This is a genomic window from Nitrosopumilus sp. (genome assembly GCF_025699255.1).
In the GTDB taxonomy this organism is placed as follows: Archaea; Thermoproteota; Nitrososphaeria; order Nitrososphaerales; family Nitrosopumilaceae; genus Nitrosopumilus.
In genome coordinates, this window is the sequence record NZ_JAILWA010000013.1 from 1 (window position 1) to 43,292 (window position 43,292).

Consider the following 43,292-nt stretch of genomic DNA (forward strand, 5'->3'; position numbering starts at 1 on the left):
ACAACAGATGACACAACAGATGACACAACAGATGACACAACAGATGACACAACAGATGACACAACAGGTAATGAAATCACTGTTGAATTATCTGAAGAAATTGGTCTAACAGGGAATTAAGATTGATTCTAAAGAACTCTTTTTTTCTTTTAGCTTTGTTTTCCATAGTTTTCTCTTTCTCTCAATTTTCTTATGGTGATGTGGGAACTATCACTGTTGACTCATTTGATGTAGATTATAAAATTGAAAATGGGTTACTTGACACAATTTTCTTAGATCCTGATTTTATTGAATTAATTATTACGATGGACACAACATCGGATGGTTCTGTTGAAATAACTATTCCTCGTTCATTACTAGACTCAAAATTTGATACTTTAGATGATGTTTTTTTTGTTTTAGTAGATGGATTTGAAACAGATTATGCAGAAATCAAATCAACATCTGATTCTAGAACACTTGTAATTCCATTCTTTTCAGGTGACTCTGTGATTGATATTATTGGAACTGACGCCCTGAATCCATTTTATACCGAACCTGAAATTCCTTCTTGGATTAAAAATAATGCAGGTTGGTGGGCTGATGGACAAATTGATGATGATGCTTTCATTCAAGGAATTCAATATATGATTTCTGAAGAAATAATGAATATTCCCCAAACAGAATCTGGTGAATCAATTGGAAATGAAATTCCTTCTTGGATTAAAAATAATGCAGGTTGGTGGGCTGATGGACAAATTGATGATGATGCTTTCATTCAAGGAATTCAATATATGATAACAAATGGTATTTTACAGGTATAATTAGACTCAATCCAACAAATTATGCATAGACTTCAAATCTTTTTTGAATGGTTCTAGTGATGCAGGAATTTCAATCTTGATTGAATCTTTTAATGAGAGATTTTGAGCTTTTTTCTCATTCCATACTTTTGAGTTGAATTCAGAAATTTCTTTTGTCACATTACTTTTCTCTTCAATATTTTCAGGTTCTACTTGTTTTTCTCTATGAATACTATCTTTTGAATACAATTCTTTCCAAAGATGTTCTGTAATAAATGGCGTAATAGGAGCTAATAATTTTAAAATTGTTGATAGAGTTTTGTGTAGTGTAAAAATTGCACCGTCTCTTTCTTCATCTGAAAAATCAATTCCATATGCTCTTGCCTTTACCATTTCAATATAATGTGCAGCAAAAATATTCCATGTAAATTCTCTAATGGCAATTGCTGGAATAAAGAAATTATAATCTTCATATCCTCTCCTACATTCTTTTACTAGTTGATCCAATTCTGCTAAAATCCATTCATCTGATGCAGAAAGTTTTCCTGATTTGATTACTGGAAAACTAGACAAAAATCTTGACACATTCCATAATTTACTAAGGAATTTTTTTGTTGATTCAATTTTTTGTTCATTACATCTAAAATCATATCCATGATTTATTTCACTTGCACTCCAAAACCTAAAAGTATCTGCCCCTAATTTTTCAATGACTGGTAAAGGATCTATTGCATTACCTTTACTTTTACTCATCTTCATCCCTTTTTCATCCAAACCGTATCCCATCACCCAAGCTTCAGACCATGGCTTTTCTCCTGTTAATTGTTCACATCTTAGAAGTGTATAGTATAACCAAGTTCTTACAATATCTTTTGCTTGAGGTCTGATTGATGCTGGATAAACTTTTTTGAAAAATTCTTCATCTCTGTTAAATTTACTTATGAAGAGAGGTGATACACTAGAATCCATCCATGTATCAAATGTTCGTTCTTCACCTACAAATTCAGCAGAATCACACTTGATGCAATTGCTGATTGGACAATCTTCTTCCCAAGGTCTGTAATACTTACCCGGCTCAGGCACATGTGGTTCTGAACATTTTTTACAATACCAAATTGGGATTTCTGTTCCATAATATCTTCTTCTAGATATTGGCCAATCAATATTGATAGATTCTAACCAATTCATCAGAATTTGTTTATGCATTGAAGGATGAAATGTTATTTCTTGACCTAATTTTTTGATCTTTTCAACTGATTCTTTTTGTTTTAGGTAATATTCTTCCATAGGAATTATTTCGATTGGAGTCTTGCTTCTTTCTGATACTGGTGTTCTGTGAACAATATCTTCAACTTTTTCTAAAAATCCTTTAGTCTCTAAATCCTCTATGATTTTTGTTCGTGCTTGCTTTGGTTTTAATCCTGCATATTCTCCTGCTACTTCTGTCATTCTACCATCTAATCCAATTGCAACAATTTCTTCTAATTCTAATTCTCTAAATAATGCCACATCATTTTGATCACCGTAACTACATACCATCACAGCACCAGAACCAAATTCCTGTTGAGCTGAATGATGAGTTCTTAGTTCCACTTCTACATTTGTAATTGGAACAATTATTTTTCTCCCAATATATTGATTATATCTTTCATCTTCTGGATTTACAATGATTGTTCTACATGCACAAAGTAATTCAGGTCTAGTACTTGCAATAATTATTTCCTTATCTGTATCCTTGATTTTAAATTTCATATAAACTAATTTTGTAGATAGATCTTCATACAGTATTTCTGCATCAGCAATAGTTGTACCTGATACCCAATCATAATTGTTAGGTCTGTTTGCTAAGTATACTTGTCCTTTTTTCCATAATTCAATAAACGTTGATTGTGTTAGTGCTCTGTATTCTTGCGAATCTGTTCTATAGTAATTTGAAAAATCTCCGCTGATTCCTAAACTTTTCATTATTAAGATCATTTCTGCCTCTAAATCATCTAGTGCTTCTCTACAAAGATTCAGAAACTCCCCTCGTTCTGTTTCTCTCATTCTAATTTTGTGTTTTTTCTCTGTATACAATTCAACAGGAAGACCATTCCTGTCAATTCCTATTGGAAAATAGACATTTTTTCCAGCCATTCGTGCAGTACGTGCAATCATATCAATTTGTGAATAGTGAGCTGCTGCTCCAATGTGCCAAGGTCTGCCTGATGGATATGGGGGAGGTGTATCTATCGTGTAATTATCTTCTTGAGGCACAAAATCATAAATTTTATCTTCTTCCCATTGTTGTAGAATTTTCTTTTCTAATTCTGGATTCCATGCTTTTTCTGATATTTTTGGTTCCATCTTCCTAACTATCTTTCTATGTTTGAAATAATGTGAGATCCTTTATTGTAACCTTCATAGATGTAAACACCTACTGCTTCTACATTTGATGGCATTTTTGGTACTAACAGTTTAATTATTTCGCTTGAAAGATTTTCAACTGTAGCTTCTCCTTCTAAAAGATACGTGGTGTTTTTAGGAACTTGTAATTCAAACATTCCTTTGGGGCCTTCAAATTGAATATGATAATGTGAATCATCTTCTTTTTGTAAATATTTTCTATTAATGAAAAATTTATGATCAAATACATTAACAACTTCTTTGATGATTTTTTTAGCTTCTCCAAAATCTAAAAGAAGATTATCTTTCATTTGTCCTACCAATTCTACCATTACTGATGAAGTATGTCCATGTAATATGGAACATTTTTCAACTAATGGTAAAATATGTGCATAATCAAATGAGAATGATGCATCTTCTAAAAATATTGAACCTGTTTGTGGAGTTTTATCATAAAATACAATATCTTGTAATTCTTTTATTTGTGCAACATATTTTGCATGTCCTATTGCCATGATTTTATTTTGAGGAAAATCTTCTTTGATTTGCTTGTATTTTTCAATATCTTCATCAGTATCAATTACTTCAATCAATCCTTTTTCTGTTTTGAAATCTACTGTAACCTCAATTCCATTCTTTAAAGTAACTTTGTGATTGTACTCATAATCTTGTTCAAGAAATGTGAGCATTTGAGCCACTGTTAATTCTGTTCTTGTTTTAAGTAAATTTCCATTCTTATCGATATATCTAAAATCAGAATCCAGAATTGTAGGACTTGAAGCCATGTGAAGTCAACTGACTATGGATATAATATAAATTCTGTAATGGATGTGACTATATTTCTCCAAAAATCTTATGCCAAAGAATTTAAAATTCTAGCCAGATTTACATCATTTTTTGTAATGCCTCCAGCATCATGAGTTGTTAGGTCAATGATTATTCTATTGTATACATTAAACCATTCTGGATGATGATTCATTTTTTCAATTTCCATGGCAGATCTGGTCATAAAACCAAAGGCCTGATTAAATGATTCAAATTCAAATTCTTTATGTAGTTTTTCATTAACAACACTCCAACCAGGTAATTTTTGTAATTCTGCTTCAATATCTGCTTGAGACAATCGTATCATACTGTTCGGAATATAATGTTAAATTAAAAGATTCATTCATTACCCTACAACAGAATATGTATAATAGATAATGGATGAAATAAACCAAAAATTACTTGAAAAAATAAAACAATCTATTTCTGAAACTGTCAAAAAAAAGAAAATAGGAATTGCATTTTCTGGTGGTGTTGACAGCACATTAATTTCAAAAATTTGTTCAGATATGGAGTATGATATTACATTACTAACCATTGGATTTTCTGAATCACACGATATATTATTTGCAAAAGAAGTTAATGAATATCTTAATTATACTCATCATATTTATGAAATTGATTCAGAAACATTTCCAGACATCTCTTCAAAAATTAATCAAACAATAAAGACTGATAATTTATCATGGAATGAAAATTGTATTGCATTTTATTATGTTTCAAAGTTGGCACACGAATTAGATCTTGATACCGTGATTACTGCAAATGGAATAGATGAATTGTTTTGTGGCTATAATGCATATAGGGAAGCATTTTCTGGAGGTGAATCTAAAATTAATGAAGTTATGATTACAAAATTAGAAAATGAATTAAAAATGATGAAAGCTGTAAATCTTATTGCATCTGAATTCGGAGTACAAATACTACAACCATTACTTTCGTCAAAATTTATTGAATATGCAAAATCTATTCCCATCTCTGAAAAAATTCATGATTCTGAAGATCTATACAGAAAGCACATTATTAGAAAATTAGCCAAACAAGTTAATGTACCCGACCTTTCTTGTACAAAACGAAAAAAAGCGTTACAATACGGTTCTAAAATTCACAAAGCCTTACTGAAAACTAGATAAATTTCTTAACTGTCTTCTGAACTGATTTTTGTACATTGTTTATGATTGTAGGAGATGCACCCAAATGTTTTTCTGGTGAAAATATTGCATCAATTTCTTTATCAGACAAATTCGAAGAAAATGCTTTATCTTTTTTTATCGCATCTTTGTAGAACATTCCTTTATCGTTTGCCTCAAATGCAACTCTTTGAACATCTCTATATGCTACAAATCTTGGAATGCCTTTTTTGATTAATGCCTCTAATACAAATTCTGCAAATATTTGACCTTTTGTAATGTATAGATTATCTACAATTCTTTTTTCATTTACCATCAAATTTGAAACAATCCTCGTCATGGTTTCTAGCATTTCGTCAACTAGAATGGATACTGTTGGGATTACAAATCTTTCATTAGCTGAATTTGAAAGATCTCTTTCATGCCATAATGGAATATTTTCAAAAGATATTGCAACTTGACTCCTAACTAATTTTGATAACGATGATACTCTTTCACTCTTTATTGGATTTCTTTTTACGGGAACTGCACTACTACCCATTTGTCCTTTCTTGAATTGCTCAGCAACCTCTCCTATCTCAGTTCTTTGTAAATTTCTAATTTCTATTGCAATTTTTTCTAATGTGGTTCCAATTAATGCTAATTCAAACACATATTCTGCATATCTTTCTCTAGGAACAACTTGGGTTGTTACTTCTGCTGGAAATAATTTTAATCTCTTGGCTGCTCTTTTTTGAACTTCTAATGATTTTGCACCCATTAAAGAACCTGTACCTACAACTCCTAGAGTTTTACAAATCAAAATTCTTTTCTTAATCTCTTCGATTCTTTCTACATGTTTTGCCATTTCTGCAGCCCAGTTTGCAAATTTTAATCCAAATGAAATAATGCTTGCATGTTGTCCATGGGTTCTACCTACTGCTGGAATTTTTGAATAAGAAACAGCTTTTTTTGCTAGAATTGATGCCATCTCTGCAACTTTGGGTTCAATAATTTGTAATGCGTCTCTCATCTGCATTGAATTACTTGTATCAACTAAATCATTACTTGTAAGACCATAATGAATCCAGGGTCTTGCATTTTTAGAACATTTTTCACTTAATGATTCCACTAAGGCAGCTGTATCATGATCACTTTTTGCTTCTAACTGTTTGATTCTTTTTGCAGTAATTTTTCCAGATGTTGCAACCTTGTGTATCTCTTTACCTACACTTTTTGAGATCATACCAATTTCACTTTGAGAAATGGCTGCAGCACCTTCGATCTCTAATTGATAATCTACTTTCTTTTGTTCACTGAAAATCTCCATCATTTCTTTGGTACCATAACGACCATTATCAATAGGTAAAATTGCCAATGTTTCTATTTTTTAGACATGGAAAATAAATCTACTCATGATGTCTGAATCTAATTAACTCTGTCTCTTAGTTGATGACAATCGCACAAACAACCTTTTTGACATTTCATTCTCTTACAGTCTGAGCATACATTTTTTCTCCAATAAGGGGCAGTATTCATCTAATACCTCTGTGTAACTTTGAAAGTTCTTCTTTTTACTTGAAGAAGAATCTTGATCAAATACAACGTCCAAATTCCCATTAAGATATAGTATAATATACTCAGATCAGGTTCATCCTTGATTTCTCTTGGCTCTTCTTCTGCAGGTAGATCAAAAGGAGGCATGTAAACAATACCTAACAAAATAGGTATAGTAACTAATACAATAATCGGTAATGGCATAATTTCTTCTAATTATATGGACTATAATTGGTAAAAATCTTTGCAACTGAATGAAAATACATGTCTCTTACATCATCTTCAACACATACGGCTAACAAATTTACAATATCTGTTGCAGTAATTATCCCTACAATTTCATCATCATCTACAACTGGTAACTTCCTAATTCCTCTTTCATGCATTAGATCTGCTGCCATTCTAACTGATTCATCTGAATTAATTGAGAACAATGGTGTTGACATGATTTGTTTAACAGGGTCTGTGATTTGATATGCATGAGCTGCTACTTTTACTGAAAAGTCTCTATCTGTAATTATCCCTACAGGTAAATTATCTTCTGTCACAATAACTGCCCCTACTTTTGCATCCTCCATCATTTTAGCTGCTTCATTAATTGTCATTGTAGAATCTACAGAGATAACTGATTTAGTCATAACATCTGCAATTGTCATTGTTTTCCCATTTGTCATTTTCACTTTAACATTGGAGAATTGATTATTTTATTATCTTCTAGAATCTCAAAGCTGAAAATCATACTAGATAATCTAAATCCACTTTAAATTAAAAAAAATCAGTTGATTACTTGGTGGCAATTCAGATAAAGAAGATTCTAGTACCTTTGGATGGTTCTTCAAACTCATTTCGAGGTCTTGATATTGCAATTCATATGGCAAGAGAGTCACACGCAACTATTACTGGCCTTTACGTGGCAGGAATTGTAAAACCTAGAACTAATGATCCTATCACTCCTTTAGAGAAAATTTTACTTGGAAATGCACAAAAAATTATGAAAAAAGCCAAGTTAAAGGCTGCAAAACAAGGAATATTATTTTTTGATAGGGTGTCATATGGTGATGAAGGAAAAAGAATTGTTGAGGTTGCAGATAAACAAAATTTTGATCTGATCGTGATTGGATCTAGAGGAATGAGTGCAACAAAAGAAATTTTCTTAGGTAGTACATCTAACTATGTGCTTCACAAATCAAAGAAACCTGTTCTTATAGTGAAATAATATTAAAAAATAATTACACTTTACTAGGAAATCTAACTTCTTGTTCTCTTTTTTACTGCTGCAACTTTCTTTGATGATCTGACTTCTTTTGCTTTAGCACTAGCTTTGCTGACTTTTCCTTCTTTTTTCATAGGTTTTCCACTTCTTCTAGCAGCTCTTGAAGCAGTTGCTCTGATTTTTTGCTCTTCTTTTTGTTTTTCTTTCTCTTCTTCTGAAATTACTCTTCTAACCATACTTGATAAAATAATTTTATCATAGATAAGTTAGCTCATTAATCCTTTGATTGATTTTTTTTAAAACTATCTTTCTATTATTCCAGTGTCTTGTAAAACCCATTCTAAAGCTTTGAAATACCCTTGTTTGAAATTCTTTTCATCAATTGCCCAATCAGGATTCGATCTTAGTTCTGCAAGTAATTGATTTGCTTTTTGTGTGATTACATCTTCATCTAACATACTTTAGAATTAACATTGATTAATTTAAAATTATTTTACAAATCTTCTGATGATTTAAATTGGATTGAAAGGAATTTTTACCCATACTCATGTCTTCTACTAATCCCAGAAAAATTGGTGAAAATCAATACCAAATTGATGCTGATACAAATCTTGGAATGAAGGTTCCAGTTAGGATTTATGCTGATGAACCTTTAATGCAAAAAATGCTTTCTGATAGAACAATCATGCAGGCACGAAATGTAGCCTCAATTCCTGGAATTGTAGGACATAGTGTTGTATTGCCTGATGGTCATGAAGGATATGGTTTTCCTGTTGGCGGAGTTGCTGCAATGGATGCTGAAGAAGGAATGATCAGCCCTGGTGGTGTTGGATATGATATCAACTGTGGTGTTAGATTGCTTCGTTCAAATTTATCAGAACAAACAGTTCGTTCAAAACTTAAAGAACTTGTAACAGACCTTTTCAGCTCAATTCCATCTGGTGTTGGTTCTAAGGGTGCAGTTAAACTTACACATTCAGAACTTGATGAAGTTTTAGTCAATGGAGTAAATTGGGCAATTGATCATGGTTATGGTTCATCAGATGACGCTGATGTCTGTGAAGAAAATGGTCAAATTCCAAATGCTGATCCAAACAAGGTCTCTGAAAAAGCAAGAAAACGTGGGGCTCCACAGTTGGGAAGTTTAGGTTCTGGAAATCATTTTCTTGAAGTTCAAAAGGTTGCAGAAGTTCATGATCAAGAAGCAGCAAAGAGAATGGGAATTGAAGAAGGAACTATCACAATTTTAATTCACTGTGGTTCTAGAGGCTTTGGTCACCAAGTATGTAGTGATTATCTTAGAGTTTCAGAACAAGCTATGCAAAAATATGATATCAATTTACCAGACAGAGAACTTGCATGCGTTCCAAATAATTCTGAAGAAGGAGAATCGTATAGAAAAGCAATGTTTTCAGCATTAAATTTTGCATGGAGTAATAGGCAAATGTTAACTCATTGGACAAGAAATTCTTTTCAACGCATATTCAATCAATCAGAATCAGATCTAGATATGAAATTAGTTTATGATGTTGCTCACAATATTGCTAAAGTAGAAAAACACAAAGTTGATGGCTATGACAGAAATTTGGTTGTTCATAGAAAAGGTGCTACCAGAGCATTTCCTGCAAATCGTGATGAAATACCATCAAAATATAGGGATTTAGGACAACCTGTTTTAGTTCCTGGTTCCATGGGAACTGCAAGCTGGATTTTACTTGGTCAACCTAATTCTATGAATTTGAGTTTTGGTTCTACTGCACATGGTGCTGGAAGAACAATGTCAAGATCAAAGGCTAGGCGAAATTATACTGAAAATGATGTCAAAAAATCTCTCAATGACAAGGGCATATTTATCAAAGCATTAACCAGAGATGGGGTGGTGGAAGAAACCCCTCAAGCATACAAAGATGTTGATTCTGTAGTAAATGTCTCCCATAATCTGGGAATTGCCACAAAAGTTGCCAAATTAGTGCCTATTGGTGTGATTAAGGGTTGAGCGAAGATTCTGAACTAGAAAGACTAAAGGCAAAAAGACTTGCAGAAATGCAAAAAAATATTTCTACAAAAAAAGAACCTGAGCCAACTACAGACAACACAAAAGACACACTTTCTGAAAATCCTAGAGATTCTCTGATCAAAGTTCTTGGGTTTAGAGGATCAGAGGTTTTAGAAAATGCAGAAATTCAATTTCCTAATGAAACTAAAATGATTATTCAAAAATTATCTGAATTAATAAAATCTGGTGAAATCAATGAAACTATTGATGGTGGTAAATTACTCACACTGTTTAGATCAGTTGGACTAAATGTAAGAATGGCCACAAAAATTAATGTAGAACAAGATGGAAAATTTGTATCACTAAGTGACAAACTTAGTAATCAATCATCAAATGATGGTGATGATTAATGAATATTGTTTTAGAAATTGGAACAAAAAATTATGAAGATGACTTATTCTTAATCAAAAAATCATTATCTCATATGGAAAGTCTTGTTAGTGGTTACAACGGTTATGTTCTTAGTGAACCATCATCAAAATTTGGATGGACTTTTTTCAAATTAGCTTTCAAACCTGATTTACAAAATGGAATTCAAGAAAAATTCTCTGACATGATTGATAAATATCAAGCAAACGATGCAACGGAAAAATTTACTAAATTTATGGCAGACTATTTTACATCTAAAGGATGTAATTTGAAAATAAAAATATCTGACTAGACTCTTCTTCCTCTTTTTCCACCTTTCTTTCTGGTGGTGTCATGAGGAATTGGTGTAACATCATCTATTCTTCCAATTTTAAATCCGCCTCTTGCCAATGCTCTGATGGCAGCTTGTGCACCTGGACCAGGAACTCTGGAACCAACTCCACCTACAGCGCGAACTCTGATATGAAATCCTGTAAATCCTTTTGTTCTTGCTGATTCAACAACAGCATTTGCAGCTTTCATTGCAGCAAATGGTGATGATTCATATCTATCTGCATTAACATGATTTCCTCCTGAACTAATGGAAACTGTTTCTCCTCCTGTTAGGTCAGTCATGTGAATAATTGTATTATTGTAACTGCTGTAAATATGGGCAATACCCCATTTCTCAGGGCCCTCTTTTTTGGTTTCTGGTTGAGATTTTACTTCTTCTACAGCTTCTACTTCCTCTACTGCTGTTTCAATCTCTTCGACTTTTGCTTCTTTAACCTCAGCTTCGACTTCTGACAATGTCTACTCAGACCTTAAAGGGTTTAAAATACATTGATTTTCATATCTTGCCTTAATTTGGACACTTGGAAGCAAATCCCTGACTATTCATATACTATATTGGGTTGATTGCATTAATTGGCTTCAATTCTTTTATTGGCAATTGGAATAGCAGTTACTGTTGCATTAATTGGATCAGTCTTAATTCAATTTCTAACACCGATCACTGACTCTGCATTATCTCCATTAGAAAAAAACTGCCAGCAAATAGCCAACGAAGGATATCGAATCCATGCAACGTATCCTGATTCACACCCAGATGAACTTCCAACTGATGATTTTAAGCGATTGATATACTTGGATGAATTATGGATTACAGAATGTGTTAATGTATTGCCTGCAGAATCTGTTTTTAGTATCGTAAATAATGTTGAACGAGATTTTTCACACGGTGAATAATCAACTAAGATGTTTCCATCCTAAATCCTTCAAACGAATCAATTTTGATTCTTTATGAACAAAAACACCGTTGCCTTTTGATACATAACCTATTTCTATAATTGGAATTTTCAGTAATTTGGCATTTTTTTTAATTATGTTTCTATTAGTTGGATTTGTTGTAAATACAAATTCATATTCTTCTCCTCCATTGAACACAATATCGTTCAAATTTAATTTGAAATCTTTTGAAAATTCTTTCAAATCCTTCAAACATGGGATATTTTCTATTACAAACTTTTTCTTGCTCTGCTTTGACATTTCATTTAGAGTGGTAGATAATCCATCACTAGAGTCCATAGATGATGAAAAATATTTTTTATTTTTTAACCCAAACTCTAGTCTGGGTTTTGGATTTGTGACTGAATTGATAGCTTTTTTTACCAAAGACTTACTTCCACGCTTTTTGTCTAGCAACATGCTTAATCCTACAGAAGTATAGCCAAATGGTCCTGTCACAAATATCAAATCTCCTTTCTTGGAATCCTTTCTTGTAACTATTTTGTCTGTAATTCCAAAAAGACATACGTTGAACACCAGTTCCTTCCCTCCGTTCGTATCGCCGCCAAGAAACAAAATATCAAACTCTTTACATGTCTTTTTGAAACCTGATACAATTTCGTTAATTTTTGGGCGTGACATTGTATCTGGAAGATTTACTGAAATCATTAGATATTTTGGTTTGACCCCTTTTGAAGCAAAATCACTTACACAAGCAACTATGCTCTTTCTTGCAGCATCTAAGAGATTCATCTTTGAGGGAATATCTGTACTTTCTACTAGCGTATCTGTTTTAGCAACTATCTTTATCTTGTCAAAATTTAAAATTTCTACATCTTCAGATTCAAATTTTTTATTGCCTAAACCTTTTTGAAAAATTTTAATTATTTCTGTTTCATCTAATTTTTTCATAACTTTTATTCACCATTTCTATTGTGTTTTTTACAATTTCATTACACTTTTCTTCATTATTTGATTCAGCTGAAACTCTAATGATGTCTTCTGTGTTTGATTTTCTAATCAATACCCAACTGTCTTCATCAATAATTCCTTTAACCCCATCCATTGCAATAGTTTCTGAATAATCTTTAGAGAATTCTGATTTTATTTCATCAATAACTTTATCGTGAAACTCTGAATCAATTTCTGTCTTATCTCTAATTTGATGAAAACTTTCCATATGGTTTAGTATATCATTGAATTCTGCAGTTCCTAACATCGATGCAATTAAACCACTGGATAGTATTCCTTCTCTACAATAATTAAACTCTGGTAGAATGAAACCTCCACTACTTCCCTCTCCCCCTGCTTGTGCATTGTTTTTTAACATTAGATCTATTACATTCGCTTCTCCTACTTTGGATCTTTGAACAGTTCCGCCTCTTTCTTTGATATATTTTTCAATTGAGACACTAGTATCAATACTTAAAACAAATTTTTTGTAGCCTAACTCTAATGATTTTGCTACACCCAACCCCAATGTAACATCTGGTGTTTGCTTTTTACCTTTTCTTACAACAACTAATCGATCACCGTCTAAATCAAATGCAAATCCAATATCTTTTTTATCACTTGATGTAATCAAGTCAGATAAATTATCTGATGTTGGATCAGGACCACGTGTACATCCAGCCAGATCTTCATTAAGAATTTGAACCTTGCACCCAATTTCTCTTAGTAATTCAGGTGCAAATCCCTTAGCAGCACCCCCTCCAATATCCACTACAATTTCTGGATTATTTTCTATGTTGCCTATGATTTTCTTTGCATCCTCAATATATGACGATGATATATCAGACTCTACTCCGATATTTGTTTGAGTTATTTCTTGATGTTGTAAAATTTCTGGGAGTTCCTGTTCATTTATTCCCCTTCCTTCTATGATGAATTTCATTCCATTCCATTCTAATGGATTGTGTGATGATGAAATTACTATTCCTGCACCATATTTTCTTGATTCTCTAAAAACTACTGGGGTTGGAACTGTTTCTAAATTTAAAACATCTATTCCATTTTTCATCAATGTTGCACTTGTTACTTCTTTTACCATTTGACCTGATGGCCTAGTGTCTTTTCCTACTACACACTTTCCAGATTTTATTAATATTGAAAAATTATTACTAAATTCAAGAATGTCTTTTAAGTTAAGATCTTCTCCAAAAATTCCTCTAATGCCAGAAATTGTTTTTTTCATTTAGTCCATTTCGGAAAGGCTTTTTATTAACTCTGATGGATTTATCCAAACGTGCCTTGGTAGCTCAGCCTGGTAGAGCGAACGCCTCGTAAGCGTTAGGTCACGGGTTCAGATCCCGTCCGAGGCTTGATACATTTTTAAAAATTTGAAAATAATACTAATTTGATTCTTCAAAGGTTTCAATGTCTATTTCTAATTCTTTTCCTAAACCTTCCCACCATTGTTTTGTTTGTTCTGTCAAATACTCCCCTCATAATTTACTTGAAATTGTCCTTTATAGATCTGTCGGTTGATTAATAGTTGATCAATCGCTGATAGACTATCAAAAAATTCTAGTTTTCTTTTTGCTCTTCTTGTTTTCTTTTCATCTTTCTGTAAATGATTATCATCAATGTACCTCCTGCACATCCCCAAAATAATTCAGAAGTCCCATTTTTTATCCCATATGGTTCAAAAACTCCTACAAACCCTAATGTCATTATTGCAACAAGAACAAATCCAATAATTTCAAGTATTTTAGTCATTTACTGCTCATTTTGAGTAATCAAAAAGATATATGGTTTTGTAAAATAATCTCTTTATGGACAAATACCTCTTAGTCATTTTGATTTTTATGGTTGTAACTATTCCAATTGCATTTTTCGAACCTTCAACTGGTGATCTTAGAAACCCTCCTTTCTTTAATTTAATGTGGGCTGCAATAGCAGGAATAATTATCATAGTTTTGTACAGTTCTTTCAAAGAAAGACAAGAACGAAGAAAGGCTAATGCTAAACGAAGATCTAGAAAATGAATCTAAAGCTCTAAACCAAAAGATTCTGCAATACTTGAAAAGTTAACATAAGAATCCAAATACTGTCTGCCTTTTGAAGTGATGACAAAAGTATTTTTTCCATCAAATTCTATTTTGTTGATTAGACCAGCTCCTGTCAAATTCTCTAAAAATTTTGATAATCTTGAATGTGATAGATTAGCTTTTGTAAGAAGTGATGTTGTTTTGATGCCTTCTTGGCCAGACTGTTGAGTGGCAGTTAGTAAATCTGCAACAATTTGCATACTGGTTCTATAGGAAGCCATACGTAACTACATCCCACTCTATGATATAAGGGTATTACCATTAATTCAGATCAGATAAATAAGCTCTGACCTGATTTTCGTGCAATGTCTTCTCGACCCTCAATTCCTTGGTATGATGATTTTGTGGGTGTTGCGTATAGGTATTATGATCTTAGAATGAATGTCGTTCCATTATTTACAGAGAGAAAAGAGGCAGCATCTCTTTGGCATGACACAATTCATCCTTGGGTAGATCCTTCAATCAAAATCAGATTCTTGGAGATTGATGACAAATATTGGTTCATCATGGGATCAGATTCTCAAAAACCTGACACAAATCTTTCATTCTTTAAAGAATTATCAAAGTCAGAAAACTATGAGAGATTCAAAAAAGGCCATGGAGGAGAAGCATATCTACGATTAGGAGTTTACACAAAAAAATCTCTTGATGATGCAAAGAAAGATGCAATATGTAATTGTGGTCATGAAGCTCAAGACCATGATGAAGGTGATGGAGATGTTTGCTTATTCAATAAATGTGATTGTAAAAAATTCTCTAGCTTCCAAGTTAATTTACTAAAAAAGAAAAAAACTATTACGGACATTAAATTTTTAGATGAAAAAGATGTACAAGACGATCCTCTTGTTTGGAATTGTATTAATACAAATAAGTTATCTAAAACAAAAGAAAATTAATCTAAATGTTTGTTAACTCTGATATGTTCTCCAGGATAATGTTCATCTACTTTTTTTGAATAACATTTACCGCATAATGTACCTTCAATTTTCCATTCTTCCATTGCTTTAAAACGAAATCCTACAGTTTCGTTACAAATAACACATTTTTCTTTTTTCCCCAAAGCATTTCTGTTCTTTTTAATCAATATAAAAAACATTCTAGAATTCATCTTGTTTAGAAAAATTATGTTAAATATTACTAATTTGTACTGATTTTAGGTAGCAAGTCTGACCAATGTAAACCTCCTGCAAGATTTTTACTTGGTTAGACTACTGCCTTTAAAATTAAAATAAACTGTTTGTGAGTTTTTTCAATGCCAAAATCTCTTCTTCTTCTTGTCTGATTTTTTTATCGATTACCCTAAGCATTGAATCATTCCAGACATGTTGAGAAAAGAAATTGTGTTTAGTATTTGCCAATTCAATCTCGTCATCTACTACTGTATCTTCAAGAAATTTAGTCACAATTACATCTGTAATCTTCAAAATTCTTGAATTTAGTTTGAAACTATGGAAAATGGGCTCTAATTTTCTTATATCTACTTTAAAATCCCCTTTTGATTCAAGAATTTTTTTGTGCAGAATTCTAAAATATACTGCTACAAAGAATAATGTCGCATATCTTTTTGTTTTATGTCCACCTTGCTTTCCATATTTCAATGATTTCTTAGCAAATTCTTTTACAAGATATGGATACAACAAAATTCTGTAATCATCTTTTAGATTATCATTGAATATGTCATCATATTTACTCCCTCTTGGAAGAAATTGAGCTGGTGAGCTGTATGCTTCTGTAGGTCTTTGTTCAATTCCTGCAACCAAAGATTGTATTGCATCTTTTGCAACTATGACCTTCTTGTGATTGTCTGGAAGATAGTTGTTGTATATTGTATCTCCATCATATTCACATTGTTTTGATTTAGTTTTTGTATCAAAAGACCCTGCTTGTATTTCATAAAAATAACCACAATTTTTTAATTGTGATTTAATTGATTTATGAAAATCCATTAACGAAACTAGATCTTTTCCTCTAACAGAATTCTGAGAATTTCTATATTTTGTAATATTGTTTTGTTCTTGTTCATCATCTGCTTTTATGATCGTTACTGTCATAGAACCTTCCATATTTTTTGTTCTTTTTGAATGATCAAGAATAGAATTAGATGTTTGAGCTCCATTGACGATTTGAGGAGCATGAAGTTCAATCATATTTTCTCCCAACTCTGAAAAATCGCTTACTACTATGGTAATTCCATTATTGTAAAAGAAAAATTTACCTGGATTACTTTGTAATGTTTCTCTTAATCCTTTGTTTACTGTGGTCTTAAATTGCATCCATTGTCTAATGTTTGATTCAAAAACATAATCTCTATTCTTACTTACAAATTCAGTTAATTCACGTAATTTCAATATGCCTAAGATTGTATTTTCATGTCTGAGCATTCTTTCTAGTTTAATAGATGATTTTTTACCTGCTGCTGGCTTTTTTATCCTATCCCATAATTTTTGGATTATTACTTTTTGATCAATTATCTCTACTGTATCATCATGATAGTCTACTTCTTGATCAGTAACATAACAACATTTTATCTTTAGATTTTTTTCTTTAATTTTTGTTACAAGCTGAGCGAGTTCGGGTCTCATCTTTACAACATCTTTTGCCAGTAATCTCTTTGCATCTTCTTTGAATTTTGCTATTGCCTCAAGTGAATGTGATGTTCCATATTTTGATTGAAATAATCTGATTGTATTATCAGAAAAATCTACTGGAAGATAAGCATCGATACCTAGATCGTTTGCACCGTCTACAATTGCATCTGCAGCATCGTCTTCTGTAGCCTCAAAAACTCTGGTTAAAATCCACTGAAGAAAGTTATTCCCTTTCTCAACCTCACTTTTTGAATTTTCTGCATATTCATGTATGCTTTCCTGAATATTTTCAGCAAATCCTTCTAGAGGAGGACTAGAATTTTTTTGAACTAATAATGTATGTGAGCCAGGAATGTATTCTAACAAACCATTTCCATTTTGAGACAACTAGCCTTTTTGATATGTTATATATTTAGAGAATTTGGTAATTATGTAATAACTTTCAAAAGGATGTGATGTGATTTGATAAAAAAAATAGCTATTGTGGCAGCATTATCGATATTTGGATTGATAATAATCTCACTTGCATTTTTAAACTCTTCAATAGAAAGTGTTTCGGAATCTGAACCTCTTGTAAAGGGTGATGTAATAATGCCTACAAAAGTTTCTCGTCCTGGATGTGAAGAAACTGATAGATGTTACATTCCATCAATTGTCACAATAAATTCTGGACAAAAAGTGACATGGGTAAATGAGGATTCAGCATTTCATAGTGTGACTTCTGGTTCATATGAGGAACCTGTTGATTTGTTTGATAGTGGTCATTTAGATCCCTTTGAATCATATACACTTGATTTTGACGAAAAAGGAACTTTTGATTATTTTTGTACTCTTCATCCGTGGATGAAAGGCCAAGTTATAGTAGAGTAAGGTACCCGAGGGAGTCGAACCCCCTTGTATAAGCTTTGCAGGCTCACGCATAACCGTTCTGCCAGAGTACCGTTTTAAAAAACACAAAATGAATAATTAAACTCTTTAGATTAGAATTTGCTAAATGGCTTTGATGCCAATTTTACATCTTCACCTTTTACAGTTTTTCTACTTGCATGTGATGCCATATCTACTGCACTTTTAGCAATATTATTTGCAATTTCTTCTATAATTCTCCTTAATTCATCCGCTGATTCATCACTAACTCTTTCTGCCCCTGCTTTTTTTAAAATCCTATACATTGCAGATAATCCTAGTTCAGATGATTTCATGATTTTTAATTTAGTTTTTTCCGAAAAAAGATAACGAGTGAAAAAATATCACTAAGGAATCGATTTATACAGACTATTTTAAGAATTGATAAAGAAATGTCTTGGTATGTAGATTCTCATATACATTTGTCAGATCCAGCATATGCCTCAGATATGGAATTTATCTTAAATCAAATGCAGTTTTTAAAACTGAAAGCATGTTGTGTTTCAATGAATTATAAAAATTCATTACAAACTTTAGAACTTGCAGAAAAAAGTGATCTTGTATTACCTTTTATTGGAATTCATCCAGAATATGCTAATCAAGATATTGAAAAAACATCCAAATTAATTGAGGATAATCACATACAAATTTCTGGAATAGGTGAGATTGGATTAGATCCAACATATGTAAATGAAGAAAATGATAATAAAAAACAACATGAAGTTTTTAAAACATTATTGTCATATGCAGAAAAATTTAACAAACCTGTTTCAATTCATTCCAGAAAAAGCCTTGATGAAATTTTTCAAATAATGACTTCCTATAATACAAAACATGCTTTGTTACACTGGTTTGATGGAAGTAAAAAACAACTTGCTAAAGCTATGGATATGGGGTTTTTTGTGTCATATGGACCTGTAATGATTTATGCAAATGACAAACAAACATTGTTGTCAAAAACTGATGAATCTAGAATTCTTGTTGAGACTGATGGGCCCGTTAGATTTTCAAGATGTTTTGAAATGAAATCTGGTCAAATCAGTTTTATTCCCAGTGTTATTTTTTGTGCTTCAAAAATTCTTGGTAAATCCTTTGATGAAATGACATTACTTTTAGAAAAGAATTCAAACTCATATTTGGGAATATAGGTATAAAATACCCCTATCCTTTACACGTTCAGTGGATAGAATAAAACGACTTTCATATGAAGTTCTAGATGGACACAAGTCTAAATTCGGAGAAGATTTCGCTGATAATAAAAAAGCCTTAGATCAAATTTCAATTGTACGATCAAAAGGATTGAAAAATGAGATTGCAGGATATATTACAAAATTCATCAAAAAAGAAATTCGTGAAGAAAAAGCAAAGCAGGCTAGAATTCAAGCATCTAAATCTGAACAACAAATTCAAGAACCCTCTGAAGTTGAGATAACTGAAGAAACAACCACTGAAGAAATTCCTGATGCTATTATTGATGCATCCTCTGAAACAGAATCTTCTGAAACAAAAGAAGAAAAAACTGAATAATTAATAAAATATTGTTTTGAGATTTTAAATTAGTTAGAAATGTTTACTGTAAAGTTTGTAGGTGGAGCAAAAAAATCATTCCCAATGGAGCGTTTAAACATTGACAAATCTGAAATAACAATCCAAGAATTAATTATATTACTTGTAGATCTTAAGCCTAAAGATACTCCTACTCTTGATACTGAAAATGTTTTAATTGCAATTAATGGTGCTGATTCATCTGCAATGAGTGGTAAATCCACAAAAATCAAAGATAATGATATTGTAAGTATAATTCCTATAATTCATGGTGGGGCATTAAATAGACTCACTTTTGAATTTTCAAAAAAACAAATTCAAGCCATAGAAATTAAAGACAAAACTTCAATCAATGTACAATTTCTAGATGAACTTCGAAAAAAATTCCCCAAACTTGTAATCCAGGCAATTTCAAGCGATTTTATCTTAAATCAATATCATTTTAAAAAAATTATTTCGTTATCAATTGAATCTCAAAAAAATAATGTGTTGCTTTCAAATAAACTAGAGACTGACATTCTCATGAGATTTGCTTTAAATACACAAATTTCTAATGCGATAAAAAATGTAGGAATTAAATCCAACAAAAGTTTTGTTCTAGTTGCAATTGGAAACAAAAAAAATTTAAATTCATTATATGTTGAACTAAAACCATTTACTGTAAATTTATTCTTAAAAAATAATGAATTGTATCTTAGAAAATATTTTAAAATTACAAAAAAACATTTTTTTTCAACCTATTCAAAAAATCCATTGGCCGATATTTTAATAGAAAAAGCATCTGTATTATTCTGATATACTTCTTTTAGTTTTTTCTGTACTGAGTATATCTGATTTTTTAAGAATGGAAATTCCTGTTTTATTCCCTAAAATTTCAATTAAAAGAACTTTATCTGGAAATTCTAGTGATACTTTACTTTTAATTTTATTTGCTATCTTTGTAATGATCTCTTTACTAGACAAGTCTGAGTTTCTTTTCTCAATTGAAATTCTATATGTTTCTTCTTTTGTAATTTGATTTGACATTTCTTCAACATTTTTGTCAATTTCATCTATTTTTGATTCAATCACTTTCTGAATTGGAATAATTCTTTTGCAATATCTTATACTCCATGGTTCATCAAGAAGCATTTCTTTGATTTTCCTTACTACTTCTATCGGATCTAATATTGTTTCTGCAGTTAAGATCCCAGACATACTTGTAATTGTAACTTTGATATTCGAATCTCCTAATTCCCCTAAAATATCCTTTAATTCATCTTCTGTTTCTGGCTCTAGATGTCTTGGGCAAGTAATTATGAGATTCATGTTTGTAAAATTTCTTCTTTGTTTAAAGAACCTTCGCGGATAATTTTGACTTCGCTATTATCAATTTCAACTATTGTTGATTCTCCTTTGCTATGAATAATTCCACCATCGACAAAAATATCATAATCATATAATTCCCTAATGCACTTTTCTGGATCTGTACTTGATTGATTTCCAGATATATTTGCACTTGTACCTACAAGAAAATCACATTTTTTCAATAACTCTAATGTACATTTATGATTAGGAACTCTAATAGCAATTTTATTTTCTAAATTTAATGATTGTTTGATTTTTTCATCAGTAACTTTTAAAATTAAAGTAAGAGGACCTGGCCAAAACTTTTTAGCTATTTTTCTAGAAAATTTATCTAAATAAACAATTTTTTCTGCTGTTTCTAATGAATATGTTAAAACTGGAACTGATTTTGAAATGTTTCTAGATTTGATTTCATAGATTTTCTTAACTGCTTCTATGTTGTATGGGTTACAACCTATACCATAAACAGTATCTGTTGGATATACTATAATTCCTCCTCTTTTAATTATCTGTGAAGCTTTTTCAATCCCTTCATCATTACATGATACTTTTAACACTTTTCATCACTCTTTCTTTTTAATTATAATTTACATTAGAATAAGTTTTTAACACTTCATTCTTTAATTTGGAAAGTATGTCATCAGCTGATTATGAAGATACTGATTTTGAAGATGATTTTGATGATAATTTAGATGAATTTGATGATTCGAGTGATTAAATACTCAATCCAAAATTATCTGCAAAATTTGTGAATGTGTAATATGCTTGTAAAAATTCTCTACCTGGCTGACTTATTTTATACTTGTTTGAACCTTGACTATCAACTTTCTCTAAAAGACCTTGTGAAACTAAAGTTTTCAAAATTGCTGAAATTCTTGAATGAGAAATATTTGCTTTTCTAATAAGATAAGTAACTGATGCCCCATCTTCATCTTGAAGATCATCCCTAGTCGTTGCTAGAATATCTCCAATAATTTTCATATGTGTTCTATATTCAGCCATTTCTCTATACTTGTTTGCTGTAATTTCTATGAGAGGACACTGATATTTTGCAATATACTAAAAAGATAAAAGAATTTGACAAATTTTTTATTTGTAGAATTTTTGAGCCTGAGACAAAATTATTCTAAACCCTCATCAAATTTTATCTTAGTTAGAGGTACCTTGCTGACTGGAATGAACAATGCTATCAATCCCCCAATTTTGATAATCATAGATACTGGATATAGGATTGATTCTGGAAACACAAAAGAATACCATCCTAAAAATTCCCCCAATGCCAAAAATCCCAATCCTATAGATACTGATATTGCTCCTTTGTTACGATTTTCAAAATATGATAACATGGTTTCAATTGCACCATATGCTAACAAAATAAATGAAACAGATCTGAAAATATGTTCTAATTGAACTGAGGAAACTAAGAATAAAGGAAAGATTCCAACTGATCTGAAATAACTAGATTTAGGAAAAAATGATTTAATACTATGTGAAAATGCAATAAAAAAATATCCTACAGTTTGAACTACGATTCCCAAAGTTTGAATCCATCTTTCTATATTTCCTGCTTTTGTTACAAAATCTTCTACCATGTATCCTGTCCATATGATAAAAAAACCTACACTGATTGAAAAAAATGCAATAGTTAATCGGAATAATGTTGGGCTTCCGGTATTTCTAAATCCAATATATGACATAATTCCAATTGCAAGTCCTATCAAAAACCCTACCAAATTAAGAATATTTTCTAACAAAAAATCCAATGATTAATAGAAATATCTTAAACTAATTATTTTAATCTGATGAATGATTACACTCTTTTGTTAATCCCATTCATCTAACGAACCTGAAGAATGCCCTTCAGTACTACCCGCATAATCTCCTAAAATATCTGAATATTTCGATTCGTTATGTGCCACAAATTTTACATATTCTCCATAACTCATATCTAAATCACAAGAATCACATTTTACAACAGAATAATCCATTGCCAATTCTGCATTTTCTTTACACTTTGGGCATTTTATCTTCATGTTCAAATAGGACTCTGATAATTATTATTGTTTTATGTTCAAAAAAAGATAAAAGGAGTTTATTATTCTTAATTTTTATGAGTCGTACATGTACCAAATGTAAGAATTCTATTCCTGATAGTGAAGAACTTGGAGTGGTTGCAGCAAAATATCCCACATGTAACAAATGTTGGGCTGAATGGAAAGAATATCAAATCATGGTAATGAATGAAATGAAATTAGACATGTCTATGCTAGATCATAGGAAATTATTGAAGAAACATGAAAAAATCTTTGTCGGCGTATTGTCTCCTGAAGGAGAAGTAATTGATTATACGAATGAAGACAACAGAAAGCCAGATGAGCCTCAAGGTGCTTAGAATTTTAAGTGTTTTTTAGCATTTTCTGGAATAACAATCATTATTCGTTTTTTAGCATTTTCATCTAAATTACTGATAATTTTTTTAATTGTATTTGCAAGAATTTCCCTTTCGCTTTCTTCTAATGTCAAAAATATTTCTAAAATTCCATCTATGTTGAAAGTAATTAGCTTTTGTGGTGATCTTGCAACTTCATTAATGTACGCTGAAAACAACCCTTCTCTTTGTTCTTCTGATAATGTTGTTAAAATTTTAAGCCAAGTTTTAAAAAGCTTTGAAAAATTAGGAAATGGAATTGTAGGACCTGCTTCTAAAGCATTATTTATCACCTCCATTTTTTCAGGTTCTGATAATGAAAAGAATTCTACCATCCTTTTTTTCAAAATAGGATTTCTAAGAAAATCAGGTAAATTGGCTAAATTAATGATAATGTTTCCTGCAAAGTTTTCACCAACCATCGATCTAAACAAATCGGAGTTGAATATAAAATCATGTTAAAACACTTTAGCTTAAATAAACGAATTAGAGCTTGTAGAATATGACATCAACTGTTGTTGTTGGCGGTTTTTTTGGAGATGAAGGTAAAGGAAAAATCATCTCTTATTTGGCAATAAAAGATAATCCCAAAATTATTGTACGTGGAGGAGCTGGCCCTAATGCAGGTCATACAATTCGAGATGGAGATAAAGTATACAAAGTTAGAATGCTTCCAAGTGGATTTTTAAATAAAAATGCTAAAGTAATGATTGGACCTGGAGTTGTAATTAATCCTGATGTATTAAACAAAGAAATTCAAGATTTTGATGTATCTGGGCGTTCATTCATAGACAAACATTGTGGAATCATTGAAGAAACTCATCTTAACAGAGATTCTAAAGGTGAACTAAAAGAAAAAATTGGTAGTACTGGCTCAGGCACTGGTCCAGCTAATGCTGACCGTGCCATGAGAGTCTTAAAACTTGCAAAAGATTTTGATTCTTTATCTTCATTAATAGTAGATGTTCCTTTGGAAGTAAACTCTGCACTTTCTGCCAATGAAAATGTCTTGGTGGAAGGCACCCAAGGAACTTTTCTTTCATTGTGGCATGGAACATACCCATTTGTTACTTCAAAAGATGTTACTGCCTCAGGAATATGTGCAGATGTTGGATTAGGTCCTACTAAAGTAGATGAAGTAATTGTTGTCTTCAAATCGTATGTTACACGTGTGGGTACTGGTCCTCTTGACAAAGAACTTTCTCTTGAGGATGCTGAAAAAAAAGGCTGGTCTGAATTTGGTACCGTAACTGGTAGACAAAGAAGAGCAGCAGATTTTGATTTTGATTTAGCTAGGCGTGCAATTATGCTCAATGGTGCAACACAAATCTCTATAACAAAATTAGATGTTCTCTTTACAGATTGCGCAGGAAAAACTTCTTACGATGAACTGTCTGAAGATGCAAAAACATTCATTACAAATATTGAAAAAGAATTAAACACGCCTGTAACAATTATTGGAACTGGTCCTGCTGTCAATGATGTCATTGACAGAAGAAACTAGGCTCCAATATTTTGGATAAGTTTAATTTGATAATCAACAGCTAATTCCTGTGGACAAGTTACAAACTACTGATAAATTACCACGTTACATTCAAGTTCATTCAATGTTAGAATTTACTAGGCTCGTTTGTGCATTAGAACGTGCTCCACGTGTATCTTTCTTACATGATTACGATGGAAAAAAAATTTTATCTGTACAAATGGATGTTTTAAAAGAAAAACCTATTGTCTATTATACAGATCTTGAAAATAATGGTCATTATCTTTGCTATGGACTAAAAGGAGGAAAAGAAGAATCTGAAATTGTAGATACCACTTCAGATGCAAGTAAACTCTATTCTCCTATTGTTAGAATCAAATCTTTACCCAAAACATTACAGCCTGGAAATGGAACTCTTGATAGATATCAACCAATTCAATTAGAAGACATGTCAAGTTTGGCAAAACTCACATGGGGAATTGAAGAAATTCCTTTTCCTTTATTCTTATTCCCTCACAATGATAAATGGCTAATTGGAGTATTCATGAATTTTAATGATGAAGGAACTTCATATTTTTGTCATGTAGTATTAGATTCTGATCCGAGAAAACCTTTCTTAAAATTTTCTACTGTAACTAGTTCTCAACCTACATTTGTAGAAAATCCTTCAGAACATGGATATTCTTATATCAAAATAATAAAATTGAAAGACACTCATCCTCTAGTAGATTATGGCCACCTTCAAAACTAGAATTTCTCAAATATCCAAAACTAATGGCAAAGTCATTCTTGCTAATGACTATGATCTTTCTGTCAAAAATATAGAATTAAAAACAATTCAAAACATAAAGCAACTACATCCATATCTATGTGCAATTAAACTAAATTTCCATTTATTACTTCCATTAAGTCAAAGAGAAATTCAAAAAATCAATAAAACTGCTCATAGGTATGGTTTGCAAACAATTGCAGATATCAAATTAAATGATATTGGAAATACAAATAGAGTAACTACAGAACATTTGTGGAAGTTAGGATTTGACGCTGTTATTGCAAATCCAATAATGGGTTTGGATAGTCTAAAAAATCTAGTAAAATCTGCACATAAAAATGAGAAAGGTGTTATCACTTTATGTCATATGAGTGCCCCTGAGGCTAAATTATCATATGATATGGAAATTAAAATGGGTAAAAAACAACAGCTGTATCAATTATTTTTGAATTGGGCACTAACAGCAAAAGTTGATGGCATTGTTGTAGGTGCAACATTCCCAAAAATTATTCAATATTGTTCTAAAAAAGCAGGAAAAAATTTGAGTATTTATTCCCCTGGTGTTGGAACTCAAGGAGGTAGTGCCTCTGAGGTAATTTCTGCTGGAACAAATTATCTAATTGTTGGTAGAACCATTTTAAATTCTAAAAATCCAATTGAGACTGCCAAAGAATTACAGTTACAAAGTTTTAGAAAGTAACATTTGAGCTTTTGTCAAAACTGTTTTTGCATTATCAAATGTTGTTTTCTCCATTGCTGTACTATAATCCATCCATGTGTAATCTAGATGTTCATGTGAAATTTTAACATCTTTTGTTTTTGTTTCAGCTAGGAAAAATACTACTTTTTTATGAACTAATTCTCCTTGATATTGAAAATTATATTCTATCCATTCTTCAAAATTATCTAAAAACGTAATGTCTGTAATACCTGTTTCCTCTTGTGTTTCTCTAACTGCAGTTTGTTTAATTGATTCTCCTTTTTCCATTTTCCCTTTAACAAAATCCCAATGCCCTGATGGATAATGTAATAACAAAAATAATTTTTTAGATTCTTCTTTTCTAAATATTACAATTCCTGCAGATGTTTCTTCAATCATTTACCTAATCTTCTCTTCCTTTCTTGGTATGTTCTAATTGCCCTCATTAAATCTATTTTTCTAAATTCAGGCCAAAAAATATCCATAAAAACTAATTCACTGTAAGCACTTTGCCACATCAAAAATCCACTTAATCTTTTTTCTCCGGAAGTACGCAAAACCATGTCTGGAGATGATTGTGGTAAATGTGATGTGTATAAGTTAGATTCTATTTCTTTCTTATCAATATCTTCAACATCTAAAGAACCTTCTTTGATTTTTCCTCCAATTTTTTTTACTGCATCTACTAATTCATTTTGTCCTCCATATGCAAGTGCTATATTTAGAAAATGATTGTCATAGTCTTTTGTTGCATCATCCAATTGTCTCAAAATTTCTTTAATGGATTCTGGAAGTAATTCAATTCTGCCTATTCCCTTTACTCTCATTTTGTTTCTATGGATTCTAGGATCATTGAATAATTTTTCTAATCTCATACGAATTAATTCGTATAGATATTCTAATTCTTCATCATCTCTACTAAGATTTTCTGCTGAGAGAGCATATAGGGTGATAATCTTAATATCAAATTCTTCACACCAATCTAGCAGATTTTCAACAGCATCTGCTCCTTTCCAATGACCTTTTTTTGGCATTGATAGGTGTCTTTTTGCCCATCTCCTGTTGCCGTCTAAAATTAAAGCAACGTGATTTGGAATATCTCCATTTTGAATTTCACTTTCTAGTCTTTTTCCATATATTTTATAGAGTCCAGATAATTGAAAAATTACATCTTTAATTTTACTAATGATTTGTCACCACTGATACGTTATGCACAATTGTAGATATCAGTGTTTTTAGAATTTTGATTCTATTATTCTATTTTCAAAGACTTTAGTCTGAAATCATCTCTTGATCTTTATGTTTCCTATATTTTTTGAACAGAATTGTGGCTGAAACTAAGGTAGCCGCTAATCCTCCTAGAAGCGGAGGAATTAAGGTAAATGAAGGATCATCATTTATCATAATTTCAGTAAATTGGAAAACTGTTGGATAAAGTGCACCTAATACAATTATTCTCAAAATGTCGCTAATTTGTCTTGGAATTCCTCCAATCCAATTACTTAGTAATGTTCCAGCAAATATGGAACCCATACCAATCCATAAAATTGGAATTGCCCCTGAGACAAATTGTCCTACAATTACTTTGTCTGTAATTATTGTGGTGAATTGTGTATCTGAATTAAACAATTCTTGATCAACTGCACTAACACCAGCTGGAACTGATGACAATATTAGTAATACTCCTGCAACCATTGTGAACATTCTGATAAACCCCATCGGTGTTGGTTTTGACCAACTTGACCATACTCTATCAATATCAAATGCTCTGATTAAAAATGCACCACCCAAAATACTTACAAGTACTGCAAATATTTCTGCAGTATAACCAAATACTGTGGCAACTCCTCCTATTAACAAAAGAATTCCGGGAACTCCTAAAAAGAATTTGGAATATTTTGAATCATATGCAAGCATTTTTAGATATTTTCCAAACACTGCATAAGAATATTCTACACTTCTACTAACTTTCATTACTACACGTTGAACTGAAACTACTGGAAGAACATTTTGAATTACGGGAATAACACTTTCATCGTCTTCTCCATCTGAAACAATGACTGCACCATTTGCAGAAAATTTTTCTAAAATTTTTCTGGTTTCTGCTAGAATTTTTTCATCTGCTTGAACGCCTCTATCTTTAACCCCTGCAACAGTAACTACTTCTACTTGGTACCCTTTACTTATCAAATCTTCATATGTTTTAATTGCCGCAAAAATTGAATTTGAATCTGCATCTTCAGGATCCTCTAATGCTAATCTTTGAGCTGCCTCAATACATGCATCTCTACCTATAACGGGTGTTTTTATTCCTGCTTTGTCTCCAACATCATTATCTCTATCAATACAGATAACTAGCAATTTATTGGCTGTAGATGCATTCACATCTTTTTCAATCTTATCTGTGCGTTGAGACATCTAGATTTTTTACACAAAATTGCTTTTTAACGATTTCCAACAAATATGAATAGTAAAATTCGGTTTTGAGGCTAGCCTGGTCTGGACTGATCAGAAATTCTAACATATTTTGCAGATTCAGATTTTAAAGATTCAATTTTTTCTATAATTTTATCCATTTCTTCTTCAGTGTTTCCATTTTCAATCATGTTGGCCAAGACCTTTGTCTCAACTATATATGCATTAAATGACTTCATAGCCTCCATGTAATTGATGTAGCTTGTTTGCCATTCTTCTGATGGTTTTGAAGTAATGAATTCACTAATTTGAGTAGTTACTTGTGATGACGTTACTTCTGTCACAGCAATGTATTCTTGTGGAGAAATTTCTCCTGTTTTTAGATTTTCATACTCCAGATCTATTGATTCTTCTAAAACTTCATGGATACTTTTTACACCATCCAAATAATTTTCATAATCTGACACAACAAATGTTGTTTCAACATCCTGAGGAATAATCCATAACAAGAAACTTGCACCCGTAATTGCAGCCAAAATTATGGCAGTAACTGCCACTCCTTTTTTTGATGCCATTCTGTAGAGTGTGATTAAGGAGTTTATAATTGATAATATATCATTATCTTGAATTACTGAACAATTATTGAGAAAAAATTAATTTTTTATAGACTTGTTCATGATTTTTTAAAAAATACTTGATTTCTTTACAATTTTTTCAAAAATCTCTTTTTTGATGCCTGAAAAAATTTACGCACATCTAGCCTATAGTGAAATAATTTTCACAGCCTCTGCCTAAATACCACCAAGTTTGACAAATTTCATAATGGTTCAAGCATATTGCGTAAAATGCAGAGCAAAAAGGGACATTAAAGATCCCAAAGAAACTACACTAAAGAATGGACGTCCTGCCGTAAAAGGTACATGTCCAACATGTGGTACTAACGTCTTCCGTATTGGTAAGATGGAATAACCTCAAACAAGGTCCACACGATTTCTCTTTTTCAAAACCCATATAGGGTCTACCATGCACTATTTTTTAGTGACTAAAACAGAATATGAAAATTTACTAAAACGTATTCAAGATAAGCTAGGTGATACTGATAAAGAATCTCAAACTAGATTTGAACTCCCTATAGTAGATGTAATGTGGGAAGGACAAAAGACCTTTTTACGAAATTTCTCAGAATTTCCCAAAGTTTTACGTAGAGATCCTGATAAAGTTTTACAGTATCTTTCAAAAGAGTTTGCTGTACCTGCAGAGAGGCTAGGAGATAAAGCAATGTTTGTTGGACGTAGAGCTCCAGATGATTTTACTAGATTATTTGAAATTTATGTTAAAGACTATCTTGAATGTCCAACTTGCAAAAGTCCAGACACAAAAATTCTCAAAGAAAATAGAATATCATTTTTAATTTGTGAAGCTTGTGGTGCAAAATCTACTTTGAAAGGTAAATATGCGTAATGCAATTCGCGATACGAACTACTAACTATCAAAACCAACCAATGCTGAATATTTGTGATGCAGAAATTTTGGGGAAAAAAATTATTGAAGGTGAATTGACTATGCATATTAGTGAGAATTATTATGGCGAAAGATTTGTTGAAAAAGAAGAAGCTGAATCTTTATTGAAAAATTCCTCAATAATTAACATGGCTGGAAAAGAAACTGTATCTTTATCTCTAAAACTTGGAATAGGTTCTGAACTTGCTGTTAAAACAGTTTCTGATGTTCCTTTTTTGATCATTTTTAATATGTAATTAGATTGATTTGACATCAAAAATTTTTTTGTTTTTAATAGAAATCTCTTTTATCTAGTAACGACCTTTTCTATTCAATGACTGACATTCTAAGCAAAAAATTAGAATCTAAGATAGATAATAAATTAATTTCTAAACGAAATCGAAAACATTTGGAAGATGGTTTTAAAAAAGGAAAAGTTGTCAATGAAGTTTTAGATAAACCAACTGTTATGACATTATACAAAATGATTACAGATCATATTATTGCATATGTCAATGGTTCTATTAGTGCTGGAAAAGAGTCGGTTCTTTTTTGGGGTGTGGATGAAAATGATGGTAATGTTGCTTTGAAAATTTATTTGGTAAGTACTTCAAATTTTAAAAAAAGGGAACCATACATTCTTGGAGACCCTAGATTTTCTCATGTCAAGAAAGGTACAAAGAATTTAGTTTATCTCTGGGCAAAAAAAGAATTTAAAAATTTGATTCAATGCTATGAGGCTGGAATTCCAGTTCCTAGACCTCTACATGTGACTAATAATGTTCTAGCCATGGAATTTATAGGAAATGATGGCAAACCTGCCAAATTATTACTTAATTCACAAGTGGATGAAAATGACTATTCTCAAGCTATTTCTATACTCAAGGATCTTTACAAGAAAGCAAAATTAGTACATGGTGATTTTTCAGAATATAATATTTTTAAAACTGAAAATGGTTTAGTAGTTTTTGATTTGGGTTCTGGTGTTGATCTTAGACATCCAAATGCTCAAGAATTTCTTAAACGAGATATTAATAACATTGGACGATTCTTCAATAAAAGAGGGATTTCTATTGAAGATTCAGATGAAATATTTGAGGATATTGTAAAATGAGCTTTGAAAAATTAATTCGTATTCCAAATGATCGTATTGCTGTTTTAATTGGAAAATCAGGTTCTGTTAAATCAAAAATTGAAACTGCTTGTTTTGTTACATTAGATATTGACGGAGATACTGGTGAAGTTTTTATAAAATCTGATGGTGATGTTGAAAAAATACAACCCTTTAAAGCTATGGAGATTGTTACAGCTATTGGTAGAGGATTCTCACCTGATAATGCAATGACTTTACTAAAAGGTGAGAATGCATTACATGTAATAGATCTTAGAGAATTTGCAGGAAAATCAAATGCAAATGTTGAAAGGATAAAAGGGAGGATTATTGGAGAAGGTGGTAGAGCAAGGCGAAATATGGAAAATCTTAGTGGTACTCATATCTCAGTTTATGGAAAAACTGTTTCAATTATTGGTGATGCAAGTAAACTTCGTTTAGCAGTTGATGCTATTTCATCTATATCTAGCGGAAGTATGCATGGTGCTGTTTATACAAAATTAGAAGCAGCAAATAGAAAAGAAAAACAAGAAAAAATGAAGCTGTGGGAAGATCAAGATGTCTTCTATTAAAGAAAAATTTAATCAAATTTCTCCTAGTGAGTTTTTTTATAGTAACCGTGATTTAGCCGGATTCAGTAATCCAACAAGATCTCTTTACACAGCTGTTAGAGAATTTGTTGAAAATGCATTAGATGCATGTGACCAAAAAGGGATTCTTCCTGATGTTCATCTGACAATAAAGGCAGTTGAGCCTGAAAAACCAGATCCTAAGCCTTACATTTTGACTGTAAAGGATAATGGACCTGGAATAGATGCAGAACATATTCCACTTGCTTTTGGAACTGTCCTATATGGTTCAAAATTTGGATTAAAGCAAGCAAGGGGGATGTTTGGACTAGGAGCAACAATGGCTATTCTTTATGGACAAATTACAACTAACAAACCAGTAATTGTAAAAAGCTGTTCAGATGGTGCAATCCAAAATCAGTTTGAAATATTGTTAGATATTCAAAAAAATAAACCAGTAATTGTTAAACATACAACAAAAGAAGTTTCAAAAAAAGGATTATCTGTCAGTATTTGTTTAGAAGGCGATTATTCAAAAGCAGGTAATAAAATTCGTGATTATGTTTATGAAACTTCTTTGATTACTCCTTATGCTTCAATCACTTTTGATGATCCTAAAGGACAAAAATTCACTCACACAAGATTTGTAAAAGAAATTCCACCTCCACCAACAATTATTCGACCACATCCTCATGGCATTGATGTAGAACGAATAAGAAGAATGATTGTTGAATCACAGTTTGAGATTCCTGTTATTGATGATGCAATGATTGAAAAAGTAAGAAAAGATTTGGGATTGTCAAAGAAAAATCTAAGTTTTACAGCAATAATGGATAAAGCAAAGAAAAAATGGAAAACTCTTTCACGGCAAGTTAGAGTAGTAATTGCATTAATGTCGTTTCTAAAAATGGATTTTGAAAAACTAAATAAAATAAAAATTGAAGATCTTGACATCCCAAACAAAAAATTGTTCTATTGGGATTTTGGAGATTCTCAATCAAAAGCAGTTGATTTGGATCCTGAAAGTCAATATTACAAGCAACTTACTAACACTGTTCAGGGAGAACCATTAACTACATTTTTGACTAAAAGATTTCAACGTATAGGACCAACAACTGCGGTAAAATTTGCAGAATTTGCAAAATTCAAACCAGAAAAACGAATGGGTACTCTAACAAACCAAGAACTAGTTCAACTAAGTGATTCTCTTCAAAAATTTGATGACTTTATGGCACCTGATTCAAGTTGTTTGGCTCCTTTAGGTGAAGAGCCACTTGAAAAAGGAATCAAGAAATTCTTTAATCCTGATTTTACTGCTGTAGTTCAACGTCCACCTTCAGCATATTCTGGATTTCCATTCATTGTTGAGATGGGCATTGCTTATGGTGGTGATATCAAATCAGGAGGACCTCATGTTTATCGATATGCCAATAGAATTCCATTACTATATGATGAAGGAAGTGATGTAGTTCTCAAAGTAGTAAACGACACTGATTGGGGAAGATACAAGGTAAAAGGTGATCCTCCATTCATTATAGTATCTCATATCTGTTCCACCAGAATACCATACAAAACCGCTGGAAAAGAAAATGTTGCTGATAGACAAGAAATAGAGAGAGAATTAAGATTAGCATTACAATTTTTGTCAAGAAAATTGGCAGCATACATGTCAAAAAGAGGACAAGCAGATATGGCAAAAAAGAGGGCTAATCTTTATGCCAAATACATTCCATTAATTGCAGAGTTTTGTACAGAACTTGCTGGTAAGAAAAAAGCACCTAATTACCAGAAAATACTAGATGAAAATGCAGTTGATAATACGGTTAAACCTAAAAAAGATGAAAAGGAGGAAAGCGTAATTGGCAACAACTAAAGAGAAAAACAAAATAAAAGAACGTGGTAAAAAAGCTGATGAAAAACAAAAGAATATTCTTGAGATGTTAAAAAGTCATGGTGCAAAAATTTATGATGATTTAGATAATGGCCAATTTCCAAAATTTTCAATCCCCAGCAGATCTGTAAGCAATATCGTTTATGATAAGAAACTTAGGCAGTATATTTTAGGAAATAATGCAGCTGTAAGAAGTTCAAGAAATTCTGCACAGTTAAGATCTTTTACTCAATTAATGTGGTTAGCATTTTTTGCAAATAGACTAACTCATGAAAAAAAATCCTCCACATTAAGAGATGTCTATTATTCTTCACAAGCATTCGCAATTGAATTTGAAGATCAATCTGAATCTGATAACATCATAGTTGATTTAGAAGCAGTAACTTCAAAACCTAGAGAAGATTTTCATATTTTTCCAGAAGAGAGAAGTTCAATTTTTGGTGACTTGAATATTGAATATACTATTCCAGGTTACGAAGGCAAAAGTATGAATTTATCAAACCATCCTGATGGATATTCGATTGGACCTAGTTTGACTACTGCAGAATTAGTTGATACCAGTGCGGAAATTGTAATTGCTATTGAGAAAGGTGGTCTTTTTACTAGGTTTGTTGAAGAACAGATTGATAAAAAATTCAAATCCATTATTATCAATACTGGTGGACAAGCACCACGTTCAACTCGTACTTTGTTAAAGAGACTGCATGATGAAATGGGATTACCTGTAATTGTTTTGACAGATGGAGATGTGTATGGAGAACATATTGCCATGGTAATTAAATCAGGTTCTGCAAATGCTGCTCATCTTAGAGAACTTACCGTTCCAGATGCAAAATGGGTAGGTGTATGGGCTACTGATATTGAAAAATACAAATTGCCAACTATTCCAATGACTGAATCTGATATCAAGAGATGTTATGATCTTCAAAAGGATCCGAGATATCAAGATGGAATTTGGAAAAAGGAACTTGATGTATTTCTTCGATTAAAACGAAAAGCAGAACTTGAAGCTTTCTCAAAATACGGTTTGACCAATATTACTGATAAATATCTGCCACAAAAATTAGAATTAGCGAAAAGCCTCTAGTTATTTTATTCTTAAAGTTAATACTCCGTTTCTATATTTGAAATCAAATATTTGCATTTCATTAACTCCTTCTATTGGAACTTCTTTTGAAAATCCACCGGTACCCCTAATGTATAAGATACCGTCTACTAATCTAACTGCAATTTTATCTTCTGGTCCTGGTACTTCTGCAACAAATACAAATTCACCTTCGCCTTTGATTAAATCATAAACCCAATTCTTTGTTTCTTGTTCTCTAGTTTGTGCATATACTGGTTTTTTATCTTTGGCCATTTTTTTCAAAACTTTGACCCAATAAAACATTGTAAGAGCTGCTGCCCCAATTAGAATAAAACTGACAAAACCTGAATCTGCCCTTTGTGTCATTATGTAGATTATTCCTAAAAATAAAATAACAATTATGGGGATTACAAAATTTAATGACTGATCATTTGAATATGCTCCTTTGTAACTTGCCAAACAGTCAAAATTGAGTTCTGCCAAATATAAAGTATCTTTGGTTTTTATTACCATTTTTGAAATTTTATCTATTGTCCGATGATAATCAAACAAAACTTTCGATAGGCGAAATTGTACTCAAAGGAACCATAATTGCTGTTATAATTACAATTCCTTCTATCAGTGGATTTGTTATTACTTGGATTATATCTGATAATTTGATTCATGCAGTAGTTATAGGCGGAATTATTCATTTCATTACTATGGGATTTTCTTTAAAGATATCCAAAAAAATCCTTGTTAAAAAATAACATCATAGAACATATTTTATGTAATAATGATTTATTTCAAAAATAATGTCTCTTACGGCAATTGAAAACGATCTTGTGTCTGAAATACATCTAAACTCAATTCAAGCTAGGGTCTATTTGGCAGTTACATGTTTTGGAAAAATGTCTCCAGAACAAATTGCTGAAAAATTGAATATTTCTATTAATGATGCCAAAAAAGCATCAAACGAACTGATGGCTTTAGGTGCTTTTATTGATATTACTGTCACTGAATTTGAAGCAATGCATCCTAGATTTACAGCCGTTAACATGTACAGAAGGATGTGTGAGAGAGAAAATATTGAATTTAAACGAAACAAAATTGTTGATAATATTGGTGTGATTTTAGAAAAACTATATGATGATGCAAGAACTAAATAATGCTAATACTTGGTGAACAACATTGGTCATAGATACTGAAACCTGTAAACATCAACCAGTCTATTTTGGAGTAGTAAATATCAATATTGATGAAAGAACTATTGGTTCTGTTGATGTTTGGAGATGCGGTGTTTGTAAGAAAAGATTCTGTGAAGAAAAACAACTTGGAATTGAAGAACTTGCTGATTTGGTTGGGATGCCAAAAATTGATCCGGATGCAAAATGGGGTGTTAGTGTATGTAAATTACAACAAGGCAAGTACAAATGGAAATTAGTAAAATTAAAAGAAAATGGAGAAATTAAACATGAATGTTTAGATGAAAAAGTAATTCCTTTAAAAGTGAATGATTTTAAAATTGAAGATGATAAACATTGGAGTTTCTTAATTGATGACAATGTTAACAAGGCTGTAGAAATTTAATTCCTGAGATGGATCTTAACGTACACATAAACAACATTCATGGTAGTCAAATGGCTGCAAAGATCACTGGTAATTTTACACTAGATTCAAATGAATTTCGTTTTACTGCTATTGCTTTTGGTAGGATTGGAGGTCAAAATATAGGAGCAAAACTCTCACAAACAACGGAAAAAGAACTTCAAAAATTGGGATATGATGTTGAAGAAGTCATACTTGCTTTACAAAGAAATCTTTTACAAGGTGATTTGACTTTACCCGAAGGCCTCAAAAAAGAGTCATTTGTTGATGATTAGAATTCTGCTTCTTCTAATGCTTTTGCACATGCACAACTTCTTGTTTTAGGAATTTTATCAATTAACTCCGTTAGAATTTTTTTTGTTTTTTCAACATTTTTTGAAAGTGTTTCAATCACTTCTTTTGCTGTGACTGGTTTTTCTGCCCATACATCATAATCTGTAACTGTTGAAATTGAAGCATAACACATTTGAGCTTCTCTTGCTAACTGACATTCAGGAACTAGAGTCATTCCAATGATATCTGCACCTGTTGTTCTATAAAATTTGGATTCAGCTTTTGTTGAAAATCTAGGCCCTTCTATGCAGATATATGTACAATCTTTATGCATATTCAATTCTTGATTATCTGTAACTTTGAGAATTGATGATTGTAATTCTGGACAAAATGGCTCTGCAACTGAAATATGGATTACTCTACCATTATCTGAAAATGTTCCATCTCTTGATTTTGTAAAATCTATGAATTGACTTGGTAATGCAAAGTGACCAGGTTCAAATTCTTCTTTTAAACTTCCTACTGCTGAAGGAGCAATAATTCTAGTAATTCCTAATTCTTTGAATGCCCAAATGTTTGCTTTGAAATTTATCTTATGTGGTGGAATGGTATGTTTTTTTCCATGTCTTGGAAGAAAAGCAATTTTTCTTCCTTTAAAAATTCCCACAGTAATTGTATCTGAAGGTTTTCCATATGGAGTATCAATATCAATCTCTTCTGCATTTTCAAGTAATCCTGAATCATAAATTCCTGTTCCTCCAAAAATCCCTATTTCTACATCTTTTTCCATTAATATTTCACCAATGATTTACAATTGTATTTGCTAATTCCTTTCATTCCATTAAGATCCACTAGTTCAATGATGAATGCAAATCCTACAATTTCTCCTCCAATTTTTTCTATTAGTTTTGCAGAAGCTTTTGCTGTACCGCCAGTTGCAAGTAAATCGTCACAAATTAGGACTCTTTCTCCTTCTTTGATGATGTCTTTTTGTATTTCTATTGTATCTTTTCCATATTCTATAGTATATGATAATTTTGTAGTTTTTCCAGGTAGTTTTCCAGCTTTTCTAATCATTACCATTCCTTTATTGTATCTTGAAGCTAGAATGGAAGCTAGAATAAATCCTCTTGATTCAATCCCTGCAAACACATCTATATCTTTTGGATGAAAGTATTTTGAAAATTCATCTGCAACATACGATAATGCTGAAGGATCTTTCAATATTGGACTAAAGTCTCTAAATAAAATCCCTTTTTTCGGAAAATTTGGATAATCTGCTATCTTATCTTTTAAATTCATAATTTACACAAAATTAAGTGAAATAAAATTGTTTGAAATTATTGAATTTGGAAAGTTGATTCTGCTGTATTGAATGCATCTTCTACTCTTATAGTATATGTTCCTGGTTCCGTATCTTTTGGAATGATCCATGGTTGTTTAATTTCTCCTTGTGCAGATGCTGGAAATGAAAGTTTATCAATAATTTCATCATCTTCTGCAATAATTTCTATTGAAACTGTTTGTTGTCCTCCATGTACAATAATGTTCTTTGATTTTCCAACTCCTGGATAATTAGGCCCATCTTCAACTAAAACAACCATGCCTTCTGTTGAAGTTGCAAGAACTTCAATTTCTACATTGTCGAAGTTTGAACCACTTTTTGCCTTTATAGTCCACATTCCTGGGATTGCGTCTGAAGGAATTCTGAATGAATCTTCGGATATTTTCCCATTCTTATTGGAAAACGTTTCTCTAACTTTGACTTCTTCTCCATTAGGATCAATCAAAGTTAATGTTAAGAGAACATTTGATCCTGTATCTCCTAATACTAATATCGAATCTCCAGGATGATAATCTAATTTTGTGGTATTGATTTGAATTTCTCCAGACCCAATTTGTAGTCCTACTGTGAACGTCTCTGTGCTTTGTGCATTGCCCTTACTAACTACTGCATTATACACTCCAGATGAAAATCCAGACAAGTCTATAGAGTGTGAACCTCGTCCATCTGGCTGCAATTGTATTGAAACTGCCTCTCCTTTTGGTTTGTCTGATGGATCAATGATTAATAAATTGATAATTTCTGAACCTTTTCCTGAAATTGAAATCACAGCTGTTTCACTTGATTTGTAATTAAGCTTATCAAATTCTATGTTAACTGGGATTGATGGTAATTGTCCTAAACCTGCATAAGTGAATTCTTTTTCTTTTTCTTGAGTTGCAATCAATGTGTATGTTCCCTCTGGAGTATTTTGTGTAGTTGAAAATTCAAATTCAACTTTGCCTGTGTCGTCAATTTGAATAATATCTGAAATTACTTCTTTTCCTAAAGGATCTTCTAATATGATCTCAATTGACTTGTTTGGTATTGCTGTTCCATTAAATTTCATTTTCTCTCCCGGTTCAAATTTTAAATTAATGGGAGTAATGATGATTTTTTTATCTGATGATATTTCCCAAGTACCTGTAATACTCTGCTTCCCATCTGAAATAGTTCCAATATATTTTCCAAATGGCCTATCTAGTGGAACTAAAAGTGGTTCTAATTTCCAGTTTCCTTTACTGTCTGTTTCTGTTGTTCTAGTTCTAATAATTTCTCCGTCTGGTGCTTCGATTTCTATCTTAATCCCACTACCAGGATCTGCAGTTCCAGAAATCTCTAAAAAGTCTCCTCTGTGAATTTCATCTGGAAGTCCTTTAATTGTTAGTGGAATATTTTCTGAATCTGCTATTCTGTTTTCTCCTTCTCCTATTCTGATACTGAGTTTCTTTTCTTGTCCTTCTTTGTCTTTTATCTTAAAATCTACTCTCTTTGCTTCTTGATCTTTAGGAATTTTCATTGTTGTCATAAAGTGACCATTATTATCAGTTGTAAAACTACCAAGTTTTTTTGTGTCAATGTAGAAATCATATTCTTGTGAGGATGCAAAATTATCTCCTGTGATTCTAATTGATGAACCTACATTTGGTTTTTCAGGAATTATTCTAAAAACAGCATCTTCTTTCATACTTTGATTAGTGTTATCTGCACTCTGTTTTGGTTCTGAATTTTTAATAATTGCCGGTAATCCTTTAGCAATTGTTAACCCTGTGTCTATCTGTGTATTTTTGTTGTCTAGTGCTTTCCAATTTATTCCTGGGTTGGATTTATCAGTTTTTACTCCAAACTTAACTGATTCTCCGGGTTTGATTGATTCTGATGATGTAAATATAATCACTCCTTGAGAATTTTTCTCACCAGTCCAACCTTTTTCTGTTTTAAATGATTTAAAATTAAAATCTCCACCTAACCAAATTCTTAATGTATTAACTTCTTCATCTGAATTGTTTTTTAATTCAATTATTGATGTTTCTTCTAATGCAATACTTGAAACTGAAATTTCCTCAGCATAAACATTTGATGTAAATGAAATTAATGCAATGGAAAACAAGAATGCAACTGAAAGGAAAATTCCTCTAGTCGAGGATTTATTCATATGATTCAAACTCAATATCTCTCACTTAAACCTTAAAGAATTTTCTCCATTTTTCTATTTCTTAGTTTAGTGTTTTTCATGAGCAAACTTCTTAAATCTTAAGGCTTAGCCTTTTGGTATTTCTTTAAATCTGGCTTTGTTCCTAAATTTTGATATTGTCTGATTCTTTCAGCTATTAGTCTGTATAATGATCTAAACTGATCTTTTGTTTTGTCTGATAGAAAACTTGTTTCTTCTAAAGTTATTTTCTCACAGATATATCTGGTAATTTCTTCATTGTCAAACTCATTCCAATCGTCATCTCTATGTTCCTGCCAAATTTTTCGTAATTTTTGGAGTATCCCATTACCTTCTTTTGGTATTACATCTTCAGGTGTCAGATTTGTAAAACCTTCTTGTCTTAATTTGATTTCATAAGTTTGGTTGACTGGGTGCAAATAATCTTCTAATGCGATATAATCCTCAATTGATTCCAGTTTTTTACCTTCTCTTTCAAAGAAAATTGTCTGAATTGGTGAGAATTCATTTGACACAAGTTGAGCAGAGATTTGTTTGGATTCTTCAGAATTATCTAACAAAACAAATGTTCTGTATCCATGATTTCTATAAAATATAGCTAAAGGTAATACTGAATTTTTACTATATGCTGCAATTACATTTAGAGGATTCATGGAAATGTTTGGATCTTGTAAGAATTTATCAAATGCATTAAGATACATGGCATCAGACATTGTTTCAACAATGATAATTGGTCTAGAATTTGTGCCTATTTCTCTATCAACAATTGATTCTACTTGACCCCTACAAAGTCCGTACAAAATCGGTGTCAATGTTTTATCATCCGCATTCCAGTAATCATAAAATATTCTACTCAGATGTTTTCTTTTATCTAATTCAACTACAAGTAAGTTGCCTGGTGTATAATCAAATATCATAAATGGTGAATGTGTTGCATACAAAACTTGATTTGATCCTGCTAAATTTTTCAATAAATCTGAAATGCCCATCTGTTGAGTTGGATGAAGATTTCTTGCAGGTTCATCTAAAAGTAAAATAGCTTCTTTCAATTCTGCTCTTTGAGTTTCAGCTGCAAAATTAACAATAAATGAAAATGTCCATTTGAAACCTTCTGCTCTTCTATTCAACAGTCCTGTATTGGTAATGGTTCCATCCTTGTGAACATCTGATATTACTACGCTCATGATATTTCCAGGATTGTATCTCAAGTCAACATGAATGGGATCTCCTTTCCATGCTGGGTTTAATTTCTTTGTTAATCTATTACTTGCAGCATTGAGTAGTTTGATACATTTTGAAGGGCTTTCTTTTACTTCATCTAATTCTCTCATGTCTAATTCTGCTAAATAGAATAGATTTCTGACTGTTTCTGCTTTGTCAAATTCCTCAATAAACTCAATTGAGTCTGCCCGTTCACCCTTCTCTTCTCTTAGGTATTCATTGAGATTGATATTGCCATAGATTTTTTTATAATCTGAAAAATATACAAATCTAGGATGCAAATCTGATGCAATAAAATTCATCAATGCCGTTTTTTCACTTTCACCACTTAGTAAATTTGAAAATTGATTTTCAGGACTCTCATAGATTTTTTCCCACTCTTCAATTACTTTGGGTTCTTGTATTGCTATGACGTGAAATTGATTACTAAATTCTGCCATTCCTCTATCAAATGCTTCTTGATTTTTTGGAACATCCTCCTCAAAAAATTTTGTATCTATTTGAATTCGTAAATGGTTTGGAATAGTATCTAAAAATCCAAAAATTTGTCTAGAAAAGTTTTCCCATGAATTAATTCCTTTATTTTCATCTTCACTGAGTTCAATATCATCAAATTCGTATTGTACATTTGGATTTTCATTCGTTCTAAACAACCTGATTTTTTTAATTTCTGGCAATCCTGGAAATTTTTCTTTTATTAAACTCATTTCATGTTGACTGAGATCAAATTCGCCTTCAGCTAACCTCATCTCTTCTTTTAATTCCTCATTCATTTCATCACAAAGATCTAATTCTGAAACTTGTTCCTCTCTATTCAATAGAGTTAATGCTTGGAGAATTGTAGTTTTACCACTCTCGTTTCTACCTACAAAAGCTGCCAAATCTCCAACAGTAATTTCTCCAGAATCATGTATGCAACGATATGCTCTAACTCTGAATTTTCTAAGTCGCATCTAGCGATATTTAGTTGGCTACGATTTAACTCATTCGTCAAATTCATCTTGACTCTAGAACTTTTGCTAAATAGATATAAGGGAATTGAAGATTTTAAAACGAAATGGCTAGTAAGAGAGTCTTTGTAGTTTTTGTATTACCTATAATTTTCTCATTAATTATTGGGTCTGTAGTTTTAGGAGGTATTCTTCAAAAACCTGATAGAGAATTAAACATGTGGCCTATGTCCACTGAACATGGCATATCTCATAATTTAGCAATTGAAATAATTGGATTATCAAAACAATATTCTACAACTGAACCTGTTGAAATTCAGGTACAAGTAAATGATTCATCATTCAGCTGTGGGGATCTATACATCACAATTTATGCCTCTGGTAAAAATGAAGTAATTACTCAGGGGGGCTTTTTTGAACAATGTATGGCTTCTGGAAACAAGATAATTCCTGTTGATGAACAATTTTCTGAGACAATTAAGACTCCTGGTTCATATGAAATAGTCGTAGAAATGGTCTCAAAACAATTAAAGAATATCTCTACAAAAGGAACATTTACTGTTAAATAGGAATGAGATATTTGTTGATAGATAAGAAATTGAATTTAAAAAAGATGGTGATTTAATGGCAAAGAAAAAAGACTCTCTAATTGAAGAAGCAGAAAAAATTAAAGCTGATATTGATGCGTTAAAAAAGAAAAAGGACATTTTAGACTCTTCTCCTAAAAAGACAACAAAGAAAAAAACTGTAGATAAAAAGAAAACAGCAAAGAAAGCCGAAACTAAACCTGCAAAGAAAACAGCAAAGAAA

59 protein-coding genes, 1 tRNA gene and 2 pseudogenes are annotated in these 43,292 nt (G+C 31.6%); 31 read left to right on the plus strand and 31 right to left on the minus strand.

Features of this window, described 5'->3' with window-relative positions; translation table 11 throughout:
- Window positions 1-542 precede the first annotated feature (542 nt).
- A pseudogene (locus tag K5781_RS09165) lies at window positions 543-803 on the plus strand (peptidase); the annotation flags it as partial.
- A gap of 6 nt (window positions 804-809) precedes the next feature.
- On the opposite strand, the gene K5781_RS09170 reads toward K5781_RS09165, so the two are convergent.
- The 3 genes from K5781_RS09170 to K5781_RS09180 all read right to left on the minus strand — a co-directional run bounded on the left by K5781_RS09170 (window position 810) and on the right by K5781_RS09180 (window position 4,299).
- Window positions 810-3,128: a valine--tRNA ligase gene (locus K5781_RS09170; RefSeq protein ID WP_297443252.1), complete on the minus strand. Its 2,319-nt coding sequence runs from the start codon at window positions 3,126-3,128 to the stop codon at window positions 810-812.
- An 8-nt stretch (window positions 3,129-3,136) separates the two neighbouring features.
- On the minus strand, window positions 3,137-3,952 hold the full coding sequence (locus K5781_RS09175; RefSeq protein WP_297443254.1) for a 6-carboxytetrahydropterin synthase: 816 nt from the start codon (window positions 3,950-3,952) through the stop codon (window positions 3,137-3,139).
- Between the two features lie 68 nt (window positions 3,953-4,020).
- Entirely contained in the window at window positions 4,021-4,299 is a 279-nt protein-coding gene (locus K5781_RS09180) for a 4a-hydroxytetrahydrobiopterin dehydratase (RefSeq protein WP_297443257.1), read from the minus strand.
- Between the two features lie 70 nt (window positions 4,300-4,369).
- On the opposite strand from K5781_RS09180, the gene K5781_RS09185 reads away from it, so the two are divergent.
- On the plus strand, window positions 4,370-5,125 hold the full coding sequence (locus K5781_RS09185; RefSeq protein WP_297443260.1) for an asparagine synthase C-terminal domain-containing protein: 756 nt from the start codon (window positions 4,370-4,372) through the stop codon (window positions 5,123-5,125).
- On the opposite strand, the gene purB is transcribed toward K5781_RS09185, so the two are convergent.
- From purB to K5781_RS09200, 3 genes are all read right to left on the minus strand, one after another.
- A complete protein-coding gene (gene purB / locus K5781_RS09190; protein ID WP_297443263.1) occupies window positions 5,118-6,479 on the minus strand; it encodes an adenylosuccinate lyase in 1,362 nt (453 codons plus the stop codon). The genes K5781_RS09185 and purB overlap by 8 nt on opposite strands.
- A gap of 161 nt (window positions 6,480-6,640) precedes the next feature.
- Window positions 6,641-6,862, minus strand: a complete 222-nt coding sequence (locus K5781_RS09195) for a hypothetical protein (RefSeq protein ID WP_297443266.1) — start codon at window positions 6,860-6,862, stop codon at window positions 6,641-6,643.
- An 8-nt stretch (window positions 6,863-6,870) separates the two neighbouring features.
- Complete coding sequence (locus K5781_RS09200; protein ID WP_366848242.1) at window positions 6,871-7,332, minus strand: CBS domain-containing protein; 462 nt, start codon at window positions 7,330-7,332, stop codon at window positions 6,871-6,873.
- 116 nt (window positions 7,333-7,448) lie between these two features.
- Between K5781_RS09200 and K5781_RS09205 the strand changes: the two genes are divergently transcribed.
- Window positions 7,449-7,874, plus strand: a complete 426-nt coding sequence (locus K5781_RS09205; protein WP_297443272.1) for a universal stress protein — start codon at window positions 7,449-7,451, stop codon at window positions 7,872-7,874.
- Between the two features lie 32 nt (window positions 7,875-7,906).
- Here the strand turns inward: K5781_RS09205 and K5781_RS09210 are convergent, their stop codons facing one another.
- A complete protein-coding gene (locus K5781_RS09210; RefSeq protein WP_297443274.1) occupies window positions 7,907-8,107 on the minus strand; it encodes a hypothetical protein in 201 nt (66 codons plus the stop codon).
- Between the two features lie 66 nt (window positions 8,108-8,173).
- Window positions 8,174-8,329 carry a hypothetical protein gene (locus K5781_RS09215; protein WP_297443277.1) on the minus strand — a complete coding sequence of 52 codons (156 nt, stop codon included), beginning with the start codon at window positions 8,327-8,329 and terminating at the stop codon, window positions 8,174-8,176.
- Between the two features lie 89 nt (window positions 8,330-8,418).
- Here K5781_RS09215 and K5781_RS09220 point away from each other — a divergent pair, with 89 nt between their 5' ends.
- Genes K5781_RS09220 through K5781_RS09230 form a run of 3 tightly spaced genes read left to right on the plus strand, consistent with a single transcriptional unit; the run spans window position 8,419 to window position 10,588 of the window.
- Entirely contained in the window at window positions 8,419-9,867 is a 1,449-nt protein-coding gene (locus K5781_RS09220) for an RtcB family protein (protein WP_297443279.1), read from the plus strand.
- A complete protein-coding gene (locus tag K5781_RS09225) occupies window positions 9,864-10,277 on the plus strand; it encodes a DNA-binding protein (protein WP_297443283.1) in 414 nt (137 codons plus the stop codon). The genes K5781_RS09220 and K5781_RS09225 overlap by 4 nt, the downstream gene beginning before the upstream one ends.
- Window positions 10,277-10,588: a hypothetical protein gene (locus K5781_RS09230; protein ID WP_297443286.1), complete on the plus strand. Its 312-nt coding sequence runs from the start codon at window positions 10,277-10,279 to the stop codon at window positions 10,586-10,588. The genes K5781_RS09225 and K5781_RS09230 overlap by 1 nt, the downstream gene beginning before the upstream one ends.
- Here K5781_RS09230 and K5781_RS09235 read toward each other — a convergent pair.
- Complete coding sequence (locus tag K5781_RS09235; protein WP_297443289.1) at window positions 10,585-11,085, minus strand: 30S ribosomal protein S11; 501 nt, start codon at window positions 11,083-11,085, stop codon at window positions 10,585-10,587. The genes K5781_RS09230 and K5781_RS09235 overlap by 4 nt on opposite strands.
- 117 nt (window positions 11,086-11,202) lie before the next feature.
- On the opposite strand from K5781_RS09235, the gene K5781_RS09240 reads away from it, so the two are divergent.
- Window positions 11,203-11,523 carry a hypothetical protein gene (locus K5781_RS09240; RefSeq protein WP_297443292.1) on the plus strand — a complete coding sequence of 107 codons (321 nt, stop codon included), beginning with the start codon at window positions 11,203-11,205 and terminating at the stop codon, window positions 11,521-11,523.
- Here K5781_RS09240 and thiL read toward each other — a convergent pair whose 3' ends face one another.
- On the minus strand, window positions 11,524-12,474 hold the full coding sequence (thiL, locus tag K5781_RS09245) for a thiamine-phosphate kinase (RefSeq protein WP_297443295.1): 951 nt from the start codon (window positions 12,472-12,474) through the stop codon (window positions 11,524-11,526).
- A complete protein-coding gene (locus K5781_RS09250; protein ID WP_297443298.1) occupies window positions 12,458-13,756 on the minus strand; it encodes a phosphomannomutase in 1,299 nt (432 codons plus the stop codon). Before K5781_RS09250 ends, thiL begins: the two co-directional genes overlap by 17 nt.
- Window positions 13,757-13,809: 53 nt before the next feature.
- On the opposite strand from K5781_RS09250, the gene K5781_RS09255 reads away from it, so the two are divergent.
- A tRNA-Thr gene (locus K5781_RS09255) sits at window positions 13,810-13,883 on the plus strand.
- A 205-nt stretch (window positions 13,884-14,088) separates the two neighbouring features.
- Here K5781_RS09255 and K5781_RS09260 read toward each other — a convergent pair.
- A complete protein-coding gene (locus K5781_RS09260; RefSeq protein ID WP_297443302.1) occupies window positions 14,089-14,280 on the minus strand; it encodes a hypothetical protein in 192 nt (63 codons plus the stop codon).
- A 56-nt stretch (window positions 14,281-14,336) separates the two neighbouring features.
- On the opposite strand from K5781_RS09260, the gene K5781_RS09265 reads away from it, so the two are divergent.
- The gene (locus K5781_RS09265; RefSeq protein WP_297443305.1) at window positions 14,337-14,549 is read left to right on the plus strand and encodes a hypothetical protein; all 213 of its coding nucleotides are present in this window, start codon (window positions 14,337-14,339) and stop codon (window positions 14,547-14,549) included.
- Between the two features lie 2 nt (window positions 14,550-14,551).
- Here the strand turns inward: K5781_RS09265 and K5781_RS09270 are convergent, their stop codons facing one another.
- A complete protein-coding gene (locus K5781_RS09270) occupies window positions 14,552-14,812 on the minus strand; it encodes a winged helix-turn-helix domain-containing protein (RefSeq protein WP_014965737.1) in 261 nt (86 codons plus the stop codon).
- Window positions 14,813-14,917: 105 nt separating this feature from the next.
- Between K5781_RS09270 and K5781_RS09275 the strand changes: the two genes are divergently transcribed.
- A complete protein-coding gene (locus K5781_RS09275; protein ID WP_297443308.1) occupies window positions 14,918-15,508 on the plus strand; it encodes a hypothetical protein in 591 nt (196 codons plus the stop codon).
- On the opposite strand, the gene K5781_RS09280 is transcribed toward K5781_RS09275, so the two are convergent.
- Window positions 15,505-15,672: a hypothetical protein gene (locus K5781_RS09280; protein ID WP_297443310.1), complete on the minus strand. Its 168-nt coding sequence runs from the start codon at window positions 15,670-15,672 to the stop codon at window positions 15,505-15,507. The genes K5781_RS09275 and K5781_RS09280 overlap by 4 nt on opposite strands.
- Window positions 15,673-15,835: 163 nt before the next feature.
- Window positions 15,836-17,587, minus strand: a complete 1,752-nt coding sequence (locus K5781_RS09285; protein WP_297443313.1) for an AIPR family protein — start codon at window positions 17,585-17,587, stop codon at window positions 15,836-15,838.
- Between the two features lie 75 nt (window positions 17,588-17,662).
- Between K5781_RS09285 and K5781_RS09290 the strand changes: the two genes are divergently transcribed.
- Window positions 17,663-18,070 (plus strand): plastocyanin/azurin family copper-binding protein, encoded by a 408-nt coding sequence (locus tag K5781_RS09290; RefSeq protein ID WP_297443316.1) that lies wholly within the window; start codon window positions 17,663-17,665, stop codon window positions 18,068-18,070.
- Window positions 18,071-18,180: 110 nt separating this feature from the next.
- Here K5781_RS09290 and K5781_RS09295 read toward each other — a convergent pair whose 3' ends face one another.
- On the minus strand, window positions 18,181-18,402 hold the full coding sequence (locus tag K5781_RS09295) for a histone (RefSeq protein ID WP_297443320.1): 222 nt from the start codon (window positions 18,400-18,402) through the stop codon (window positions 18,181-18,183).
- Between the two features lie 96 nt (window positions 18,403-18,498).
- Between K5781_RS09295 and K5781_RS09300 the strand changes: the two genes are divergently transcribed.
- From K5781_RS09300 to cgi121, 3 genes are read left to right on the plus strand one after another with little or no spacing between them, the layout of a single operon-like run.
- On the plus strand, window positions 18,499-19,254 hold the full coding sequence (locus K5781_RS09300; RefSeq protein WP_297443322.1) for a TatD family hydrolase: 756 nt from the start codon (window positions 18,499-18,501) through the stop codon (window positions 19,252-19,254).
- Window positions 19,255-19,285: 31 nt separating this feature from the next.
- Entirely contained in the window at window positions 19,286-19,633 is a 348-nt protein-coding gene (locus K5781_RS09305; RefSeq protein ID WP_297443325.1) for a hypothetical protein, read from the plus strand.
- Between the two features lie 39 nt (window positions 19,634-19,672).
- Window positions 19,673-20,446 (plus strand): KEOPS complex subunit Cgi121, encoded by a 774-nt coding sequence (gene cgi121 / locus K5781_RS09310; protein ID WP_297443328.1) that lies wholly within the window; start codon window positions 19,673-19,675, stop codon window positions 20,444-20,446.
- Here the strand turns inward: cgi121 and K5781_RS09315 are convergent.
- From K5781_RS09315 to K5781_RS09335, 5 genes are all read right to left on the minus strand, one after another.
- On the minus strand, window positions 20,438-20,959 hold the full coding sequence (locus K5781_RS09315; RefSeq protein ID WP_297443331.1) for a THUMP domain-containing protein: 522 nt from the start codon (window positions 20,957-20,959) through the stop codon (window positions 20,438-20,440). The two genes, cgi121 and K5781_RS09315, sit on opposite strands and share 9 nt — an antisense overlap.
- Entirely contained in the window at window positions 20,956-21,555 is a 600-nt protein-coding gene (locus K5781_RS09320) for an L-threonylcarbamoyladenylate synthase (RefSeq protein ID WP_297443334.1), read from the minus strand. The genes K5781_RS09315 and K5781_RS09320 overlap by 4 nt, the downstream gene beginning before the upstream one ends.
- 157 nt (window positions 21,556-21,712) lie before the next feature.
- Window positions 21,713-22,000 carry a winged helix-turn-helix domain-containing protein gene (locus K5781_RS09325; RefSeq protein ID WP_297443337.1) on the minus strand — a complete coding sequence of 96 codons (288 nt, stop codon included), beginning with the start codon at window positions 21,998-22,000 and terminating at the stop codon, window positions 21,713-21,715.
- 119 nt (window positions 22,001-22,119) lie between these two features.
- Window positions 22,120-22,761: a hypothetical protein gene (locus K5781_RS09330; RefSeq protein WP_297443339.1), complete on the minus strand. Its 642-nt coding sequence runs from the start codon at window positions 22,759-22,761 to the stop codon at window positions 22,120-22,122.
- Between the two features lie 60 nt (window positions 22,762-22,821).
- Complete coding sequence (locus K5781_RS09335) at window positions 22,822-23,031, minus strand: hypothetical protein (protein WP_297443342.1); 210 nt, start codon at window positions 23,029-23,031, stop codon at window positions 22,822-22,824.
- Between the two features lie 77 nt (window positions 23,032-23,108).
- On the opposite strand from K5781_RS09335, the gene K5781_RS09340 reads away from it, so the two are divergent.
- On the plus strand, window positions 23,109-23,390 hold the full coding sequence (locus K5781_RS09340; RefSeq protein WP_297443345.1) for a Fe(2+)-trafficking protein: 282 nt from the start codon (window positions 23,109-23,111) through the stop codon (window positions 23,388-23,390).
- Here K5781_RS09340 and K5781_RS09345 read toward each other — a convergent pair.
- Window positions 23,387-23,848 carry a hypothetical protein gene (locus K5781_RS09345; RefSeq protein WP_297443348.1) on the minus strand — a complete coding sequence of 154 codons (462 nt, stop codon included), beginning with the start codon at window positions 23,846-23,848 and terminating at the stop codon, window positions 23,387-23,389. The genes K5781_RS09340 and K5781_RS09345 overlap by 4 nt on opposite strands.
- Before the next feature lie 80 nt (window positions 23,849-23,928).
- Here K5781_RS09345 and K5781_RS09350 point away from each other — a divergent pair, with 80 nt between their 5' ends.
- The 3 genes from K5781_RS09350 to pyrF are packed head-to-tail and all read left to right on the plus strand — an operon-like array spanning window position 23,929 to window position 26,381.
- Window positions 23,929-24,930, plus strand: coding sequence for an adenylosuccinate synthetase (locus tag K5781_RS09350; RefSeq protein WP_297443351.1), 1,002 nt, complete (start codon window positions 23,929-23,931; stop codon window positions 24,928-24,930).
- A gap of 49 nt (window positions 24,931-24,979) precedes the next feature.
- Window positions 24,980-25,660: a hypothetical protein gene (locus K5781_RS09355; protein WP_297443354.1), complete on the plus strand. Its 681-nt coding sequence runs from the start codon at window positions 24,980-24,982 to the stop codon at window positions 25,658-25,660.
- A complete protein-coding gene (gene pyrF / locus K5781_RS09360; protein ID WP_297443357.1) occupies window positions 25,641-26,381 on the plus strand; it encodes an orotidine-5'-phosphate decarboxylase in 741 nt (246 codons plus the stop codon). Before K5781_RS09355 ends, pyrF begins: the two co-directional genes overlap by 20 nt.
- Here pyrF and K5781_RS09365 read toward each other — a convergent pair.
- The 4 genes from K5781_RS09365 to K5781_RS09380 form a co-directional block, all read right to left on the minus strand.
- Entirely contained in the window at window positions 26,361-26,780 is a 420-nt protein-coding gene (locus K5781_RS09365; RefSeq protein WP_297443360.1) for an NUDIX domain-containing protein, read from the minus strand. The two genes, pyrF and K5781_RS09365, sit on opposite strands and share 21 nt — an antisense overlap.
- Complete coding sequence (gene uppS / locus K5781_RS09370) at window positions 26,777-27,520, minus strand: polyprenyl diphosphate synthase (protein ID WP_366848245.1); 744 nt, start codon at window positions 27,518-27,520, stop codon at window positions 26,777-26,779. The genes K5781_RS09365 and uppS overlap by 4 nt, the downstream gene beginning before the upstream one ends.
- A 133-nt stretch (window positions 27,521-27,653) precedes the next feature.
- Window positions 27,654-28,799 (minus strand): DUF373 family protein, encoded by a 1,146-nt coding sequence (locus K5781_RS09375; RefSeq protein WP_297443363.1) that lies wholly within the window; start codon window positions 28,797-28,799, stop codon window positions 27,654-27,656.
- Window positions 28,800-28,870: 71 nt separating this feature from the next.
- On the minus strand, window positions 28,871-29,371 hold the full coding sequence (locus tag K5781_RS09380; protein ID WP_297443366.1) for a hypothetical protein: 501 nt from the start codon (window positions 29,369-29,371) through the stop codon (window positions 28,871-28,873).
- Between the two features lie 247 nt (window positions 29,372-29,618).
- Between K5781_RS09380 and K5781_RS09385 the strand changes: the two genes are divergently transcribed.
- The 7 genes from K5781_RS09385 to K5781_RS09415 all read left to right on the plus strand — a co-directional run bounded on the left by K5781_RS09385 (window position 29,619) and on the right by K5781_RS09415 (window position 34,954).
- Window positions 29,619-29,765: a DUF5679 domain-containing protein gene (locus K5781_RS09385; RefSeq protein ID WP_014965714.1), complete on the plus strand. Its 147-nt coding sequence runs from the start codon at window positions 29,619-29,621 to the stop codon at window positions 29,763-29,765.
- A gap of 69 nt (window positions 29,766-29,834) precedes the next feature.
- A complete protein-coding gene (locus K5781_RS09390; protein ID WP_297443370.1) occupies window positions 29,835-30,257 on the plus strand; it encodes a translation initiation factor IF-2 subunit beta in 423 nt (140 codons plus the stop codon).
- Window positions 30,257-30,553: a DUF424 domain-containing protein gene (locus K5781_RS09395; protein WP_297443373.1), complete on the plus strand. Its 297-nt coding sequence runs from the start codon at window positions 30,257-30,259 to the stop codon at window positions 30,551-30,553. The genes K5781_RS09390 and K5781_RS09395 overlap by 1 nt, the downstream gene beginning before the upstream one ends.
- Window positions 30,554-30,630: 77 nt before the next feature.
- On the plus strand, window positions 30,631-31,410 hold the full coding sequence (locus tag K5781_RS09400; RefSeq protein WP_297443375.1) for a serine protein kinase RIO: 780 nt from the start codon (window positions 30,631-30,633) through the stop codon (window positions 31,408-31,410).
- A complete protein-coding gene (locus K5781_RS09405; protein ID WP_297443377.1) occupies window positions 31,407-31,979 on the plus strand; it encodes a pre-rRNA-processing protein PNO1 in 573 nt (190 codons plus the stop codon). The genes K5781_RS09400 and K5781_RS09405 overlap by 4 nt, the downstream gene beginning before the upstream one ends.
- Window positions 31,966-33,849, plus strand: coding sequence for a DNA topoisomerase VI subunit B (locus K5781_RS09410; protein ID WP_297443380.1), 1,884 nt, complete (start codon window positions 31,966-31,968; stop codon window positions 33,847-33,849). The genes K5781_RS09405 and K5781_RS09410 overlap by 14 nt, the downstream gene beginning before the upstream one ends.
- Window positions 33,836-34,954 (plus strand): DNA topoisomerase IV subunit A, encoded by a 1,119-nt coding sequence (locus K5781_RS09415; protein ID WP_297443383.1) that lies wholly within the window; start codon window positions 33,836-33,838, stop codon window positions 34,952-34,954. The genes K5781_RS09410 and K5781_RS09415 overlap by 14 nt, the downstream gene beginning before the upstream one ends.
- Here K5781_RS09415 and K5781_RS09420 read toward each other — a convergent pair whose 3' ends face one another.
- Window positions 34,955-35,467, minus strand: coding sequence for an Hsp20/alpha crystallin family protein (locus tag K5781_RS09420; protein WP_366848237.1), 513 nt, complete (start codon window positions 35,465-35,467; stop codon window positions 34,955-34,957).
- A 17-nt stretch (window positions 35,468-35,484) separates the two neighbouring features.
- Here K5781_RS09420 and K5781_RS09425 point away from each other — a divergent pair, with 17 nt between their 5' ends.
- The 4 genes from K5781_RS09425 to K5781_RS09440 are packed head-to-tail and all read left to right on the plus strand — an operon-like array spanning window position 35,485 to window position 36,816.
- The gene (locus K5781_RS09425) at window positions 35,485-35,703 is read left to right on the plus strand and encodes a hypothetical protein (RefSeq protein WP_297443389.1); all 219 of its coding nucleotides are present in this window, start codon (window positions 35,485-35,487) and stop codon (window positions 35,701-35,703) included.
- A 45-nt stretch (window positions 35,704-35,748) separates the two neighbouring features.
- Complete coding sequence (locus K5781_RS09430) at window positions 35,749-36,102, plus strand: hypothetical protein (RefSeq protein ID WP_297443392.1); 354 nt, start codon at window positions 35,749-35,751, stop codon at window positions 36,100-36,102.
- Between the two features lie 22 nt (window positions 36,103-36,124).
- Window positions 36,125-36,523: a hypothetical protein gene (locus K5781_RS09435; RefSeq protein WP_297443395.1), complete on the plus strand. Its 399-nt coding sequence runs from the start codon at window positions 36,125-36,127 to the stop codon at window positions 36,521-36,523.
- Between the two features lie 8 nt (window positions 36,524-36,531).
- A complete protein-coding gene (locus tag K5781_RS09440) occupies window positions 36,532-36,816 on the plus strand; it encodes a hypothetical protein (protein WP_366848239.1) in 285 nt (94 codons plus the stop codon).
- Here K5781_RS09440 and K5781_RS09445 read toward each other — a convergent pair.
- From K5781_RS09445 to K5781_RS09460, 4 genes are all read right to left on the minus strand, one after another.
- Window positions 36,813-37,604, minus strand: coding sequence for an S-methyl-5'-thioadenosine phosphorylase (locus K5781_RS09445; protein WP_297443401.1), 792 nt, complete (start codon window positions 37,602-37,604; stop codon window positions 36,813-36,815). The genes K5781_RS09440 and K5781_RS09445 overlap by 4 nt on opposite strands.
- On the minus strand, window positions 37,604-38,116 hold the full coding sequence (locus K5781_RS09450) for an adenine phosphoribosyltransferase (RefSeq protein ID WP_297443403.1): 513 nt from the start codon (window positions 38,114-38,116) through the stop codon (window positions 37,604-37,606). The genes K5781_RS09445 and K5781_RS09450 overlap by 1 nt, the downstream gene beginning before the upstream one ends.
- Window positions 38,117-38,154: 38 nt before the next feature.
- Window positions 38,155-40,293 carry a biofilm-associated protein gene (locus K5781_RS09455; RefSeq protein WP_297443405.1) on the minus strand — a complete coding sequence of 713 codons (2,139 nt, stop codon included), beginning with the start codon at window positions 40,291-40,293 and terminating at the stop codon, window positions 38,155-38,157.
- Between the two features lie 98 nt (window positions 40,294-40,391).
- Window positions 40,392-42,485, minus strand: coding sequence for an AAA family ATPase (locus K5781_RS09460; protein ID WP_297443408.1), 2,094 nt, complete (start codon window positions 42,483-42,485; stop codon window positions 40,392-40,394).
- A gap of 104 nt (window positions 42,486-42,589) precedes the next feature.
- Here K5781_RS09460 and K5781_RS09465 point away from each other — a divergent pair, with 104 nt between their 5' ends.
- Together K5781_RS09465 and K5781_RS09470 are read left to right on the plus strand one after the other, a co-directional pair.
- Window positions 42,590-43,051 carry a hypothetical protein gene (locus K5781_RS09465; protein ID WP_297443411.1) on the plus strand — a complete coding sequence of 154 codons (462 nt, stop codon included), beginning with the start codon at window positions 42,590-42,592 and terminating at the stop codon, window positions 43,049-43,051.
- A gap of 55 nt (window positions 43,052-43,106) precedes the next feature.
- Window positions 43,107-43,292 (plus strand): annotated as a pseudogene (locus tag K5781_RS09470) (transcriptional regulator); the annotation flags it as partial.

Excerpts from the sequence above, each read along its gene's own strand:
- K5781_RS09170 (WP_297443252.1), bottom strand. The coding sequence starts at position 3,128 with ATGGAACCAAAAATATCAGAAAAAGCATGGAATCCAGAATTAGAAAAG.
- K5781_RS09175 (WP_297443254.1), bottom strand. The coding sequence starts at position 3,952 with ATGGCTTCAAGTCCTACAATTCTGGATTCTGATTTTAGATATATCGAT.
- K5781_RS09180 (WP_297443257.1), bottom strand. The coding sequence starts at position 4,299 with ATGATACGATTGTCTCAAGCAGATATTGAAGCAGAATTACAAAAATTA.
- K5781_RS09185 (WP_297443260.1), top strand. The coding sequence starts at position 4,370 with ATGGATGAAATAAACCAAAAATTACTTGAAAAAATAAAACAATCTATT.
- K5781_RS09195 (WP_297443266.1), bottom strand. The coding sequence starts at position 6,862 with ATGCCATTACCGATTATTGTATTAGTTACTATACCTATTTTGTTAGGT.
- K5781_RS09200 (WP_366848242.1), bottom strand. The coding sequence starts at position 7,332 with ATGACAAATGGGAAAACAATGACAATTGCAGATGTTATGACTAAATCA.
- K5781_RS09210 (WP_297443274.1), bottom strand. The coding sequence starts at position 8,107 with ATGGTTAGAAGAGTAATTTCAGAAGAAGAGAAAGAAAAACAAAAAGAA.
- K5781_RS09215 (WP_297443277.1), bottom strand. The coding sequence starts at position 8,329 with ATGTTAGATGAAGATGTAATCACACAAAAAGCAAATCAATTACTTGCA.
- K5781_RS09220 (WP_297443279.1), top strand. The coding sequence starts at position 8,419 with ATGTCTTCTACTAATCCCAGAAAAATTGGTGAAAATCAATACCAAATT.
- K5781_RS09230 (WP_297443286.1), top strand. The coding sequence starts at position 10,277 with ATGAATATTGTTTTAGAAATTGGAACAAAAAATTATGAAGATGACTTA.
- thiL (WP_297443295.1), bottom strand. The coding sequence starts at position 12,474 with ATGAAAAAATTAGATGAAACAGAAATAATTAAAATTTTTCAAAAAGGT.
- K5781_RS09250 (WP_297443298.1), bottom strand. The coding sequence starts at position 13,756 with ATGAAAAAAACAATTTCTGGCATTAGAGGAATTTTTGGAGAAGATCTT.
- K5781_RS09260 (WP_297443302.1), bottom strand. The coding sequence starts at position 14,280 with ATGACTAAAATACTTGAAATTATTGGATTTGTTCTTGTTGCAATAATG.
- K5781_RS09265 (WP_297443305.1), top strand. The coding sequence starts at position 14,337 with ATGGACAAATACCTCTTAGTCATTTTGATTTTTATGGTTGTAACTATT.
- K5781_RS09270 (WP_014965737.1), bottom strand. The coding sequence starts at position 14,812 with ATGCAAATTGTTGCAGATTTACTAACTGCCACTCAACAGTCTGGCCAA.
- K5781_RS09275 (WP_297443308.1), top strand. The coding sequence starts at position 14,918 with ATGTCTTCTCGACCCTCAATTCCTTGGTATGATGATTTTGTGGGTGTT.
- K5781_RS09295 (WP_297443320.1), bottom strand. The coding sequence starts at position 18,402 with ATGAAATCATCTGAACTAGGATTATCTGCAATGTATAGGATTTTAAAA.
- K5781_RS09300 (WP_297443322.1), top strand. The coding sequence starts at position 18,499 with ATGTCTTGGTATGTAGATTCTCATATACATTTGTCAGATCCAGCATAT.
- cgi121 (WP_297443328.1), top strand. The coding sequence starts at position 19,673 with ATGTTTACTGTAAAGTTTGTAGGTGGAGCAAAAAAATCATTCCCAATG.
- K5781_RS09315 (WP_297443331.1), bottom strand. The coding sequence starts at position 20,959 with ATGAATCTCATAATTACTTGCCCAAGACATCTAGAGCCAGAAACAGAA.
- K5781_RS09325 (WP_297443337.1), bottom strand. The coding sequence starts at position 22,000 with ATGGCTGAATATAGAACACATATGAAAATTATTGGAGATATTCTAGCA.
- K5781_RS09335 (WP_297443342.1), bottom strand. The coding sequence starts at position 23,031 with ATGAAGATAAAATGCCCAAAGTGTAAAGAAAATGCAGAATTGGCAATG.
- K5781_RS09340 (WP_297443345.1), top strand. The coding sequence starts at position 23,109 with ATGAGTCGTACATGTACCAAATGTAAGAATTCTATTCCTGATAGTGAA.
- K5781_RS09345 (WP_297443348.1), bottom strand. The coding sequence starts at position 23,848 with ATGGTTGGTGAAAACTTTGCAGGAAACATTATCATTAATTTAGCCAAT.
- K5781_RS09350 (WP_297443351.1), top strand. The coding sequence starts at position 23,929 with ATGACATCAACTGTTGTTGTTGGCGGTTTTTTTGGAGATGAAGGTAAA.
- pyrF (WP_297443357.1), top strand. The coding sequence starts at position 25,641 with ATGGCCACCTTCAAAACTAGAATTTCTCAAATATCCAAAACTAATGGC.
- K5781_RS09365 (WP_297443360.1), bottom strand. The coding sequence starts at position 26,780 with ATGATTGAAGAAACATCTGCAGGAATTGTAATATTTAGAAAAGAAGAA.
- K5781_RS09375 (WP_297443363.1), bottom strand. The coding sequence starts at position 28,799 with ATGTCTCAACGCACAGATAAGATTGAAAAAGATGTGAATGCATCTACA.
- K5781_RS09380 (WP_297443366.1), bottom strand. The coding sequence starts at position 29,371 with ATGGCATCAAAAAAAGGAGTGGCAGTTACTGCCATAATTTTGGCTGCA.
- K5781_RS09385 (WP_014965714.1), top strand. The coding sequence starts at position 29,619 with ATGGTTCAAGCATATTGCGTAAAATGCAGAGCAAAAAGGGACATTAAA.
- K5781_RS09395 (WP_297443373.1), top strand. The coding sequence starts at position 30,257 with ATGCAATTCGCGATACGAACTACTAACTATCAAAACCAACCAATGCTG.
- K5781_RS09400 (WP_297443375.1), top strand. The coding sequence starts at position 30,631 with ATGACTGACATTCTAAGCAAAAAATTAGAATCTAAGATAGATAATAAA.
- K5781_RS09405 (WP_297443377.1), top strand. The coding sequence starts at position 31,407 with ATGAGCTTTGAAAAATTAATTCGTATTCCAAATGATCGTATTGCTGTT.
- K5781_RS09410 (WP_297443380.1), top strand. The coding sequence starts at position 31,966 with ATGTCTTCTATTAAAGAAAAATTTAATCAAATTTCTCCTAGTGAGTTT.
- K5781_RS09420 (WP_366848237.1), bottom strand. The coding sequence starts at position 35,467 with ATGGTAATAAAAACCAAAGATACTTTATATTTGGCAGAACTCAATTTT.
- K5781_RS09430 (WP_297443392.1), top strand. The coding sequence starts at position 35,749 with ATGTCTCTTACGGCAATTGAAAACGATCTTGTGTCTGAAATACATCTA.
- K5781_RS09440 (WP_366848239.1), top strand. The coding sequence starts at position 36,532 with ATGGATCTTAACGTACACATAAACAACATTCATGGTAGTCAAATGGCT.
- K5781_RS09445 (WP_297443401.1), bottom strand. The coding sequence starts at position 37,604 with ATGGAAAAAGATGTAGAAATAGGGATTTTTGGAGGAACAGGAATTTAT.
- K5781_RS09450 (WP_297443403.1), bottom strand. The coding sequence starts at position 38,116 with ATGAATTTAAAAGATAAGATAGCAGATTATCCAAATTTTCCGAAAAAA.
- K5781_RS09455 (WP_297443405.1), bottom strand. The coding sequence starts at position 40,293 with ATGAATAAATCCTCGACTAGAGGAATTTTCCTTTCAGTTGCATTCTTG.
- K5781_RS09460 (WP_297443408.1), bottom strand. The coding sequence starts at position 42,485 with ATGCGACTTAGAAAATTCAGAGTTAGAGCATATCGTTGCATACATGAT.
- K5781_RS09465 (WP_297443411.1), top strand. The coding sequence starts at position 42,590 with ATGGCTAGTAAGAGAGTCTTTGTAGTTTTTGTATTACCTATAATTTTC.